General features: G+C 74.0%; 56 protein-coding genes (1 of these 56 running past the window's edge). 33 read left to right on the forward strand and 23 right to left on the reverse strand.

The window, feature by feature from the left end:
* From BM314_RS22120 to BM314_RS22160, 9 genes are all read left to right on the forward strand, one after another.
* Window positions 1–90, forward strand: partial view of a cobalamin B12-binding domain-containing protein gene (locus tag BM314_RS22120; RefSeq protein WP_091980229.1) — the final stretch only. Its footprint begins 810 nt before the window's first position; the window shows 90 of its 900 coding nt (coding positions 811–900); its start codon lies beyond the left edge, outside the window; it ends in the stop codon at window positions 88–90.
* A gap of 29 nt (window positions 91–119) precedes the next feature.
* Window positions 120–1,565, forward strand: a complete 1,446-nt coding sequence (gene ppsR, locus BM314_RS22125; RefSeq protein WP_020095246.1) for a transcriptional regulator PpsR — start codon at window positions 120–122, stop codon at window positions 1,563–1,565.
* A gap of 352 nt (window positions 1,566–1,917) precedes the next feature.
* The gene (chlG, locus tag BM314_RS22130; RefSeq protein WP_091682495.1) at window positions 1,918–2,802 is read left to right on the forward strand and encodes a chlorophyll synthase ChlG; all 885 of its coding nucleotides are present in this window, start codon (window positions 1,918–1,920) and stop codon (window positions 2,800–2,802) included.
* Window positions 2,802–4,133: a BCD family MFS transporter gene (locus BM314_RS22135; RefSeq protein WP_091682497.1), complete on the forward strand. Its 1,332-nt coding sequence runs from the start codon at window positions 2,802–2,804 to the stop codon at window positions 4,131–4,133. Before chlG ends, BM314_RS22135 begins: the two co-directional genes overlap by 1 nt.
* A gap of 4 nt (window positions 4,134–4,137) precedes the next feature.
* Window positions 4,138–5,364 (forward strand): geranylgeranyl diphosphate reductase, encoded by a 1,227-nt coding sequence (locus BM314_RS22140; RefSeq protein WP_091925994.1) that lies wholly within the window; start codon window positions 4,138–4,140, stop codon window positions 5,362–5,364.
* A complete protein-coding gene (locus BM314_RS22145) occupies window positions 5,361–5,858 on the forward strand; it encodes a TspO/MBR family protein (protein WP_091980231.1) in 498 nt (165 codons plus the stop codon). Before BM314_RS22140 ends, BM314_RS22145 begins: the two co-directional genes overlap by 4 nt.
* A complete protein-coding gene (locus BM314_RS22150) occupies window positions 5,858–6,241 on the forward strand; it encodes a hypothetical protein (protein WP_091980233.1) in 384 nt (127 codons plus the stop codon). The genes BM314_RS22145 and BM314_RS22150 overlap by 1 nt, the downstream gene beginning before the upstream one ends.
* A 78-nt stretch (window positions 6,242–6,319) precedes the next feature.
* Window positions 6,320–7,879 carry a cytochrome c gene (locus BM314_RS22155; RefSeq protein ID WP_244540004.1) on the forward strand — a complete coding sequence of 520 codons (1,560 nt, stop codon included), beginning with the start codon at window positions 6,320–6,322 and terminating at the stop codon, window positions 7,877–7,879.
* Window positions 7,880–8,003: 124 nt separating this feature from the next.
* Entirely contained in the window at window positions 8,004–8,177 is a 174-nt protein-coding gene (locus BM314_RS22160; RefSeq protein ID WP_012318839.1) for a YqaE/Pmp3 family membrane protein, read from the forward strand.
* A 4-nt stretch (window positions 8,178–8,181) separates the two neighbouring features.
* Here the strand turns inward: BM314_RS22160 and BM314_RS22165 are convergent, their stop codons facing one another.
* Complete coding sequence (locus BM314_RS22165) at window positions 8,182–9,705, reverse strand: L,D-transpeptidase family protein (protein WP_091980237.1); 1,524 nt, start codon at window positions 9,703–9,705, stop codon at window positions 8,182–8,184.
* A gap of 441 nt (window positions 9,706–10,146) precedes the next feature.
* Between BM314_RS22165 and BM314_RS22170 the strand changes: the two genes are divergently transcribed.
* Window positions 10,147–10,398 (forward strand): CCDC90 family protein, encoded by a 252-nt coding sequence (locus BM314_RS22170; RefSeq protein WP_020095238.1) that lies wholly within the window; start codon window positions 10,147–10,149, stop codon window positions 10,396–10,398.
* A 20-nt stretch (window positions 10,399–10,418) separates the two neighbouring features.
* Here the strand turns inward: BM314_RS22170 and BM314_RS22175 are convergent, their stop codons facing one another.
* From BM314_RS22175 to BM314_RS22195, 5 genes are all read right to left on the reverse strand, one after another.
* On the reverse strand, window positions 10,419–11,150 hold the full coding sequence (locus BM314_RS22175; protein ID WP_091980239.1) for a DUF1796 family putative cysteine peptidase: 732 nt from the start codon (window positions 11,148–11,150) through the stop codon (window positions 10,419–10,421).
* Window positions 11,147–12,109, reverse strand: a complete 963-nt coding sequence (locus BM314_RS22180; protein ID WP_020095236.1) for an acetyl-CoA carboxylase carboxyltransferase subunit alpha — start codon at window positions 12,107–12,109, stop codon at window positions 11,147–11,149. The genes BM314_RS22175 and BM314_RS22180 overlap by 4 nt, the downstream gene beginning before the upstream one ends.
* A gap of 137 nt (window positions 12,110–12,246) precedes the next feature.
* Window positions 12,247–13,455, reverse strand: coding sequence for a DUF2252 family protein (locus BM314_RS22185; protein ID WP_091980241.1), 1,209 nt, complete (start codon window positions 13,453–13,455; stop codon window positions 12,247–12,249).
* 130 nt (window positions 13,456–13,585) lie between these two features.
* A complete protein-coding gene (locus tag BM314_RS22190) occupies window positions 13,586–14,959 on the reverse strand; it encodes a PleD family two-component system response regulator (RefSeq protein ID WP_091682506.1) in 1,374 nt (457 codons plus the stop codon).
* A 170-nt stretch (window positions 14,960–15,129) separates the two neighbouring features.
* The gene (locus BM314_RS22195) at window positions 15,130–15,501 is read right to left on the reverse strand and encodes a response regulator (protein WP_007560977.1); all 372 of its coding nucleotides are present in this window, start codon (window positions 15,499–15,501) and stop codon (window positions 15,130–15,132) included.
* Between the two features lie 80 nt (window positions 15,502–15,581).
* Between BM314_RS22195 and BM314_RS22200 the strand changes: the two genes are divergently transcribed.
* Window positions 15,582–15,878, forward strand: a complete 297-nt coding sequence (locus tag BM314_RS22200) for a DUF3572 domain-containing protein (protein ID WP_026605257.1) — start codon at window positions 15,582–15,584, stop codon at window positions 15,876–15,878.
* Window positions 15,879–15,887: 9 nt separating this feature from the next.
* Here BM314_RS22200 and BM314_RS22205 read toward each other — a convergent pair whose 3' ends face one another.
* Complete coding sequence (locus tag BM314_RS22205) at window positions 15,888–16,787, reverse strand: cell envelope integrity EipB family protein (RefSeq protein WP_020095232.1); 900 nt, start codon at window positions 16,785–16,787, stop codon at window positions 15,888–15,890.
* A gap of 85 nt (window positions 16,788–16,872) precedes the next feature.
* Window positions 16,873–18,765, reverse strand: a complete 1,893-nt coding sequence (locus BM314_RS22210; protein ID WP_091980243.1) for an ABC transporter ATP-binding protein — start codon at window positions 18,763–18,765, stop codon at window positions 16,873–16,875.
* 392 nt (window positions 18,766–19,157) lie between these two features.
* On the opposite strand from BM314_RS22210, the gene BM314_RS31390 reads away from it, so the two are divergent.
* From BM314_RS31390 to BM314_RS22225, 3 genes are all read left to right on the forward strand, one after another.
* A complete protein-coding gene (locus BM314_RS31390) occupies window positions 19,158–19,469 on the forward strand; it encodes a helix-hairpin-helix domain-containing protein (protein WP_326491903.1) in 312 nt (103 codons plus the stop codon).
* A 100-nt stretch (window positions 19,470–19,569) separates the two neighbouring features.
* The gene (locus tag BM314_RS22220; protein ID WP_020095229.1) at window positions 19,570–19,812 is read left to right on the forward strand and encodes a type II toxin-antitoxin system VapB family antitoxin; all 243 of its coding nucleotides are present in this window, start codon (window positions 19,570–19,572) and stop codon (window positions 19,810–19,812) included.
* An 11-nt stretch (window positions 19,813–19,823) separates the two neighbouring features.
* A complete protein-coding gene (locus BM314_RS22225) occupies window positions 19,824–20,219 on the forward strand; it encodes a type II toxin-antitoxin system VapC family toxin (protein ID WP_091980247.1) in 396 nt (131 codons plus the stop codon).
* Between the two features lie 63 nt (window positions 20,220–20,282).
* Here the strand turns inward: BM314_RS22225 and trpB are convergent, their stop codons facing one another.
* On the reverse strand, window positions 20,283–21,524 hold the full coding sequence (trpB, locus tag BM314_RS22230; RefSeq protein WP_056523948.1) for a tryptophan synthase subunit beta: 1,242 nt from the start codon (window positions 21,522–21,524) through the stop codon (window positions 20,283–20,285).
* A gap of 141 nt (window positions 21,525–21,665) precedes the next feature.
* Here trpB and msrA point away from each other — a divergent pair, with 141 nt between their 5' ends.
* On the forward strand, window positions 21,666–22,394 hold the full coding sequence (gene msrA / locus BM314_RS22235; protein WP_091980249.1) for a peptide-methionine (S)-S-oxide reductase MsrA: 729 nt from the start codon (window positions 21,666–21,668) through the stop codon (window positions 22,392–22,394).
* A 147-nt stretch (window positions 22,395–22,541) separates the two neighbouring features.
* On the opposite strand, the gene BM314_RS22240 is transcribed toward msrA, so the two are convergent.
* Both BM314_RS22240 and BM314_RS22245 read right to left on the reverse strand, forming a co-directional pair.
* Window positions 22,542–23,501 (reverse strand): prephenate/arogenate dehydrogenase family protein, encoded by a 960-nt coding sequence (locus BM314_RS22240; protein WP_042673722.1) that lies wholly within the window; start codon window positions 23,499–23,501, stop codon window positions 22,542–22,544.
* Complete coding sequence (locus BM314_RS22245; protein ID WP_091682520.1) at window positions 23,494–24,609, reverse strand: pyridoxal phosphate-dependent aminotransferase; 1,116 nt, start codon at window positions 24,607–24,609, stop codon at window positions 23,494–23,496. Before BM314_RS22245 ends, BM314_RS22240 begins: the two co-directional genes overlap by 8 nt.
* Window positions 24,610–24,800: 191 nt before the next feature.
* Between BM314_RS22245 and BM314_RS22250 the strand changes: the two genes are divergently transcribed.
* From BM314_RS22250 to cysC, 7 genes are all read left to right on the forward strand, one after another.
* Window positions 24,801–25,094 carry a hypothetical protein gene (locus BM314_RS22250; protein ID WP_056523934.1) on the forward strand — a complete coding sequence of 98 codons (294 nt, stop codon included), beginning with the start codon at window positions 24,801–24,803 and terminating at the stop codon, window positions 25,092–25,094.
* Between the two features lie 170 nt (window positions 25,095–25,264).
* Entirely contained in the window at window positions 25,265–25,432 is a 168-nt protein-coding gene (locus tag BM314_RS30720) for a hypothetical protein (protein WP_020095222.1), read from the forward strand.
* A 121-nt stretch (window positions 25,433–25,553) separates the two neighbouring features.
* Window positions 25,554–25,733 carry a hypothetical protein gene (locus BM314_RS22255; RefSeq protein ID WP_020095221.1) on the forward strand — a complete coding sequence of 60 codons (180 nt, stop codon included), beginning with the start codon at window positions 25,554–25,556 and terminating at the stop codon, window positions 25,731–25,733.
* 162 nt (window positions 25,734–25,895) lie between these two features.
* Complete coding sequence (locus BM314_RS22260; protein ID WP_020095220.1) at window positions 25,896–27,101, forward strand: homoserine O-acetyltransferase MetX; 1,206 nt, start codon at window positions 25,896–25,898, stop codon at window positions 27,099–27,101.
* 29 nt (window positions 27,102–27,130) lie between these two features.
* Window positions 27,131–27,850, forward strand: coding sequence for a methionine biosynthesis protein MetW (metW, locus tag BM314_RS22265; protein WP_091980296.1), 720 nt, complete (start codon window positions 27,131–27,133; stop codon window positions 27,848–27,850).
* Between the two features lie 566 nt (window positions 27,851–28,416).
* On the forward strand, window positions 28,417–29,511 hold the full coding sequence (locus BM314_RS22270) for a hypothetical protein (RefSeq protein ID WP_091980299.1): 1,095 nt from the start codon (window positions 28,417–28,419) through the stop codon (window positions 29,509–29,511).
* 79 nt (window positions 29,512–29,590) lie between these two features.
* Window positions 29,591–30,250, forward strand: a complete 660-nt coding sequence (cysC, locus tag BM314_RS22275) for an adenylyl-sulfate kinase (protein ID WP_091980252.1) — start codon at window positions 29,591–29,593, stop codon at window positions 30,248–30,250.
* Window positions 30,251–30,458: 208 nt separating this feature from the next.
* On the opposite strand, the gene BM314_RS22280 is transcribed toward cysC, so the two are convergent.
* From BM314_RS22280 to BM314_RS22290, 3 genes are read right to left on the reverse strand one after another with little or no spacing between them, the layout of a single operon-like run.
* Window positions 30,459–31,814, reverse strand: a complete 1,356-nt coding sequence (locus BM314_RS22280; RefSeq protein ID WP_091980254.1) for a sensor histidine kinase — start codon at window positions 31,812–31,814, stop codon at window positions 30,459–30,461.
* On the reverse strand, window positions 31,811–32,479 hold the full coding sequence (locus BM314_RS22285) for a response regulator transcription factor (protein ID WP_091980256.1): 669 nt from the start codon (window positions 32,477–32,479) through the stop codon (window positions 31,811–31,813). The genes BM314_RS22280 and BM314_RS22285 overlap by 4 nt, the downstream gene beginning before the upstream one ends.
* Before the next feature lie 12 nt (window positions 32,480–32,491).
* Window positions 32,492–32,806, reverse strand: coding sequence for a PepSY domain-containing protein (locus BM314_RS22290; RefSeq protein ID WP_091980259.1), 315 nt, complete (start codon window positions 32,804–32,806; stop codon window positions 32,492–32,494).
* Window positions 32,807–32,918: 112 nt separating this feature from the next.
* Here BM314_RS22290 and BM314_RS22295 point away from each other — a divergent pair, with 112 nt between their 5' ends.
* Both BM314_RS22295 and BM314_RS22300 read left to right on the forward strand, forming a co-directional pair.
* Window positions 32,919–33,497: a thermonuclease family protein gene (locus BM314_RS22295; protein ID WP_091980261.1), complete on the forward strand. Its 579-nt coding sequence runs from the start codon at window positions 32,919–32,921 to the stop codon at window positions 33,495–33,497.
* Between the two features lie 85 nt (window positions 33,498–33,582).
* Window positions 33,583–33,834: a hypothetical protein gene (locus BM314_RS22300; protein ID WP_091980263.1), complete on the forward strand. Its 252-nt coding sequence runs from the start codon at window positions 33,583–33,585 to the stop codon at window positions 33,832–33,834.
* Between the two features lie 58 nt (window positions 33,835–33,892).
* On the opposite strand, the gene BM314_RS22305 is transcribed toward BM314_RS22300, so the two are convergent.
* Together BM314_RS22305 and BM314_RS22310 are read right to left on the reverse strand one after the other, a co-directional pair.
* Window positions 33,893–34,879: a catalase family peroxidase gene (locus BM314_RS22305; protein ID WP_091980265.1), complete on the reverse strand. Its 987-nt coding sequence runs from the start codon at window positions 34,877–34,879 to the stop codon at window positions 33,893–33,895.
* Between the two features lie 269 nt (window positions 34,880–35,148).
* Window positions 35,149–37,497 (reverse strand): transglycosylase SLT domain-containing protein, encoded by a 2,349-nt coding sequence (locus BM314_RS22310; RefSeq protein WP_091980267.1) that lies wholly within the window; start codon window positions 37,495–37,497, stop codon window positions 35,149–35,151.
* A 200-nt stretch (window positions 37,498–37,697) separates the two neighbouring features.
* Between BM314_RS22310 and dapA the strand changes: the two genes are divergently transcribed.
* The 3 genes from dapA (at window position 37,698) to BM314_RS22325 (ending at window position 39,874) form a co-directional block, all read left to right on the forward strand.
* Window positions 37,698–38,597 (forward strand): 4-hydroxy-tetrahydrodipicolinate synthase, encoded by a 900-nt coding sequence (gene dapA, locus BM314_RS22315; protein WP_091682544.1) that lies wholly within the window; start codon window positions 37,698–37,700, stop codon window positions 38,595–38,597.
* Between the two features lie 15 nt (window positions 38,598–38,612).
* Window positions 38,613–39,086, forward strand: coding sequence for an SsrA-binding protein SmpB (smpB, locus tag BM314_RS22320; protein ID WP_020095208.1), 474 nt, complete (start codon window positions 38,613–38,615; stop codon window positions 39,084–39,086).
* Window positions 39,087–39,304: 218 nt separating this feature from the next.
* The gene (locus BM314_RS22325) at window positions 39,305–39,874 is read left to right on the forward strand and encodes a peroxiredoxin (RefSeq protein ID WP_091980270.1); all 570 of its coding nucleotides are present in this window, start codon (window positions 39,305–39,307) and stop codon (window positions 39,872–39,874) included.
* 4 nt (window positions 39,875–39,878) lie between these two features.
* On the opposite strand, the gene BM314_RS22330 is transcribed toward BM314_RS22325, so the two are convergent.
* From BM314_RS22330 to rpoZ, 3 genes are all read right to left on the reverse strand, one after another.
* On the reverse strand, window positions 39,879–40,520 hold the full coding sequence (locus BM314_RS22330; RefSeq protein WP_020095206.1) for a LabA-like NYN domain-containing protein: 642 nt from the start codon (window positions 40,518–40,520) through the stop codon (window positions 39,879–39,881).
* Between the two features lie 361 nt (window positions 40,521–40,881).
* Window positions 40,882–43,155 (reverse strand): RelA/SpoT family protein, encoded by a 2,274-nt coding sequence (locus tag BM314_RS22335; RefSeq protein ID WP_091682570.1) that lies wholly within the window; start codon window positions 43,153–43,155, stop codon window positions 40,882–40,884.
* Between the two features lie 211 nt (window positions 43,156–43,366).
* Window positions 43,367–43,777 carry a DNA-directed RNA polymerase subunit omega gene (rpoZ, locus tag BM314_RS22340; protein ID WP_010685409.1) on the reverse strand — a complete coding sequence of 137 codons (411 nt, stop codon included), beginning with the start codon at window positions 43,775–43,777 and terminating at the stop codon, window positions 43,367–43,369.
* A gap of 303 nt (window positions 43,778–44,080) precedes the next feature.
* Here rpoZ and fabD point away from each other — a divergent pair, with 303 nt between their 5' ends.
* The 4 genes from fabD (at window position 44,081) to fabF (ending at window position 47,810) form a co-directional block, all read left to right on the forward strand.
* Window positions 44,081–45,025: an ACP S-malonyltransferase gene (fabD, locus tag BM314_RS22345; RefSeq protein WP_091682547.1), complete on the forward strand. Its 945-nt coding sequence runs from the start codon at window positions 44,081–44,083 to the stop codon at window positions 45,023–45,025.
* Window positions 45,026–45,055: 30 nt separating this feature from the next.
* Entirely contained in the window at window positions 45,056–45,793 is a 738-nt protein-coding gene (gene fabG / locus BM314_RS22350; protein WP_020095203.1) for a 3-oxoacyl-[acyl-carrier-protein] reductase, read from the forward strand.
* A 332-nt stretch (window positions 45,794–46,125) separates the two neighbouring features.
* Entirely contained in the window at window positions 46,126–46,365 is a 240-nt protein-coding gene (locus BM314_RS22355; RefSeq protein ID WP_007559070.1) for an acyl carrier protein, read from the forward strand.
* A gap of 182 nt (window positions 46,366–46,547) precedes the next feature.
* Entirely contained in the window at window positions 46,548–47,810 is a 1,263-nt protein-coding gene (fabF, locus tag BM314_RS22360) for a beta-ketoacyl-ACP synthase II (protein ID WP_020095202.1), read from the forward strand.
* Between the two features lie 308 nt (window positions 47,811–48,118).
* Here the strand turns inward: fabF and BM314_RS22365 are convergent, their stop codons facing one another.
* From BM314_RS22365 to BM314_RS22380, 4 genes are all read right to left on the reverse strand, one after another.
* The gene (locus tag BM314_RS22365) at window positions 48,119–48,832 is read right to left on the reverse strand and encodes a YidB family protein (protein WP_091980273.1); all 714 of its coding nucleotides are present in this window, start codon (window positions 48,830–48,832) and stop codon (window positions 48,119–48,121) included.
* A gap of 75 nt (window positions 48,833–48,907) precedes the next feature.
* Entirely contained in the window at window positions 48,908–49,108 is a 201-nt protein-coding gene (locus BM314_RS22370; RefSeq protein ID WP_020095200.1) for a hypothetical protein, read from the reverse strand.
* 84 nt (window positions 49,109–49,192) lie between these two features.
* Entirely contained in the window at window positions 49,193–49,462 is a 270-nt protein-coding gene (locus BM314_RS22375) for a hypothetical protein (protein ID WP_091682552.1), read from the reverse strand.
* A gap of 97 nt (window positions 49,463–49,559) precedes the next feature.
* A complete protein-coding gene (locus BM314_RS22380; protein ID WP_244540002.1) occupies window positions 49,560–51,608 on the reverse strand; it encodes an OmpA family protein in 2,049 nt (682 codons plus the stop codon).
* A gap of 203 nt (window positions 51,609–51,811) precedes the next feature.
* Between BM314_RS22380 and BM314_RS22385 the strand changes: the two genes are divergently transcribed.
* Complete coding sequence (locus tag BM314_RS22385; protein ID WP_091980278.1) at window positions 51,812–52,834, forward strand: hypothetical protein; 1,023 nt, start codon at window positions 51,812–51,814, stop codon at window positions 52,832–52,834.
* 79 nt (window positions 52,835–52,913) lie between these two features.
* Entirely contained in the window at window positions 52,914–53,162 is a 249-nt protein-coding gene (locus BM314_RS22390) for a hypothetical protein (RefSeq protein ID WP_020095196.1), read from the forward strand.
* Window positions 53,163–53,187: the final 25 nt, after the last annotated feature.

Here is a 53,187-nt window from a genome sequence, read left to right on the forward strand (position 1 = left end):
ATCGTCGGGGCGGATGCCTGCGCGTCGGACGCGTGCCTCGCGCCCGCCGCGGCCGAAGCTTTGCTGGACAGACAGGCACTGGCCTGCTGAAAGGGCCTCAAACCGACTTTCACATTGCGGTGACCGTGACCCCTCAGCCCCGCCCCTCCCCGCAGTCGCCGCCCGCGGCCCTGCAGCAGGTGGCCGGCCTCCTCCAGGGTGAGGCGGTCGGGCGCATCGTCGCGGCGTCCGCGGACCTCTCCCTGGTGATCGACGCGGACGGGGTGATTCGGGACGCCACGGTCGGCGCCGATCTCGCGGCCGAGACCGTGGCGGGCTGGCTGGGCCGGCGCTGGATCGACACCGTCACGGTGGAGAGCCGCCCGAAGGTCGACGCCCTGCTGCGGGACGCTGGGGCCGACGGCATCACCCGCTGGCGCCAGGTGAACCACCCCTCGCCCGACGGCGCCGACCTGCCGATCCGCTACGCGTCGATCCGGCCCTCGGAGGGCGGCCCGATCCTCGTGCTCGGGCGCGACATGCGGGCGGTGGCCGCCCTGCAGCGCCGGCTGGTGGAGACCCAGCAGGCCCTGGAGCGGGACTACGACCGGCTCCGCGCCGCCGAGACCCGCTACCGGCTCCTGTTCCAGATCTCCGGCGAGCCGGTGCTGGTGGTCGATGCCGGCACGCGCCGGGTGGCCGAGGCCAACCCGGCCGCGGCGCGCCTCCTCGGGCGCCCGGCCAAGCGCATCGCCGGGCAGGACGCCGTCGAGCTGTTCGACCCCGCCAGCACCCGGGCCCTGGAGGCGCAGTTCGCGGCCCTGCGGGCGACCGGGCAGGCGGGCGAGATCCGGGCGGCGCTGCAGCACGGGCGCGGGGAGGTCACGGTCTCGGCCTCGCTGTTCCGGGGCGAGGGCGGCGCGAGCGCGCTGCTGCAGCTGGTCGCCGACCCGGCTACGGCGGCGCCCGGGCCCGACCAGGAGGCGCCCACCGCCGCGGTGATCGAGGCGATGCCGGAGGGCTTCGTGGTCACCGATTCGGCGCGGCGCATCCTCATGGCCAACGCCGCCTTCCTGGAGCTGGCGCAGCTCGCCACGGTGGGCCAGGCCCGCGGGCGCACCCTCGACCACTGGCTCGGCCGCGACGAGACCGAGGCGCAGGCGCTGTTCGCGACCCTCGTCGACCACGGCGCCGTGCGCCGCTTCGCCACCGTCGTCCGCGGCGCCTACGGCGGCATGGAGGACGTGGAGGTCGCCGCCGTGTCGGTGGCTGGCGCCCGCCCCTGCCTGGGCTTCGCCATCCGGTCGGGCCCGCGGCGGATCGCCGAAGGGCGCCCCGGGGTCGGGCGGGAGGTGCCCCGCTCGGTGGAGCAGATGACCGAGCTGGTCGGCCGGGTCTCGATGAAGACCCTGGTGCGCGAGACGACCGACCTGATCGAGAAGCTCTGCATCGAGGCGGCCCTGCGGATCACCCGGGACAACCGGGCCTCGGCGGCCGAGATGCTCGGCCTGAGCCGGCAGGGCCTCTACGCCAAGATGCGGCGCTACGGCGTCGGCGACCTGGACGGCCCGGTCGAGGACATCTGAGGATCCGGGCGCGGCCTCCGGGCTCGGCGGGACCAATCCAATCCCATCCCATCCTTATCCCATCCCCCGAAGGTGCGCGCGGCGGGGCCCGCCGGACCCCCTCGGATCCCGGCACCGAAGGCCTCGAAGATCCCGGAATCGTCCTCGCGGACGGGGGTCGCCGGGAGCGCCCGAGGCGCCGCCGGAGCGCCGGAAAGCGCCCGCGCGGGCGGTCCCGCCGGCACGGCTTTTCGGTGTTTCGGATAATGTATTTCTGGTCCGCCGCTGTATTTATTCGACAAACGTCGCGCACATGCTGGCGCGCGGTGTAAATCTGGCTTGACACCCCGCCGGGCGCCGGTAGCCTCCCGTCATGACCGCTACGCCCGCCCCGAGCGCAGTCATCGAGCTGCTGAAGCCGCTCACGTGGTTCGCGCCGATGTGGGCCTTCGCCTGCGGGGTGATCTCCTCGGGCCAGCCGGCCAGCGGCCAGTGGCCGGTGATCGCCGCCGGCATCCTGCTGGCCGGCCCGCTGGTCTGCGCCACCAGCCAGGCCGCCAACGACTGGTTCGACCGCCACGTCGACGCGATCAACGAGCCGAACCGGCCGATCCCCTCCGGGCGGATCCCGGGCCGCTGGGGGCTCTACCTCGCGCTTGCCTGGACGGCGCTGTCGCTGGCGGTGGCCGCCGCGCTCGGGCCCTGGATCCTCGGGGCCGCGCTGTTCGGGCTGGTCCTGGCCTGGATCTACTCGGCGCCGCCGGTGCGGCTGAAGCGGAACGGCTGGTGGGGCAACGCCGCGGTGGCGCTCTGCTACGAGGGGCTGCCCTGGTTCACCGGCGCCGCCGTCATGGCCGCCGCCCTGCCCGACCGGCGGGTGCTCCTGGTGGCGCTGCTCTACGCGGCCGGGGCCCACGGCATCATGACCCTCAACGACTTCAAGTCCGTGGAGGGCGACCGCCGGATGGGGCTGCTGTCGCTGCCGGTGCAGATGGGCTCCGAGCGCGCCGCGCGCTTCGCCTGCCTGGTCATGGCCCTGCCGCAGGTGGCGGTGATCGCGCTCCTCGTCGGCTGGGAGCGCTACTGGCACGCCGGCCTCGTCGCCGCGCTGCTCGCCGGGCAGTTCGCCCTGATGGCCCGGTTCCTCGAGAATCCCCGGGAGCGGGCGATCTGGTACAACGGCACCGGCACCACCCTCTACGTCCTCGGCATGCTGGTCTCGGCCTTCGCGCTGCGCCCGCTGGTGGGAGGGGCGTGATGGCACCGGACCCCGGCACGGGCCTCGGCTGGCCCCAGATCGTCCGCCTCGGCCTCGTCCAGACCGCGCTGGGCAGCGTCGTCGTGCTGATGACCGCCACCCTCAACCGGGTAATGGTGGTGGAATTGGCGCTGCCCGCCCTCGTGCCGGGCCTGCTGGTCGCCCTGCACTACGCCGTGCAGGTCCTGCGCCCGCGCTGGGGCTACGGCTCCGACCGCAGCGGCCGGCGCACCCCCTGGATCGTCGGCGGCATGGCGGCCCTCTGCCTCGGCGGCTTCGGCGCCGCCTGCGGCACCGCGCTGGCGGCCGAGAGCCTCGCCCTGGGGCTGGCGCTCGCCGCCCTCTCGTTCCTGTGCGTCGGCATGGGCGTCGGCGCGGCCGGGACCTCGCTCCTCGTCCTGCTCTCGGGCGGCGTCGCGCCGGCCCGGCGGGGCGCGGCCGCCACCGTCGTCTGGGTGATGATGATCGTCGGCTTCGCCGTCACGGCGCCGCTCGCCGGGCACTTCCTCGACCCGTTCTCCGGCCCGCGCCTCGTGGCGGTGTCGGGCACGGTCTCGCTCGTCGCCTTCTGCGTGGCGGCGCTCGCGGTCGCCGGCGTCGAGCGCCGCCTGCCGGTCCGGGCGCCCGAGCCCGCGGAGGCGCGCCGCCCGTTCTTCACCGTGCTGGCCCACGTGCTGGCCGACCCCGTGAGCCGGACCTTCACGATCTTCGTCTTCGTGTCGATGCTGGCCTACAGCGCCCAGGAGCTGATCCTGGAGCCCTATGCCGGCCTCGTCTTCGCGATGAGCCCCGGCGCCACCACCAAGCTCGCCGGCCTCCAGCACGGCGGCGTGCTCGCCGGCATGCTGCTGGTGGCGGCGGTGACGCTCCTCGCCCGCGGCACCGTCCTCGCCTCCCTGCGGCTCTGGATCGGGATCGGCTGCGCCGGCTCGGCCGCCGCCCTCTTCGCCCTGGCGAGCGGCGCGGCGGCGGGATCGGACTTCCCCCTGCGCGCGACGGTCTTCGCCCTCGGGGTGGCCAACGGCGCCTACGCGGTCGCCGCCATCGGCTCGATGATGGCGCTCGCCGGCCGCGGCGACGCGCGGGAGCGCGGAACCCGCATGGGCGTCTGGGGCGCCGCGCAGGGCGTCGCCTTCGGGGCCGGCGGCTTCCTCGGGGCCGTGGCGGTCGACGCCGTCCGGCTGGTCACCGCCGAACCCGTCCAGGCCTACGCGGCGGTCTTCGCCGCGGAAGGGCTGCTGTTCCTCGTCGCGGTCGTCCTGGCGGCGCGGCTCGAACCCGCTCCGGCACCGGACACGGTGCCGCTCGATCCTGCCTTCAGCGCGAGGTGAGGCCATGGCCCGGTTGGACGATGGCGGCCCCGGCCGCGACAGCTACGACGTCGTCGTGGTCGGCGGCGGGCCGGCGGGCGCCACGGCGGCGACCGACCTCGCCCGGGCCGGCCACGCGGTGCTGCTCCTCGACAAGCCCGGCCGGATCAAGCCCTGCGGCGGCGCGATCCCGCCCCGGCTGATCCGGGACTTCGCGATCCCGGACGCGCTCCTGGTGGCGAAGATCCGGTCCGCCCGGATGGTGGCGCCGAGCGGCAAGGCCGTCGACATGCCGGTGGGCGAGGGCTTCGTCGGCATGGTCGACCGCGAGCACTTCGACCCGTGGCTGCGCGAGCGGGCCGCGGCGGCCGGCGCCGACCTGCGCGCGGCGGCCTACGACCGGATCACCCGGCCCGACGACGGGCCGCCGCTGGTCCACTTCACCACCGGCGCGGGGGCCGGCCTCGCCCGCCACGCCGTCCGGGCCCGCCTCGTCCTCGGCGCCGACGGCGCCTGCTCGCCGGTCGGCCGCGCGGAGGTGCCGGGCCACGCCAGGATGCGGCAGGTCTTCGCCTATCACGAGATCCTGCGGGTCCCGGAGGCCGGCGCCCCCGGGGCCGGGTCTGTCGACGCCACCCGCTGCGACGTCTACTACCAGGGCCGCCACTCGCCGGACTTCTACAGCTGGATCTTCCCCCACGGGGACACGCTGAGCATCGGCACCGGCAGCGCGCGGAAGGGGTTCTCGCTGCGCTCCTCGATCCGGGCCCTGCGCGCCGCCACCGGCCTCGACCACGCCGAGACCGTCCGCCGCGAGGGGGCGCCGCTGCCGCTGAAGCCCCTGAAGCGCTGGGACAACGGCCGGGACGTGCTGCTCGCGGGCGACGCCGCGGGCGTCGTCGCGCCGGCCTCCGGCGAGGGGATCTACTACGCGATGCTCGGCGGCCGGCTGTCGGCCGAGGCCGCCACAGCCTTCCTGCGGACCGGGGACGCGCGCGCCCTCGCGGGCGCGCGGAAGCAGTTCATGAAGCTGCACGGGCGCGTGTTCTGGATCCTCGGGATGATGCAGTGGGTCTGGTACCGCAGCGACGGCCTGCGCGAGCGCTTCGTCTCGATCTGCCGGGACAAGGACGTCCAGCAGCTCACCTGGGACAGCTACATGAACAAGGAGCTGGTCCGCGCGAAGCCGGCCGCCCACGCGCGGATCTTCTTCAAGGACCTCGCGCACCTGTTCCGCTGGGTCTCGCCGTGAGCCTCGCCGCCGCCGATCTGGGACCGCCCGTGGTGGCGGCGGTCGCCGCCGTGCTGGTGGCCGTGGCCGGCGGCCTCGCGACCACGACGGACACGTGGTACCGGCGCCTGCGGGTCCCGGCCTGGAAGCCGCCGGACTGGGCCTTCGGGCCGGTCTGGGCGGTGATCTTCGCGCTCACCACCACGGCCGGCGTGCTGGCCTGGAACGGCGACGCCGACCCCGCCGCCCGGGGCGTCCTGCTGGCCGCCTACGCGGTGAACGGGGTGCTCAACATCGCCTGGAGCGTGCTGTTCTTCCGGTTCCGCCGGCCCGACTGGGCGCTGGCCGAGGTCGCGGTCCTGTGGCTGTCCATCGCCGTGCTGGTGCTGGTGACCGGCCGGGTCTCGGGCGCGGCGGGGCTCATGAACCTGCCCTACCTCGCCTGGGTCAGCGTCGCCGCCTGCCTGAACCTGCGGATCGTCCGCCTCAACGGGCCGTTCGCGGAGCCCGCCTGATGGGGGCGCTCCTCGACCCGGTCCTCGACCCGGTCCTCGGCCCCGCCTTCGCGTCGGGCCGGATCGTCGACGGGATCCTGCTGCTCGTCGCCCTGGAGGCGCTCGCCCTCGCGTGGCTCGCCCGCCGGGGCGGCCCGCCGCTGCCGTCCCTGCTGGCCAACCTCGCCTCCGGCGCCGCGCTGATGCTGGCCCTGCGGGCGGCGCTCGTGGGGGCCGGCTGGGTCGCGGTCGCCGGGTGGATGCTCGCCGGACTCGTCGCCCATCTCGCCGACCTCGGCCTGCGGGTCCGGGCGGCCACGGCACAACGCCGCAGCGCGGCGCCGGCCGGAACAACGCCCGCGACGGCCGCGTTCACGCGCGTCACAAGTTTCAAACAGCTCTAAAATCGGGATGGGAGACGCGGCATGCAGCGCACGAGAGCCCTCTCCTCCGGCCGCGCGGCCCCGACGCGGCTGGCCCCGATGCGGGCCGCCCCCTTCCTCGCGGGCCTGCTCCTGGCCGCGCCGGCGCTGGCGCAGGACGGGTCGGCCGACCAGATCGAGCGCGGCAAGTACCTCGTGACGATGGGCGACTGCGCGGCCTGCCACACGGCGCCGGGCGGCAAGTACCTCGCCGGCAACTACGCGCTGAACATGCCCTTCGGCGTGATCATGACCCCCAACCTCACCCCCGACAAGGAGACGGGCCTCGGCAACTGGAGCTACGCCGACTTCGACCAGGCGTTCCGGCACGGCTACAGCAAGAACGTCGGCTACCTGTACCCGGCCTTCCCGTTCGCGTGGTTCACCAAGGTCACCGACGAGGACACCAAGGCGATCTGGGCCTACCTCCAGTCGGTCCCGGCCGTGAACGAGAAGCGGAAGGAGAGCCAGATCCCGTTCCCGTTCAGCGTCCGCACGGCGCTGGTGACGTGGCGGACGGCCTTCTTCACCGAGGAGCGCTTCAAGCCCGACCCGAAGGCCAGCGCCGAGGTGAACCGCGGCGGCTACCTCGTGGAGGGGCTCGGCCACTGCGCCATGTGCCACAACGAGAACAAGCTCGTCGGCAACTCGAGCTTCGCGGGCCGGTTCGGCGGCGGCGTGATCGACGGCTGGTACGCCCCCAACATCACCCCGGACGGCCACCAGGGCATCGGCGCCTGGACCGACGAGCAGGTGGTGACCTACCTCAAGACCGGCACCGCCCCGGGCGACCGGCCGGGCGTCGCCGCCGGGCCGATGCGCCAGACCATCATGGAATCCCTCTCCAAGGTGAAGGAGGAGGACCTGAAGGCCATGGTGGCGTACCTGCGCACCGTGCCGGCCAAGCAGACCTACAAGCCGAAGGACCTCACGGCCTTCGACACGCCCGACGCGCCCGGCGCCTCCACCTACCTGACCTACTGCTCCTCCTGCCACCAGCCCGACGGCAAGGGCATCGAGGGCGCGGTCCCGGCGCTCGCCGGCAACACCTCGGTCCAGTCCGAGGGCCCCGAGACGGTGCTGCGGGTGATCTACGGCGGGCTCGGCGCCCAGAGCGGGCTCGCCCCGATGGTGGCGATCGGCCAGCAGATGACCGACGTCGAGGTGAGGAACGTCACCGACTACATCCGCAATTCCTGGGGCAACAAGGCGCCGGTCGTGACCGGCGAGAAGGCCTCGGAGGCGCGCGCCGCCACCAAGACCATGCTGGCCGGCACGGCGCCCTGCGCGGAGATCGAGCAGGACAAGCTGAAGGCCGCCTTCGACAAGATCGGGCTGCAGGCGAGCCTGAAGGGCCTGAAGCAGCAGGACTTCGTCCCGACCCTCGCCCGGCTGGTGCAGCAGGTGAAGGCGGAGCCGACCGGGGTCACCGACGACGACATCGTCAACGGCCTGACCACGGCCTTCTGCAAGGTCGGCCGCGACGACCCGCAATACGGCAACCCGAGCTGGCCCGCGGTGATCGGCACCTTCGCGAACGTCGCCTACAGCCAGGTGAAGCACCCGGAGAAGCAGGCCGCCAACGTCTCCTCGGCCACCACGCCGCCGGCGAAGAACTGAGGCGCCGCCCCGCGGCCCCGGCCTGCCGGGGTCGTCGGGGCCGGTTCGGGGTCAGATCGGGCGGAACGGATAAAACCGTGTTTCGTTGGAGCCGGGACGTGCCGACCTCACGCCCGGAGTCCCCGTGTCCAGCCTCGTCCGCATCCTGCTCGCGATCTTCTTCCCGCCGATCGCCGTGCTCGTCACCACGGGCTTCGGCCTTCAGTTCCTGCTGAACATCCTGCTGTGGATCCTGGGCTGGCTGCCCGGCACGGTCCACGCCCTGTGGCTGATGAACCGCGACCGGCCGCTGGTCTGAGCCGTCAGGGCTTCCGGCCCTCGGGCTCGCCCTTCCGGAGGGCGGGCTTCTCCGCCTTCGCGTCGGCCTTCGACTCACCCTTGCCCTCGACCTTCGCGGTCTTCACCGCGTGGGCCCTGGCGGCCTTCGGCGCGACCGTCTCGGCGGTGTGGGCGACCTTCGCCGGCTCCGGCGCCGCGGGCACGACCGCGGCGGCGACCGCCGGGGCCGCGGGCGCCGCCGGGGCCGGCTTGTCCTTGGCGAAGAGCTGGCCGAACAGCTTCTGGTAGCTGCTCGCGTCGCCGTCCGCGTCCGCCACCGCGATGCGGGCGGGCTTGTCGGGCAGGGCCGCAGTGGTCTCGACCTGCGCGCCGGGATCGGCGCGGTTCGCCATGAGCGTCGTGGGCGTCGTGGGCGTGGCGGGCGCCGCCGGCTCCCGCCCGTGCCCCTTGCCGCCGGCCTTCGCGGCGCGGGTCGCGGCCGCCGGCTCGGCGCCGGCCAGCATCGTGGGCTGGCCCTTCGGCGCGAGCTCGATCTCCTGCGGGCCGGCCGCCAGGGTCTCGGGCCGGCTCACGTCGCCGAGATTGTGCCGGCCGTACTCCTTGGCGTCGTAGGGCAGGACCGTCTCGGTGCCGCCGAGGCTCGCGAAGGCGCTGGCGTTCTGCGGGCGGAAGACCGGGTTCTGGCCGCCGTCCTGGTAGACGACCCGCACCGCCGGCGTGCCCTTGGCGACGAGGTCGGCGACCGCGTGCGTGTCGCGCGCGCTCTTCTCGGCGACCAGCGGGTCGACCCGCGGCTTGCACGAGCCGGCGGCCGCGTCGGCCCCGCCGAACACGTACTTGGTCCCGCACTGGCCGACCTTCGGCTCCTCGTGCAGGGCCTCGAAATAGTCGGACCCCTCCTTGAGGTTCTGCCAGAAGGCGATGTTCGGGTCGTTGCGGAACTTGGCCATGTTCTCGGCCGTCATCCGGAACGGGTAGGACTGGAACTGGAAGCTGCGCTGGCCGCCGATGAACGCGTCGCGGGCGACGGCGTAGATCTCCGCGATGGTGGCGTCGGTCATGGCGAAGCAGCCCGCCGACGAGCAGGTGCCGTGCACCATCAGGTACTTGCCGGTGCGCCCGTTGGCCCGGTCGACGGCGTTCGGGAAGCCCGTGTCGAACGAGAGATAGTACGACGAGTTCGGGTTCATCAGGCCCGGGGTGATCGTGTAGAAGCCCTCGGGCGCCTGCCGGTCGCCCTCGCGGGTCTTCGGCCCGAGCTGGCCGGACCAGCGGCAGATCGGGTAGGTCTTCAGGAGGGCGTAGCGGCCGTCGCTCCCCCGCTTCCAGATCTCCATCTCCGCCTCCTTCTTGAAGGTGCGGATCAGGATCGGGTCGGAGGGCTGCATCCCCTTGGACTGCATCAACGCGACGGTCTGGGGGGCGATCGGCGCGAGGCTGCGCGCGCTCGGGCCGTTGATCCCGGAACCGTCCTGGCAGGCGGCGAGCGACAGGGCCAGCAGGGACGCCGCCGCCAGCAGTCGCGCGGTCGCGAGACGCGCCGTCATGGGGAACCTCGATCGTCTTACGCGCGCCCGCGGGCCTTGCTGGCCGCGTCGGGTGCCACTCCCCAACCCAATAGGCTCGTTAAGCTTGCGCCTTCCTTACCGCAAGGACCCGGCTGCAACACTGGATTGTTCTCGGGTGTGGAGAGCCGGCGGATGCGCGCTATCCACAGCGCGCCGCGTCGGGGTCGCGGGACGGCGCCGTTCGAGCCGCAGGGCCGCGCGGCGATCCATGCTGTGCTCGTGCGCGGTCCCGCCCGCGGTCCGGCCTGCCGGCCCGGTGCGCGGACCGGTGGACTCCCTGGCGGAGCGGACGCGTGCGACCGCGCCGGGCGCCCAACTTTGAGCTGCTTGCCTCGGCGGGATGAAGGCGCCACGTTCGCGGAGGCTGCCATCCGGATTCGGCCGATCGACCCGGACGGCTCGAACACGCGAACGTCGCCCATGACGGCCCTCTCGCTCGACACGCACGCCCTCGTCCGTCGCCTGCGGGCGACCGGCCTGTCCGAGGATCAGGCCGAGGCGATCACCGCGGCGATCCGCGAGAGTCGGGATTCCGATCTGACGAACCTCGTCACCAAGACCGATCTGGCCGAAGCGAAGTTCGACATCATGAAATGGGTGATCGGCTCGATCGGCTTCCAGACGATCGTCATCGTCGGCGCGATCGTTGCCCTGTCGCGCGCCGCGCATTGACGGCCGCCCCGGGCGCCCGCTCAGCCGAACAGGTCCGGCCGCCGCGCCGCCTCGGCGCGGATGATCGCCACCAGGGCCGCGTCGTCGGCCGGGTCGGCGAGCCGCAGGCCGACCGGCTCCGAGGGCGTCTGCACGGTGAGCCAGCGCAGGGTGGGCCGGAGGTCGAGCGCCTCGACCACCGCCATGCGCGGGTGCCCGGTCTCGAGCTGCACGAAGGTCAGGTGGTTGCGGCTGGCGCGCTGCCCGAGCAGGTCGTCGATCGCCTCGACCACGTCGCGGGGCGTGTGCAGATGGGTCATCATCCAGAGGCGGTTGTCAGTGCCCTGCGTGTCGAGGGCCCGGCGCAGCCGGCGCACGCCCTCGGTGAGGAAGGCGTAGTCCGCCTCGCTCGTCGCCGGGTCGTGGTGGTTGAACACGCACTCGAGGCCGTGCCGCTCCCGGTAGAGGCGGTGGCGCCCCCGCCAGATGCCGGGGCCGCGCCGCTCGGCCTCCGGGATGCTCTCCAGCTGGCCCCGGTCGACGAGCGCCGCGAAGTCGTCGGCGAGGCAGTCCCGGGCCATGCCGGGCATGGAGAAGATCCAGTCGAGGGGCCCCGACCACTGGCGCAGGTCGAGCGTCTTGAGGACGTGCGCCATCTGGCAATTGCAGCCCAGGGAGACGTGGTTGTGCCGGCCCGGCTCCCGCGCGTCGCGCCGGCCGAGCAGCCGGCCGAGCGCGCCGAACAGGCCCCCCGTCGCCCCGGGCTCGCTCACAGGGTCCGGCCGATCGCCAGGAACTTCTCGGCGCGCCGGTCGCGGACCTCGACGGGCGAGAGGCCGTCGAACTGCGCGAGGGCGTCGGCGATGGCGTCGCCCGCGGCCCGGATCGCCGCCTCGCGGTCGCGGTGCGCCCCGCCGGTGGCCTCCGGGATGATCGCGTCGATGACGCCGAGCCGCAGCAGGTCCTGGGCGGTGATCTTCATGGCGGTCGCGGCGTCCGACGCGCGGCCCTGGTCGCGCCACAGGATCGAGGCGGCGCCCTCCGGCGAGATCACCCCGTAGATCGCGTGCTCCAGCATCAGCACCCGGTTGGCGGTGGCGAGCGCGATCGCGCCGCCCGAGCCGCCCTCCCCGATCACCACGGCGACGTTGGGCACGCCGAGCGCGAGGCAGGCCTCGGTCGAGCGGGCGATGGCCTCGGCCTGGCCGCGCTCCTCCGCCTCGATGCCCGGATAGGCGCCGGCGGTGTCCACGAAGGCAAGGACCGGCAGACCGAACCGGTCGGCGGTCTCCATGAGCCGGACCGCCTTGCGGTAGCCCTCGGGCCGGGCCATCCCGAAATTGTGGCGCAGCCGCGCCTCGGTCGTGGCGCCCTTCTCCTGGCCGAGCACCAGGACCGGCCGGCCGCGGAACCGGCCGAACCCGCCCAGGATCGCCTCGTCCTCGCCGAAGCTGCGGTCGCCGGCCAGCGGCGTGAACTCGGTGATGAGCCCGTCGCGGTAGTCCACGAAGTGCGGCCGCTGCGGGTGGCGGGCCACCTGGGTCTTCTGCCAGGGGGTCAGATTCGCGTAGATCTCGGCGAGCGCCTGGCCGGCCTTGGCCTCGAGCCGGCCGACCTCCTCGGCGATGGAGACCGCGCCGTCGCGCGCGCTCACGGCGCGCAGCTCCTCGAGCTTGGCCTCCAGCTCGGCCACCGGCTTCTCGAAGTCGAGGTAGGTGCGCGTCACCGCCATCGTATCACAGGTCTTCCCGGGGTCCGCCGCGCGAGAGGCGGCGGGCGCGAGGTGTTGGCGATGGCGGGGATGGTGTCAACCGGCGGCGTGGCGGAAGCGCCCCTGGTCCGGGCCGGTGAGGGCCGCGTCAGGCCGCGTCAGGCCGCGTCCAGCGCCTCCCGGGCGATCCGGCGGCAATGCTCCAGGTAGCCGCGCTGGTGCGCGCCCATCAGGTCGGTGACCACCGACCAGAGCCAGCCGGGGGCGTCGGGGCCCGGGCCCGGCGCCCGCACGGCGTCGATCCAGGCCCGGCGGTCGGCCGCGCCCATCTGGCGGCCGTGGGCGCGGCCCAGGATGGCGGCGAGGTGCCGGGAGACGCGGACCGCCTCGCCGCGGGAGAACTGCTCGGCGTCGATCTTGAGATCCTGCGGCAGCAGCTCGCGGACCGTGACGGGCGTGCCGCCGATGTGGCCGGCGACCATCCGGTCGCCGAGGTTGGGCGACAGCGCCCGCGCCCCCGCGACGACCCGCGCGGCGTGGTCGGGCGGCCCCGCGATCCCGGCGGCGGCCGGCGCGAGGTGCGGCACCGCCTCCTTGACGTCGAGCAGGGCGAGGTTCGGACGGTCGCCGCCCAGCACCTCCATCAGGGCGGCGTAGCGCAGACGCCCGAGGGAGCTGCAGCCCTTGATCCAGTAGGCGGCGTCGAGCAGCCGGATCTCGGCGTCGTCGGCCGCGCTGCCGAGCGCCAGGACGAGGCGGCGGATCTCCGGATCGCGGATCAGCGCCGTCAGCGCGTCCTGCTCGTCGGCGTCGAGGTCGAAGAACCGGCTGCCCCGCGGGAGCCGGGCGGCCTTGCCCTTCAGGCGCTCGCGCGAGAGGTGGCGCCAGCGCCGGCCGAGCGCCCGCCGCTTCGTCGTGACGACGATCTCGGACGGGTCGACGCCCCGCTCGGCCCCCTCGGGATCGGCGATCCCGTCGGCGTAGCCGTCCGCCATGGCGTCCATCATCCGGGCGGTGACGATGCCCGGCAGGGTCGCGTTGAGCGCCGCGGTGACCAGGGAGAGCGCGAGCCGGACGAGGTCGAAGGCCGGGTTCGCCACCACGGTCTGGTCGAGGTCGCGGATCTGGATGTCGATCCCGCCGTCCGGGCCGGCGAGCGCGCCGAGATTGCCGAGATGCGCGTCGCCGCAGATCCAGACGGGCGGCCCCTCGGGCAGGGTGCCGGCCGGCATCCCGGCGAGCAGCTCGTAGAACCGCGCCGTGCTGCCGCGGACGTAAGCGTGCGGCGAGGACGCGATCTTGCACAGGCGGCGGTGGTTCAGCACGCTCGCGTCGCGGCCGGATCGTGCCGGTACCTGCATGTCCATGGGTTCGGTCCCGCGCGCCGCTCCGCCGGCCTCGACGGGCCGGCCGAATCCGATAACACGGCGAGGCCGGCCTTTTCATCCGCGCGCGCGGGCGCGCGTATTGACGCGGGGACGCCTGTCAGGCCGCCGGTCAGGCCGCCTGCGACTCGACCCGGTTCCGGCCCGCCGCCTTGGCCCGGTAGAGGGCGAGGTCGGCCCGGCGGAGCATGTCGGCGGGGCCGAGATCCTCGCCGCGGCGCACGGCGACGCCGATCGAGACCGTCACCGACACGGTCCGGGTCGCCCCCTGCACGGTGAACGGCACCGCCTCGACGCGCTCGCGGATGCGCTCGGCGATGCCCTGCGCCTCGACGAGGCCCGCCTCCGGCAGGATCACCACCACCTCCTCGCCGCCGTAGCGCGCCACGATGTCGATCGGCCGCGTGTGCTGGCGGACCCGCTCGGCGAAGCCGCGCAGCACCTCGTCGCCGGCCTCGTGGCCGAAGCTGTCGTTGATCCCCTTGAAGTGGTCGATGTCGAGGATCAGCGCGGCGAGGCTCGCCCGGCGGGCGGCCTCGTCGCCGAACAGGGTGCCGAGGTGGCTGTCGAGGTAGCGCCGGTTGTGCAGGCCGGTGAGCGCGTCGGTCACGGCCATCTGCAGGGAGGCCTGCATCGCCCCCCGGAGCGCGTCGGTGAAGCGCTTGCGCTTCACCTGGGTGCGGACCCGGGCCATCAGCTCGTTGCGGTCGACCGGCCGCATCAGGAAGTCGTGCACGCCGAAATCGAGGCCGCGGACCACCCGGGCGCGGTCGTACTCCTCGGCGAGCATGATCAGCGGCATCGCCCGGGTCCGGTCGAGGGACCGGAGCTGGCTGCACAGGCGCAGGCCGTCGAAGCCGGTGAGGTCGAGGCTCACGAGGGCGAGGTCGAAGGACTCCTCGGCGGCGAGGCGCAGGGCCTCCTGCGGGTCGGGCTCGACCGTGACCACGTGGTGCTGGCGCAGGGCCCCGGCGAGGCGCTCGGCCGAGCCGGGCCGGTCCTCGATCAGCAGGATCCGGGCGTCGAGGCCGGTCTCGGCGGTGGCGAGCGCCAGGGGATCGCCGATCCCGAACTCCCGGGAGGCGAGCGCGCGCTGGCGCAGCTCGTCCGTCACGGCCTTGAGCCGCACGAGGCTGCGCACCCGGGTGAACAGGGCGGTGTCGTCCACCGGCTTGGTCAGGAAGTCGTCGGCCCCGGCGTCGAGGCCGCGCAGGCGGTCCGCGGGCTGGTCGAGGGCCGTGACCATCACCACCGGGATGTGGGCCGTGAGCGGGTTGTTCTTGAGGTGCCGGCAGACCTCGAACCCGTCCATGCCGGGCATCATCACGTCGAGCAGGACGAGGTCGCAGAGGCCCTTCTCGCAGATCGCGATCGCGTCCCGGCCGTTCATGGCCGCGAGCGTGTCGAAATATTCCAGGCCGAGCTTCGTCTCCAGAAGCCTGACGTTCGGGAACAGATCGTCGACGATCAGGACACGGGCCGACATGGTTCCTCGTGCGGGCGCGGGTGAGCGGCCCGGACCGGGCGCCGTGTGCCGTGGGGGCGCGCCGCCGGTCGGCCGCCGGGGCCGGGGCGGACACGACGGGACGGACGGTTGAACCGGTCACCCGGCCCGGCGCGGCCGGGGGTCCGGTTCAACGGCACGCCTCGCCGGCGTCAACGCGGTTCAAGATAGGCCCGAACCGTTGCCAAAAACTTCGCGACCGAGATCGGCTTCGACAGGTAGGCCTCGCAGCCGCCCTCGCGGATCCGCTCCTCGTCGCCCTTCATGGCGAAGGCCGTGATGGCGATCACCGGGATGCTCTTGAGGTCGTCGTCCTCCTTGAGCCACTTCGTCACCTCGAGGCCGGAGACCTCGGGGAGCTGGATGTCCATGAGGATCAGGTCGGGGTGATGGGCGCGCGCCAGCTCGATCGCCTCGATGCCGTGGGCGGTCTTGAGCGTCGCGTAGCCGTTCGCCTCCAGGAGATCGTTGAACAGCTTCATGTTCAACTCGTTGTCCTCGACGATCAGCACCGTCTTCTTCATGATCCGTTGTCCCGGTGCGCGCCGATCATGATTAGCGGGCCGTGAAGCCCCTCCGTCACCTTTGTAGCGTTCACATGTTGATGAATGGCAAACCTCTTCAAGGGCATGAGTCGGCCGAACGCCTCGCCCTGGACGTTCTGTTGTGGATCGCTGGGGACGACGACCGTCTCCTGCCCTTCCTGGCGGCGAGCGGCCTGAGCCCCGACACGCTCCGCGCGAGCGCCCGGGAGCCGGCCTTCCTGGTCGGCGTCCTCGACCATGTCATGGGCGACGAGAACGTGCTGGTCGCCTGCGCGAACGGCCTCGGGATCAAGCCGGAGCGGATCGCCGCGGCCTGGCAGGCGCTCTCGCCGCGGCCGGACGACGCGTGGGCGTGAGGCGGGGCCTCAGGGCGTGCAGCCCTTGCCCGCCTCCCTGTCGGCCCGCCCCGCCTTGGCATCGATGTCGAGGGCGGTCATGTCGCCCAGGATGGCGAAGTCGCCGTAATCGAGCTTGAGCGCGCCGCTGACGCCGTTCTCGTAGAGGTCGAAGCCGAGGGTGTAGATCGGCGTCCGCTCCCCGGCGCCCTCGGTGTAGTAGCTGAGGCGGACCGGCCAGCGCGGCATGGTGGCCAGCGACCCGTCGCGCAGGGGCTTGTCGCGGGTCGAGCCGGAGGCCGGGGCCGGGCCGGTCGCGGCGTGGCCGATCACCGCGAAGGTGTCGTAGACCTTCCGGCCGTCGTCCGAGCCGTCGAAGACCTTGACCGCGAGGGTCGACTGGCCGGCCCGCGCCGCCTCGATCAGGCGGCGCATGTGCTCGCTCGGGAACAGGACCGGCCCCTCCACGGTGAACGGCTTGGGGCCGCCCTTCAGCTTCACCGTCAGGGCGTCACCCTGCTCGGAGGCGGTCCCGTCCACGGGGGCGGCGGGCTTGTTGTTGGTGAGCGTCGTCGTCTTGAACCGGAACTCGCGCCCCTGCCCGCCCTCGAAGGTGGTGCTGCGCATGTCGGACAGGCGCGCGCCGGTCTCGCCGGAGGACAGCTCCGTCACCTGGCGGGTCTGCATCGTGTAGCCGCGGCAGGCGTCGCCCCGGAAATCGATGACGATGCGCCCGCGGGCGCTCTCCACCGAGCGGGTGCCGCCGCCCTCGGCCAGCGACAGGTCGTAGACCGCGCGGTGGTTGGCGAGCACGATCTCGGGCGCCGGCGGCTTGGCCTCCGGTTCGGGCGCGGCGGGCGGGGCCGCGCGGGTGGGCCCGGCGCAGACGAGAAGACCGGCCGTCAGCAGTGGGAAGAGGCGCAGGCGCATGGACAACCCCGGTTCGGTCCGCCGCAGATAGCAGGCTCAGGGAATCGGGCAATGCTTGGGCCGCCCCGGCGACGCGCCGGCCGGCCTACCGGTAGCCCTCGGCCTGGAGGGCGAACAGCTCGGCGTAGCGGCCGCCCCGCGCCATGAGGGCGGCGTGGCTGCCCTCCTCCAAGACCCGGCCGCCCTCCAGGACGAGGATGCGGTCGGCCATGCGCACGGTGGAGAAGCGGTGCGAGATCAGCACCGTCGTCCGCCCGGCCGACAATTCCCGGAACCGGGCGAAGACGTCGTGCTCGGCCCGGGCGTCGAGGGCGGCGGTCGGCTCGTCCAGAATCAGGATCTCGGCCTCGCGCATGTAGGCCCGGGACAGCGCGACCTTCTGCCACTCGCCCCCGGAGAGGTCGAGGCCGCCGGCGAAGCGCTTGCCCAGCGGCTGGGCGTAGCCCGCGGGCAGGCGCTCGATCACCGGGGCCGCGAGCCCGCGGGCCGCCGCGGCGGCGATGCGGTCCGCGTCGTCGGCGGCCGCGATCCGGCCGACCGCGACGTTCTCCCCGGCGGTGAGGTCGAAGCGGACGAAGTCCTGGAAGATCGCCCCGATCCGCGCCCGCAGGTCGTCGAGGTCGTAGGCGGCCAGCGGCACGCCGTCGAGGAGCACGCGGCCCTCGTGCGGGTCGTACAGCCGGGTCATCAGCTTGACGATCGTGGTCTTCCCGGCGCCGTTGCCGCCGACCAGCGCCACCGTCTCCCCGGCCCGGACGGCGAAGGAGAGGTCGCGCAGCGCCCAGACCTGCGTGCCCGGGTAGCGGTAGCCGACCCCCTCGAAGACCAGCCCCGCGCGGATCGGGCTCGGCACCGGCGCGGGCCGCGCGGGCGAGCGGATCTGCGGCCGGATCGCGAAGAAGGCGTAGAAGTCCTCGAGGTACTGCGCTTGGCCGGTGATCTGGGTCAGCCCGAGGAGCAGCCCCTCCAGGCCGCCGCGCAGCCGCTGGAACGCGCCGGCCAGGAAGGCGAGGTCGCCCACCGAGAAGGCGCCCGCCACCGTGCGCCAGACGATCACCGCGTAGGCGGCGTAGTAGGCGAGCGTCCCGAGGCTCGCGAAGGCGAAGCCCCAGCCGGCCCGGGCGACCGCGAGGCCGCGGTTCTCGGCGAGCAGCCGCCCCGCCACCGCGGCGTAGAGCCCGGTGACGTAGCCCGCGAGGCCGAAGAGCTTGATCTCCTTGGCGGTCTCGACGCTGGCGCCGAGGTAGCGCAGGTAGTCGATGCGCCGCCGCTCGGGGCTGCGGATCCAGGCGAGGCGGTAGCCGGCCTTGGTGAAGTGCCACTCGTTGAGCACCGCCGGGACCAGGGCGGCGGCGATCAGCACGACGAGCCAGGGCGTGAAGGCCGCGACCCCGACCGCCAGGGTCGCGAGGGTCAGGAGGCCCTGCAGCTGGCCGAACACCGTGCCGATGAGGCCGGTGCGGCCGCTGACCTGCCGGCGGGCCCGCTCCAGCCGGTCCTGCTGGGCGCTGTCCTCGAACTGGGCGAGGTCGAGCTCGGCGGCGTGCGCCATCAGCCGCAGGGAGGCCGCGTTGGCGTAGAGGTCGCCGATCAGGGTCTCGACGAGGCTCGAGAGCCGGCCGGTCAGGTCCGAGAGCAGGGCGAGGCCGAACTCGGCGGCGACGAGGGCGGCGAGCCGCGCCCGGCCGGGATCGGCGAGCCACGAAGCGAGCCCCGCCTCCGGCGCCGGCCGGGCGTGCTCGGCCACGATCCCGTCGAGGATCAGCTTGGCGAGGTAGAGGGTCAGGACCGGCAGGCAGGCCGCCACGAGGCGCAGCGACAGGCTCGCCGCCAGCAGGCGCGGGCTCGCGGCGGCGATCTCCCGGAACAGGGTCGGCAGGTAGCGCAGGGCGCCGACGCGCTCGCCCAGGCGCTCGCCGAGTCGCTCACCCAGCCGCCGACGCAGTCCCGCCCCCGGCCGCGGTACGGGCCCGCTCATACCCTGGGGATGACCCGCCGGGTTTGGAGCGTGGATTGGACGACGCGCAAGGACAGCATTAACTGTAGATGCATATAGTTTTAATCCTCGTCGAGTGGTGCGTGCTCAGCGGTCCTGCAATTCTCAGAGTTTCGGTTCTCCTCATCATTGCCGGCATCCTCGCGGCGGTGGTGCAGGCCCTGCTGCCGAGCCCCGCGCCCGGACCGGCGACTCCGCCCGCGTCCGCTCCGGAAACACCGGCGGCCCCCCAGCCCTCGGCCACGGTCCGGCGCGTCGAGCCGCCTCCTGCGGCTCCTGCGGCGCCGCCCGCCCCGGCCGCTCCGTCCGCCCCGCCCGAGGCGGCGGTCGAGCCGGCCCCCGCCCCGTCCGGCGGCGCTCCGGCGCCGACGCAGATGCCCTCCGACGCGACGGCCTTCCCCGCCGAGCCGCCCCCGCGGGAGGCGCAGCCCGATCCGTCGGCGCAGGAGGCGGCCGGTCAGGCCGAGGTCGACCGGGCGGAGGACAGCGCCGGTCCCCGGGCCCTGGCCATCCTCGATCTTAACACCGCCTCGGTGGCGGATCTCAATCACCTGCGCGGCGGCGGCGCCATCGGCCGGGCGATCGTCGCCAAGCGGCCCTACACGTCGGTGGAGCAGCTGCTGTCGAAGCGCGTGCTCAGCCGGTCGGTCTACGAGAAGATCAAGGATCAGGTGACTGTGCGGTGACCGTGCGGTGAGCGGCCCCGCGCCCCGCTCCGGCCCGCTCCGTCTTGTGGCGTCCGAGGATATAAATTAGCGCTGTGCGGGATATCCCAGGGGGCCGAGCATGCCGCTCTACGTCAAGGATCCGCAGGTCGACGCCCTCGCGGCCCAGCTCATGGCGTTGCTGGGCACGAGCAAGACCGACGCGGTGCGCCGCGCGCTTCAGAACGAGATCGCCCGCCAGACGAACCGGCCCGATCTCGTCGAGCGGACGGCCGACTTCGTCCGTGCCCTGCACGAGCGTGCCGGTCCGGACCGGAAGCCCGCCGACGCGGCGTTCATCGACGGTCTGTACGAGCGCACCTGAGGCGGGACCCGATGTTCGTGGATGCGTCGGCCCTCACGGCGATCCTCACCGACGAGACGGATGCGGCCGCCCTGGCGGCCCGGCTTCAGCGGGCGCTGCGCCGCGTGACGTCGCCCCTGGCGATCTGGGAAACCGGCGTGGCCGTGGCGCGCCACCTCGATCTCCCGGTCCCGGCCGCCCGCGAGGCGGTGCACGCCTATCTCGACCTCGCCGGCATCGAGATCGTGGCCGTCCCGCCGGAGGCCGCAGCGGGCGCGCTGGACGCCTACGACCGCTTCGGCAAGGGCCGGCACCCGGCCGGCCTGAACTTCGGCGACTGCTTCGCCTACGCCTGTGCCCGCGCCCACGGCATCCCGCTGCTCTACAAGGGCAACGACTTCCCGCTCACGGACATCGAGACCGCCTGAGGCCGACGGTCCGCGCGCGGGACAGGCGGGGCGCGGCGGGCGGAGGACCGCCGCCGCGCGCCCTCAGATCTTCGTGCCGAAGATCTCGGCCACCTGCGGGATGTCCTTGTCGCCGCGGCCCGACATGTTGAGCACCATGAGGTGCTCGGCCGGGCGCTGCGGCGCGAGCTCCAGGATCTTGGACAGGGCGTGGGCCGGCTCCAGGGCCGGGATGATCCCCTCCAGCATCGAGCAGAGCTTGAACGCCTCCAGCGTCTCGGAATCGGTCGCCGACAGGTACGTGACCCGGCCCATCTCGTGCAGCCACGCGTGCTCGGGGCCGATGCCCGGATAGTCGAGGCCCGCCGAGATCGAGTGCGCGTCGGCGATCTGGCCGTCCCCGTCCATCAGCAGGTAGGTGCGGTTGCCGTGCAGCACGCCCGGCCTGCCGCCGGTGAGGGAGGCCGCGTGCAGGCCCGACTGGACGCCGTGGCCCGCGGCCTCGACGCCGAAGATCTCGACCTCGCGGTCGTCCAGGAACGGGTGGAACAGCCCCATGGCGTTCGAGCCGCCGCCGATGCAGGCGACGAGGGAATCCGGGATCCGGCCCTCCTGCGCGATCATCTGCTCGCGGGTCTCGCGGCCGATCACCGACTGGAAGTCGCGGACCATGGCCGGGTACGGGTGCGGGCCCGCCACCGTGCCGATGCAGTAGAACGTGTCGGCGACGTTGGTGACCCAGTCGCGCAGCGCCTCGTTCATGGCGTCCTTGAGGGTCTTGGTGCCGGATTCCACCGGGATCACCTCGGCGCCGAGCATCTTCATGCGGAAGACGTTGGGCGCCTGCCGGGCGACGTCGACCGCGCCCATGTAGACGACGCACTTGAGGCCGAAGCGCGCGCACAGCGTGGCGGTGGCGACGCCGTGCTGGCCGGCGCCGGTCTCGGCGATGATCCGCGGCTTGCCCATGCGGCGGGCCAGCAGGATCTGGCCCAGCACGTTGTTCACCTTGTGGGAGCCGGTATGGTTCAGCTCCTCGCGCTTGAAATAGACCTTGGCGCCCTGCCCCGCCGGCGCCTTGGCGCGCAGGTGCTCGGTGAGGCGCTCGGCGTAGTAGAGCGGGCTCGGCCGGCCGATATAGTGGGTGCCGTAGCTCTCCATCTCGGCCTGGAAGGTCGGGTCCTGCTTGGCCGCGTCGTAGGCTGCCTCCAGCTCGAGGATCAGCGGCATCAGCGTCTCGGCGACGAAGCGGCCGCCGAAGATGCCGAAGCGGCCGCGCTCGTCGGGGCCGGTGCGGAAGGAGTTGGGCTCGGGGGCGATGGTCACGGGACGGATCCTGCGCGCGCGTGTCGATCTGTTGCCGGGTGCCTAGACCCATGTCGCCGTCACCGCAATGCGGCCAGCCGCGCGCGTAACCGGATCGGGCCCCGGCGCGAACGGGCTGTCAGCATCCGGCAGGAGGTTGACATGGCCCTTCGCGACACGTTTCGCACCCTCTCCCGCCCGGTCCTCGGGGCGGGGCTCGGGCTAGGGCTCGCGGGCGCCGTCCTGCTCCCCCGGCTCCCGGCCTTCGCCGAGGAGGCGCCCCGGCGCCTGCCGGAGGCCGTGACCCGCTCCGCCGAGCCGCCGGGGCCGCGCGTGGCCGTCTTCGCCGGCGGCTGCTTCTGGGGCGTGCAGGGGCTGTTCCAGCACGTGCGCGGGGTGAGCGGCGCGGTGTCGGGCTACGCCGGCGGCACCCGCGCGGAGGCCGATTACCGCACCGTGAGCGGCGGCGGGACCGGCCACGCCGAGGCCGTGTCGGTCACCTACGACCCGTCGGTCATCCGCTACGACGAGCTGCTGCGGATCTTCTTCTCGGTGGCCCTCGACCCGACCCAGGTGGATCGCCAGGGACCCGATGCCGGGCGCCAGTACCGCTCGGCCCTGTTCCCGCAGGACGCCGACCAGGCGCGGGTGGCCGGGGCCTACATCGCCCAGCTCGACGCGGCCCAGGCCTACGCGCGGCCGGTCGCCACCCGGATCGAGCCGGGCGCCGCGTTCTACCCGGCGGAAGGCTACCACCAGGACTTCATGGCCCTGCACCCCGGCCACCCGTACATCGCCGCCAACGACGCGCCGAAGCTCGAGGCCCTGAAGCAGCTGTTCCCGGAGCGGACGGCCGCGCAGCCGGTGCTGGTCAACCGCCCGCCGGCGTGAGCGCTCCCCGTCATCGCGAGCGCAGCGAAGCGACCCAGGGCAGCGCGACATCCCCCACAGCGTAGAGCCCCCCTGGATTGCTTCGCTGCGCTCGCAAAGACGGCGCTGAGGGACCCAGTCCGTGTGAGGGTCGGTCCGCCGCCTTCCCTATTCCTCCGGCGGACGCGGCCGGCCGAAATCCGGTGCCGCGGTCTCCTGGCCCTGCGCCACGATGCTGCGCCGGATCGCCCGGGTGCGGGTGAACATCGCGTGGAGCGCGTCGCCGTCGCCCCAGCGCACCGCCTTGGCGAGCGCCGACAGGTCCTCGTTGAACCGGCCGAGCATCTCCAGCACCGCCTCGCGGTTGTTGAGGAAGATGTCCCGCCACATGGTCGGGTCCGACGCCGCGATGCGGGTGAAGTCGCGGAACCCGCTCGCCGAGAACTTGATCACCTCGGACTGCGTCGCCGCCTCGAGGTCGGCCGCGGTGCCCACGATGTTGTAGGCGATCAGGTGCGGCAGGTGGCTGGTGATGGCGAGCACGTGGTCGTGGTGCTCGGCGCTCATCGTCTCGACGTCGGCGCCCATCCCCGCCCACAGGGCGCGGACGGTCTCGATCGCCGCCGGATCGGTGCCCTCGGGCGGGGTCAGGATGCACCAGCGGCCCTGGAACAGGGTCGCGAAGCCCGCGTCCGGCCCCGAGAACTCGGTCCCGGCGATCGGGTGCCCGGGGACCAGCGCGACGCCCTCGGGCAGGTGCGGCCGGACCGCCGCCACCACGGCGCCCTTCACCGAGCCGACATCCGACACGATCGCGCCGGGCTTGAGATGCGGCGCCATCTCGGCCGCCGCCGCCCCGATCGCGCCCACCGGCACGCACAGGATGACGAGGTCGGTGCCGGCGGCGCCCTCCGCCGGGTCGCCCGTGACGACGTCGGCGATGCCGAGCTCGCGCACCCGGGCGCGCACGGCCGCGTCGCGGTCCACCGCCACGATGGTCCGGGCGAGGCCGTAGCGGCGCGCCGCCCGGGCGATCGAGGAGCCGATCAGCCCGAGGCCGACGATGGCGAGGCGGCCGATAGCGGGCGCCTCGGTCCCGGGCGCCCCGGCCACGGACGTCTCAGCCATGCCGGCCCCGCACGAAGTCGCCGAGCGCGGCCAGGAAGGCTTCGTTCGCCTCGGCGCCCGCCACCGTCACCCGCAGGGCGTTGGGCAGGCCGTAGGCGGTGACCCGCCGGGTGATGAGGCCGCGCTCGGTCAGGAACGCGTCCGCGTCCTCCGCCGAGCGGCCCGGCGCGTCGGGGAAGTGGATCAGCAGGAAGTTCGCGACGCTCGGCGTGACCTCCAGGCCGAGCGCGCGGGCGCCCTCGGTGAGCTTCGGCAGCCACTCGGCATTGTGGGCGGCGGCGGCGGCCATGTGCGCCTCGTCGGCGATGGCGGCCGAGCCCGCGGCGATCGCCGGGCCCGAGACGTTGAACGGGCCCCGGATCCGGTTGACCGCGTCCGCCACGTGCGCCGGCGCGACCATCCAGCCGATCCGCACGGAGGCGAGGCCGTGGATCTTCGAGAAGGTGCGGGTCATCACGACGTTCTCGGCCTCGAGGGCCAGCTCGAGCCCGGCCGAGTAGTCGTTCGCGCGGACGTACTCGGCGTAGGCGCCGTCGATCACCAGCAGCACGTGCGGCGGCAGGCCGGCGTGGAGGCGGCGGATCTCGTCGAAGGGCAGGTAGGTGCCGGTCGGGTTGTTGGGGTTCGTGACGTAGACGATCCGCGTCCGGTCGGTGACCCGGGCCAGGATCGCGTCGACGTCGACGGTGAGGTCGCGCTCGGGCGCGACCACGGGCTCGCCGCCCGAGGCCAGGATGGCGATCCGGTAGACGAGGAATCCGTGCTCCGAGTAGATCCCCTCGGTGCCCGGCCCGCCATACGCGTAGGCCAGCAGCGACAGGAGCTCGTCCGAGCCCGCGCCGCAGACGATCCGCTCGGGGTCGAGCCCGTAGCGCCGGGCGATGGCGGTGCGCAGCACCGTGGCGCGCCCGTCCGGGTAGGTCTCGAGCTTGGCGGTCGCCGCGTGGAGGGCGGCCAGCGCCGCCGGGCTCGGGCCGAGGGGCGTCTCGTTGGAGGACAGCTTGTAGACCTTGCCGCCCCCGGGCCGCCCGCTCTTGCCGGGCACGTAGGTGTCGATCGCCAGGACGCCGGGACGCGGTTCCGGACGGGCGGGTCGGGGGGCGGACATAGCGGTGCGACTCGGGATGCGCGGGGTTCGGTCGGTTCCGCGCCCGTCTACAGCATTTCCTCGGCCGGTGAACCCGGGGCCGACTCCGGAGGTGGCGGCCCGACCCTGCCGGGGCGACTTGTCCGGCCCCACGGAGTCGTGCCTGTATGCCGGCGCTCCGCCGACAGGCGCCCACCACGAAGGATCCCCGCATGCCCCTCGAACGCTACCTGGACGGCGGCGCCCACATCCTCCCCGCCGACGACTCGCTGATCCGCTTCGCCATGACGAACGGCCAGCGGGTGATCGCGGTCGAGGTCCCGGTTCCCGTGCTGCGCCAGCAGTTCGGCGGCGCCGACCTCGCCCCCCTGGAGCTGTTCGCCCGCAATCAGGCGGTGATCGAGGCCGCGGCGAGCCAGGCCTACGACCGGACCGAGACCCCCAACGACCTCCTCGATCTGGGCCCGGAGGATTTCGACACCCGGCCGGCCTCGGCCAGGACCTGATCGGCGGGACTTCATCGGCAGACTTCAACCAGCGCGATCCATCCGGGGCGCCGCGGCAAATCGGCGACGCGCAAATGCCGCGGGGCACTCGCCACGTTTCGGCCTGTTGAACCGGGAGAACAGGGGCGCGTCGGGCGTGCCCCGACCCGCAACCCCTGGATGGATCGACGATGCCCGGTGACCTGATCCCCTGCAGCCTCTTCCTGATCGGGATCCTCGTTTCGGTCGCCGCGGATTGCCGCCTGCGGCGCGCCGAGGCGGCGCCCTGGGCCAACGGCTGCATCACGGCCGCCGGCGCCGCCCTGGTCTTCGCGGCCTGCGCGGCCGCCATGCGCTGAGGCGCCGGCTGAGGCGTCGGCGAGGAACCGTCAGACACCGGACGGACTTTCCCAGCGGCAACCGGGGGCGCGCCGAGACGCGCGGCGCCCCCGGTCGCGCGGCTGTCCGGGCGAGGTTCCCATGGTTTCGATGCAGGCCCTGATCGGCTGCGGTCTCGTGCTCGCCGGCATGCTGATCGAGAGCGCGGCGAGCCGGCACTGGCGGGCGGGCGTCCGCGCGGACCGTCTGGATGCCCGGGCCGCCCTCGCGCTCGGCCTGCCCGCCCTGGGGCTCGCCGTGATGGCCGCACCGATCGCGTGAGCGACCCGACCGGGCCTGACCGACCGGCCGGCCCGCGTTGACGCTCGGCCCCCCGCGCATTACCTCGACGGGGCTGGCCGCGTCGGGCGAGTGCGGCGCGTCAGGCGATCCCGTGCTCTCCCGGTTCGGATCCGAACCGATACACGGTCGTCAAGACCCGCCATGGACACCCAAACGGACACGGCCCTGAGGCCGGACCCGATCGACGAGCCGGCGCGGCGCGCGTCCGAGCGCTCGCAGGCGCTCGACCCGCGGAGCCCGGTGGCGCGCTTCGCCGCCGACACGCCCCTGCTCACCGACGCGGGCGTCGAGCTCGCGCCCTTCCAGATCGCCTACCAGACCGCCGGCACGCTCAACGCCGCGCGCTCGAACGCGGTCCTGATCTGCCACGCGCTGACCGGCGACCAGTACTTCGCCCACACCCACCCGGTGACCGGCAAGCCCGGCTGGTGGGAGACGCTGGTCGGCCCCGGCAAGCCGATCGACACGGACCGCTACTTCGTCGTCTGCTCGAACGTCATCGGCTCGTGCATGGGCTCCACCGGCCCGGCCTCGATCGACCCGGCGACGGGGCGGCCCTACGGGCTGAACTTCCCGCTGGTGACGATCCGCGACATGGTCCGGGCCCAGGCAATGCTGCTGGAGCATCTCGGCATCCGGGACCTGTTCCTGTGCATCGGCGGCTCGATGGGCGGGATGCAGGTGCTGCAATGGGCGGCGCTCTATCCCGAGCGCGTCTTCGCCGCGATGCCGATCGCCACCGGCGCCCGCCACTCGGCGCAGAACATCGCCTTCCACGAGGTCGGCCGGCAGGCGATCATGGCCGACCCCGCCTGGGCGGACGGGCGCTACCTCGAGGCGGGCACCCGGCCCGCCAAGGGGCTCGGCGTCGCCCGGATGGGCGCGCACATCACCTACCTGTCCGAGCCGGCGCTGCACCGGAAGTTCGGCCGGCGCTTCCAGGGCGGCACGGCGCCGACCTTCTCGTTCAACGCCGATTTCCAGATCGAGAGCTACCTGCGCCACCAGGGCCTGAGCTTCGTCGAGCGGTTCGACGCCAACGCCTACCTCTACCTGACCCGGGCGATGGACTATTTCGACCTCGCCGAGGACCACGGCGGCGTGCTCGCCAACGCCTTCCGGGGCACCAAGACCCGCTTCTGCGTGATCTCGTTCACCTCGGACTGGCTGTTCCCGACCCGCGACTCCCGGGCGATCGTCCACGCGCTCAACGCCGCCGCGGCGCCGGTGGCCTTCGTGGAGGTCGAGAGCGACAAGGGCCACGACGCCTTCCTGCTCGACGAGCCGGCCATGTTCTCCGCGGCCCGCGGCTTCATCGACGCCGCCGCCCGGGCGCGCGGGCTGTGACGCGGATGGCGAGCGGCGGGCCCGGCAAGATGACCTTCGGCAAGCTGCCCCTGGGCAAGATCTCCTTGGGCAAGATCCGCCACGGCGCCCCCTGGGAGGGCGCGGACGCCCTGCCCCACGCGGCCGAGGGCGGCGGCGCCCGCGTCGACCACCTCGTCGTGCTCGGCCTCGTCCCGGCCGGCGCCCGGGTGCTCGACATCGGCTGCGGCGACGGCTCGCTGCTGGCGCTGCTGCGCGACCGCCGCGGCATCGACGGGCGCGGGATCGAGCTGTCCCGCGAGGGCGTGAACGCCTGCCTCGCCCGGGGCCTGTCGGTGATCCAGGGCGACGCCGACACCGACCTCGCCAACTACCCGGACGGCGCCTTCGACGTGGTGGTCCTGTCCCAGACCATCCAGGCGACCCGCAATCCCCGGGTGGTGCTGGAGCACCTGCTGCGCATCGGCCGGCAGGTGATCATCTCGTTCCCGAATTTCGGGCACTGGCGGGTGCGCTCCGAGCTGGCCTTCCGCGGGCGGATGCCGGTCACCGAGATCATGCCGGACGCGTGGTGGGAGACGCCCAACATCCACCACTGCACGATCCGCGACTTCGTCGGCCTGTGCCGCCTGATCGGCGCGCGGATCGAGCACGCCACGGCGCTGGACGCCCGCGGCCGGCCGATGCGGTTCTCCATGCCCTGGTGGGTCTGGAACCTGTTCGGCGCGCAGGGCGTGTTCCTGCTCCGGCGCGAGGATGCCGGGCCCTAGAACCGCTCCCGAGCAAGGCGAGGCGGTGGCGCGTCGAGCCCGTGCCGGACGAGGCGCGGGTCCCCTCTCCCGTGCGGGAGAGGGACCAGCTCCGTCCGGACGAGGCACACCCCCGTCGCGCCGTGATGGCTCGCTCGACCTCGAAGCGTCTTGTCCCTCACCCCAACCCTCTCCCGCACGGGAGAGGGGGCGTGGCGCGGATGTCTCGACCGGGGTCGTCGTCCTTCCCGACCGTTGCAACACGATCGGAAGCGGCCCCGGCATCGCGCCGCTGTTGTCCGGCGCTCGAGGGTCGCCGCGCGGCGCTGCCTCTCCCGGGCGCGCCCGCGGCGCCCCGGCCCGGCGATTCCGCAATCCGTCTGAAATAGAGCAGAAACGGAGCTTGGCTATTTCTGGTCGCGTTCCCGTGATCGGACCGTGATTACGGATTCGTCCGGCGTTCATCCCGAGACGTGCGCGTCCACGAGGGGTCGTGGACTGTGCCCGGCTGCGCGGAAGACTTGCCGCAACCGCGAATTCCAGCAGGGTCGACAGGACACGTGCGCCGCGCGATCGTTCACATCGGGATGCCCCGAACCGGCTCCACCGCGTTCCAGGAGGTGCTGGCCCGCCTGCGCCCCCGCCTCGCCGCGGCCGGGATCTGCTACCCGAACCTCGCCCCGCCGGGCGCCCCCGGCAGCGACGACGTCAACCACTACCGGCTCGGCCAGGCGCTGGACCGGCGCCGCGGCGCCGCGGAGCGCCGCGAGGCCCTCGCGCGGCTCGACGCGATCCTGGCCGCCACGCCGGTCGACACGGTCCTGCTCTCCTACGAGGACTTCTCCGTCCAGCGCCCGTTCTGGCGCGTTCCCGAGATCCTGTCCGACCTGTTCGCGCGCCGCGGCTTCGCCCTGGAGGCGGCGCTCGTGGTCAAGCCGCAGGCCGAGCAGCTGGCCTCGGCCTACGCCCTGCGGGCGCAGGTCGTCGCCGAGGGCCGCACGTTCCGCGGCTTCCTCCGCTCCGAGGGCGGGTCCCGGCGCTACGACTACGCGGACCGGCTCGAGCCCTGGCGCCGCGCCGCCGCGGGGCGCGTCACCGCCCTGCCGTACCGCGACCGGCGGTCCGACGCGCCGCTGCTGGCGCGGCTGGTCGACGGGCTCGGGCTGGGCGAGCGCCTCGCGCCGCTCCTCGGCCCGGCCGACCTCGCCTACCGCACCAACCGGAGTTCCGGGCCGGTCGCGGTCGAGGCGTCGCGCCGCCTGTACCGGCTCGGCGTGCACCGGCAGGTGACCGGGCATCGCCGGCTGCTCGGCCACGTCCTCGATGACTGGGCCTGGGCGCGGGGGCTCGACGCGGAGCGGTTCCGCGGCGACGCCCCGGAGGGGCTGGCCCGCGTCGCGGCGCGCTACGCGGCCGGGAACGCGCGCTTCGCCGCCGCCTGCTGGGGGCAGAGCTGGGACGCGGTGATCGCGGCCGCGCCCGCCGCCCCGCCGAACGAGCTCGCCGCCGGGCCGGTCGCGCCCGAGACGGAGGCCGCGGTCGAGGCGCTGGTGCGGGCGGCGGCGGCGCGGGCCGCCTTCCGGTCCCCGCCCGCGTGGCGGCGGCGGACGGCCCATATCCTGGAGGAGTGCCGGGAGCGCCTCGGCGAGGCCGTCGGCTACCCGGTCTGGCGCGTGCCGTAGGGGCCCGCGCGTGTCGATGTCCGAGAACCGGCGGCCGCCCCCGCGGACGCCGCCCCAGGCGTGTGACCAGGCGGTGGATATGTGCGTCGTGCAGAAGATCCCGCATACGGTTCCGGCCGGCCTCCCTCCGGGCCCCGTGACCTGGCACCCCCTCCAGGCGCGGGAGGCGCGCTGGGCGCGCCTCGGCCAGGTGCCGGTGATCGCGTGGCTGACCGGCCTGTCGGGGGCGGGGAAGTCGACGCTGGCGGCGGAGGCCGACCGGACCCTGGTCGCGGGCGGCCGGCACAGCGCGGTCCTCGACGGCGACAACCTGCGCCACGGGCTCAACGCCGACCTCGCCTTCTCGCCGGAGGACCGCGCCGAGAACGTCCGGCGCACCGCCGAGGTGGCGCGGCTGATGGCCGAGGCAGGGACGGTGGTGATCGTCTCGCTGATCTCGCCCTACCGGGCCGACCGGGCGCTGGCGCGCCGGATCGCCGGCGACATCCCGTTCCTGGAGGTGTTCGTCGACACGCCACTGGGCCTGTGCGAGGCCCGGGACCCGAAGGGCCTCTACCGGCTGGCCCGCGCCGGCCGCATCCCGGGCTTCACCGGCATCTCGGCGCCCTACGAGGCGCCGGAGCGGCCGGACCTGACGATCGCCACCGAGGGCCGCGGCACCGCGGCCTGCGCCCGCGCCCTGAGCGCGCGGCTGATGCGGCTGAGCCGGGCGGGCGCGGGTGCGAGGCCGGGGCGGTGAGCGTGTGGTTCCCGACGCGCACACCGGGTCCTCCCAGCCATCCCCTCATCCTGAGGTGACCGCGAAGCGGGGCTCGAAGGAGGGTTCCAGCCGGCCGCGCGATCCCTGGAGCCCGCCTTCGAGGCCTGCGCTTCGCTCCGGCACCTCAGCCGGCACCTCAGCCGGCACCTCAGGATGAGGGCGCGAATTGGGAGGCGCCCGGCTCGCCCTACCCGCCCGGCCAGCGCAGCTCCGCCCGCAGGCCGCCCAGCGCCGAGCGGCCGAAATCGAGTCGGGCGCCGACGGCCTCGGCGACGTCGCGGGCGATGGCGATGCCGAAGCCGGTGCCCGGCCGGCTCTCGTCCCAGCGCTGGCCGCGCCCGATTCCCGCGATGGCCGCGGCGCTCATGCCGGGGCCGTCATCCTCGACGGCGAGGCCCGGCTGGCCGGCGTCCGTCCCGGCTTCCGTCCCGGTGATCCGGACCCGCCGGTGCGCCCACTTCCGGGCATTGTCGAGGAGGTTGCCCAGCACCTCCATCAGCTCGCCCTCCTCGCCCGGATAGGCGAGGGTCCCGGGCACCGCCACGGCCCAGTCGAGGGACCCGCCCTCCGGCAGCCGCCGCAGGGTCGCGACGAGGCGTTCCGCCACCGGGGCGACCGGGCAGGACCGCCGCCGCAGGTCGCCCGCGGCCGCGACCCGCGCCCGGGCCAGCGCCCGCTCCACCTGACCGCCCATGGCCCGCGCCTGCTCGGCGATCTCGGCCGCCAGCGCCGGGTCGGTCGGCCCGGTCCGGCGCGCCAGCGCGTCCAGCACCGCCAGCGGCGTCTTGAGGCCGTGGGCCATGTCGGCGGCGGCGTCGCGGGCGCGGACCAGGGCGCGCTCCTGCGCGTCGAGCAGCCGGTTGAGATCGGTAACCAGCGGCCGGACCTCGTCGGGGAACTGCTCCGGCAGCCGCGCCCGCCGCCCGGCATGGACCGCCAGGAGCTCCGCCTGCAGCACCCGGAACGGGCCGAGCGCCCGGTGCACGAACAGGCCCATCGCCAGGGTCAGGACGACGAACAGGGCGACGAGCGCCGGGACGAGCAGGCGCAGGAAGGTGGTCCGGCTCGCCGCGAGGCCGCGCCGGTCCTCCGCCACCGCGACCCGCAGCGCGGTCTCGGCGCCCGGCGCGCCGATCTGCAGCGGCCGCACCACCGCGATGAGCCGGCCGCCGTCGGGCCCGGTCGTGTCGAGGGTCGCGGGGGCCTGCGTGCCCGCCCCGGCCGGTCCCAGGTCGAGGCTCCTGTCCCAGAGGGAGCGCGAGCGCAGCGCGCGCGATCCCGCCTCGACCTGCCAGTACAGGCCGCCGTAGGGCGTGGCGAAGCGCGGGTCCGGCAGGTCCCGGGACAGGGTCGGCGTCCCGTCCGGCGCGAGGCCCACCCGGCCGGCGATGAGCTTGGCGGTCCGGTCCAGATCGGCGACGGTGCGGGCGTCGAGCACCCGGTCGAGGATCACCGTGAGGCCGATCCCGGCGAGCACCAGCGCCAGCGCGATCAGCGCGGCCGCCGCGAGGCCGAGCCGCAGGCGGAGGGAGTCGCGCCTCACGGCCCGTCCGGTCCGGCGATCAGGTAGCCCTGGCCGCGGCGGGTCTCGATCACCCCCGGCCCGATCTTGCGCCGCAGGCGCGTCAGGAGCGCCTCCAGGGCGTTGGCCTCGCGCTCGGTCCCGACGCCGTGGAGGTGGTCGAGCAGCTCGCCCGCCGGCACGACCTGCCCCGGCCGGTGCAGCAGGAAGGCCAGCAGCCGGTATTCCAGGGCGGTCAGCTCCGTGGGCCTGCCGTCGACGCTGACCGCGCGGGTGCGGGTGTCGAGCTCGACCGTGCCGGCGCGCAGCACCGGCGCGGCGTGGCCGGCGGTGCGCCGCAGGATCGCCCGCAGCCGCGCGACCAGCTCCTCCATGCGGAACGGCTTGGCGAGGTAGTCGTCGGCGCCGGCGTCGATGCCCTCGACGCGCTCGCGCCAGCCGTCGCGGGCGGTGAGGATCAGGACCGGCAGGGCGATGTCGGCGGCGCGCAGGCGGCGCAGCACGCCGAGCCCGTCGAGGCGCGGCAGGCCGAGATCCAGCACCATGGCGTCGTACGTCTCGGTCTCGGCGCGGAACCACGCCGCCTCGCCGTCCGCCACCACGTCGGCGACGTAACCGGCCCTCTCCAGCCCCTGCCGGACGTCCGCCGCGATGCGCGGCTCGTCCTCGACGATCAGGACGCGCACGGCCCGGCCTCCTCAATCATCGTCGTCCTCGTCCAGGATCTTCAGCGTGCCGGCATCGACCTTCACGGTCCGGCGCTTCCCGTCGGGCCCGAGGATGCGCAGCTTGTACAGCCAGTGCCCGTCGTCGCGCTTGAGGTCGACCGACACGACGTCTCCCGGCACCGCCGCCCGGGCCGCCGCCAGCACCGCGTCGAGGGGGCGGATCTCGCCGCTCTCCAGCGCCCGGCGGGCCCGGTCGGCATCCTCGGAGGCGTGCAGGGGCCCGCCCGCGAGGGCGGCCAGCAGGCCGAGGGCGAGAACGAGGCGGCGGGGCGGGAACGGGCTCATGCGGGCGCAGGCTAGGCCGCGCCGCCTGACGGGACGCTGACAGCCGGCGTCAGGGTCGCGGGGCGGGGCTTCGGCACAAGGGCCGCCATAGCCCTTCCGGAGACCTGAGACCATGTCGCTCTACGTCGGTATCCTCCTCGCCTGCGCGGCCGGCCTCGCCGGCACCCTCCTCTGCCCGGACGACAGGGGCGGCCGCTCGCGCCTGCCGCTCCTCGCCGCGCTCCTGATCGGCGGCCTGTCCTGGCACGCCCCCGCCCGGGCCGGCGAGATCCTGCGCGGCCCCGCCCAGGTGATCGACGGCGGGACGCTGCGCGTCGGCGGGCGGCCGGTCAGCCTGTTCGGGATCGCCGCGCCGGAGGCCGACGCGACCTGCGCGGACGCCCGGGACCGGCCCTACCCGTGCGGCCGCGACGCCGCCCGGGCGCTCGCCGACCGGATCGGCGGGGCGGCCGTCACCTGCGAGCCGCGGGGCGAGGCGGGCGCGGCGCTCTGCCGGGTCGGCGAGGCGGATCTCGGGGCCTGGATGGTGGCGCAGGGCCTCGCCCTGCCCGACCGGGACCTCGCGCCGGACTACGCGCCCGCGGCGGACCGGGCCTGGGGGCGCCGCCTCGGCCTGTGGTCGGGGGTGTTCCAGGATCCCGCCGAGCGGCGGGGCCGCCGCGCCGCCGCGGGCCTGCGCGCCGCCGGGTGACGCCCCGTCCTCACGGGAACGCTCCCGGGCGCCCCCGGTTGGACCGGAGAGCCCGCCCGGGCGGCGGTGGACCCGCGGAGGCCCCATGAGGATCCTGACCCGTACCAAGCTGCTCGCCGCCCTGCTCACCTGCGCGGCGGGGGCCGCTGACGCCGAGGGCCAGGGCAAGGCCGAGGGACGCAAGGATGCCGGCGCGCCCACGACCAGCATGGGCGCGGGCGGCCTCAGCGGCACCGGCGCCACCCGGGACGGCGCCCGCACGGGCCCGGTCGAGAGCAAAGGGCAGCCGGGCGGCACGACGGCGCCCTCCGCCCCGAAGGCCGGGACGGGCCGCTGATCCGCTCCGGACCTCGGGATGAGGGCGCGAACCGGAGATCCCGCCCGGCCGGGCCGCGCTACTGCGAGCGGCGGCTGAACGAGACCGCGTAGGCCTGGACGCGGGCGTCGATCAGCGGGTCGTCCGAGACCTCGATCCCGTCGGTCAGGTTGTTCGGCATGAACAGCAGCGCCTTCTCGGCCTCGGCGCTGTCGGGCACGACCTTGCTCACCGTCACGGTGCCGAGATCGACCGTCTTCCGGTCGTCCGGCCAGGGCTTGGTGGCGTCGTTGGTCGGGTCACCCGGCTCGGCGAGCTGGGCCAGCATCCGGAACCTCGCCGGAGTCTTGGCGACCCGCGGGCCGATCTCGGCCATCAGGAAGTTCGGGTCGCGCTTGGCAGCCTCTTCGGGCGGGAGGATCTCCTCGCCCTCCACCGGCACGAAGCGGAACCGGAACGGCTGCCGCTTGCCGGCGGCGTCCACCAGGATGAAGGCGTTGACGCCGTTGTAGGTCTGCCGGGCGAGGCTCGACGGGGTCCTGGCGGTCCCGCCCGCGGTGGCGGCGGCCGGGTGGGCGGCGGCGAAGCGCTCCAGCGCGGTCGGATGGGCGGCCTTCGGGCCGCTCTCGGCGGCGGCCTTCAGGAGGTCGCGGAACTCCTCGCCCGTGGCGACCGGGAAGTACTTGAGCGAGTTCGTGACGACGTCCATCTCCGAGCCGTCGCCCAGCTTGAACTTGAGCGCGAGGCCGTGCGGGTTGGCGTCGGCCGCGCCGTCCGGGATGGTCGGGACGCCGGTGGCGTCCGAGAACCGGATCGTCACCGGCACCGCCGGCCCCTGGAACAGGGAGGCCTTGCTGATCTTCGCCGCCTCTGGCGACGGGGTGAAGCTGCCCTCGGCGACCACGCCCTTGGCGTGGTTGGCCCGGGCGCCCGGATGCTTGCCGAACAGCGTGTTCATCACGTCGATCGTCTGCTCGGCGGTGGAGGCCTCCTGGGCCAGGGCCGGTGCGGCGGCCGCGAGCGCGGTGCTCAGCAGGAGGGCGAAACCCGATCTCGAACGCAGCATGGGAACCTCTCGGCAGCGCGGGCTCTCGGGAGCCGGCCAATGCGGACCGGCCCATCTTCTAGGGAGCCAGGCGGCGGAGGCACAACCAAAAGCTATGCCGCTGCGGAGCGGGAGGCGGGGAAAACCGAGAGGCACCGACGTCTCGCCGGTCCACGGGGTCTCTCCGTCATCTCGGGGCCGCGCAGCGGAGCCCGGACCCCACGGGGCGCCCCGGAGCGACGAACACGGCCCGGGTCCTCGGCAGCAGACGGATGACCCGGTTATGCGTCCTACCGCGCGCCGCGGTGGAGGTCGCCCTCGATCAGCAGGGCGCTGCGGCTGTCGAGCCGCGAGCGGTAGACCTGCAGGTTCTCCATGACCCGCTGCACGTAGTTGCGCGTCTCCGTGAAGGGGATGCGCTCCACCCAGTCGATCACGTCGACGTCGCCCTTGCGCGGGTCGCCGTAGGCGTCGATCCACTTCTTCACGTTGCCGCCGCCCGCGTTGTAGGAGGCGAAGGCGAGCACGTAGGAGCCGCGCCAATCCTCCATCAGCTCGCCGAGATGGGCTTGGCCGAGCCTCGCGCAGTAGGCGGGGTCGCTGGTCAGGCGGTCGACGTCGAAGGCGGTCGAGACCCGGCGGGCGGTGCGCTGGGCGGTGGCCGGCATCATCTGCATCAGCCCCCTGGCGCCGACGCCCGACTGCGCCCGCGGGTCGAACTGGCTCTCCTGGCGGGCGATGGCGTAGACCATGGCCCGCTCGACCTGCGGGACCGCCGTGAAGGTCTCGTAGGTGGGAATGCCGATCGTCGGGTAGGCGTGGGCGTCGAGCGGCAGGCCGCGCTGGACCGCGAGCTTGCCGATCGCCACCAGGGCGCGGGCGTCCTTCATGTCGGTGGCGAGGTCGCCGAGCGCCTGGAGCTCGCGCGGGTCCGAGAGGTCCCGGGCGGCGTCGATGTAGAGCGGCAGGGCCAGCTCCTTGATCCCGGCCTCGCCGAGCAGGCGCAGGGCGCGGATGGAGAGCCGCCCGTCGAAGGCCTGGCGCTCCGCGCCCTCAAGGTCGGCCGGCGCCCGCAGGGGCAGGCTGGTCTGGCCGAGCCGGGCCCGGGCCACCTGGCCGTAATAGGCGATCGGCTGCAGGGCGGCGCGCTCGTAGAAGCGCTTCGCCTCCTCCGACTGGCCGAGCGCCTCGGCCGCCCGTCCCTGCCAGTAGGCGGCCCGCGCCACCGAGATCGGGCTCTCGGCGATCGCCGCCACCCGGGCGAAATGCTGCGCGGCGGCGGCGGGATCGCCGGCGAAGCGGAGCGCGATCCAGCCGGCGTGGAACTCGGCCTCGATGCGCTTCTCGGGCGAGCGCGCCGCCGGCTGGCTCGCCACCGCGTAGGCGGTCTTGGCATCGCCGAGGTCGAGGAGCTTGCGCGCCACGATCCGGCGCTCGATCCACCACTCGTCGCCGTCGACCAGCACGTCCGGGTTGCTCGGCGCCGTCGCGAGCACGGCGGCGGCGGCTTCGGCCTTGTCGGCCCGGCGGAGATACTGCGCCCGGGAGAAGATGTAGGACGCGTCCCCGCGCAGCGACGGCGGCACCGCGGCGAGCGCGGAAGCGGCGCCGGAGGACTTGTCCTCCACGGCCCGGCGGGCGCGCACGAGGCTGGCATAGGCGCCGCCCGCGTAGCCGGCGGCCCGGCCGGCGCTCTCCCAGTCGTCCTTCAGGAGCGCCCGCTCCATCCGGTAGCGGTGGTCGACCCGGGTCAGCGCGTCCGGGAAGGCGTCGAGCACCTTGGCTTCGAGGCTGCGGCCGAAGCTCTCGGTGCGCCAGAGGTCGCGGACCATCTCGGCGGCGTCGGCGTCGCAGCCGTCGGCGCGCAGGGCCAGCGCCAGGGCGAACTTGCCCGGCGCGCTCACCGGCTTCGACGTGGCGAAGTAGGCCCGGACCGTCGCGGGCGCCTTCTTCTCGGAGAGCAGCGCCTCCTCGGCCCGGCGGCGCAGCAGCGGGCCGGCCGGCCAGTCCGGATTGGCCCGGACGAAGGCCACGGTGCGGTTGAAGCCGATCCCGGCGCCCGCGCGGATCGCCACCCACTCGAGAAGCGCCTTCGCGGCCGGGTCGGTGAAGCCGTCGCGCATCCGGTCGCCGTCGGCGACCCGGCCCTTGCGGTAGAGGTCGATGGCGCCGCGCAGCAGCGTCGGGTCGGTGTCGCCGGAGATCTTCGGGCGCGCGGGATCCGGCACCTCGGGCACCGGGGCCGCCGGGGTGACCGCGGCGTCCGGCAGCGGGAAGGCCACCGGGGCGTCGGGGTCCGCGGAGGCGTAGGCCGAGGCCGCGGCCGGCAGCGTCCGGGCGGGCTCCTCGCCCTTGTCGTCGCCGCTCGAGGCGTGGACCGGGTCGAGCTTCAGGGCGTCGGCCGCGACAGGGTCGCTCGCCTTCACGGCCTGCGCGCCTCGGACCTGGGCGGTCGAGAGGGCGGCGTCGCTCGCCGGCGGCGCGGGCTGCGTGGCCGGCGGCGTCGTGGGCGCGTCGATGCCGGCTTGGCCGGCTTGGCCGGCCGGGCCGGCGAGCGCCACGCCGACGGTGGCGACGAGCGCGGCGGCGGTGAGGGACGTGCGCTTCGGGGCCGGATGCGAGGCCGCGGGTCGGATCACGATTCCCCCCTACTGATCACCGGAGCGGGAAAGGTCGAGGATCGGGCCGTGATCATTAAGATCGCGTTAACCGTCCCCACGATCTGTTTGCGCGCCGTGACGCGACCGCCTATGTCTGCCGGTCCGTGCCCGTACGATGCGGACCACGCGCGGCGCCGAGACCGCCGAAATCCCAGCTGGGACCCTTTGGGACGCCTGAGATGACCGAGATGACCGGGAGCCGCCTGCGGGGCTCGCTCACCGCGCTTGTGACGCCCTTCCGCGACGGGGCCTTCGACGAGGCCGCCTTCCGGAAGTTCGTGCGCTGGCAGATCGAGCAGGGCAGCCACGGCCTCGTGCCCACCGGCACCACCGGCGAGAGCCCGACCCTGACCCATTCCGAGCACGACCGGGTGGTCGAGGCCTGCATCGACGAGGCGGGCGGGCGCGTGCCGGTCGTGGCGGGCGCGGGCTCCAACTCCACCGCCGAGGCGGTCGAGCGGGCGCAGCACGCCGAGCGCGCGGGCGCCGACGCCGTCCTCGTGGTGACGCCGTACTACAACAAGCCGACGCAGGCGGGCCTCTACGCCCACTTCAAGGCCGTCAACGACGCGGTCGGCATTCCGATCATCATCTACAACATCCCGCCGCGCTCCGTCGTCGACATGAGCGTCGAGACGATGGCCCGGCTCTTCGAGCTGAAGAACATCGCCGGCGTGAAGGACGCGACCGCCAAGATCGATCGCGTCAGCCAGCAGCGTCAGGCCATGGGCGCGAGCTTCATCCAGCTTTCGGGCGAAGATGCGACGGCGCTCGGCTACAACGCCCACGGCGGCCACGGCTGCATCTCGGTGGTGGCGAACGTCGCCCCGCGCCTCTGCGCCGACCTGCAGGAGGCGACGCTCGCGGGCGACTACGCCAGGGCGCTGACCCTCCAGGACAGGCTGTTCCCCCTGCAGACGGGCCTGTTCGCCGAGGCCAACCCGGCGCCGGTGAAGTACGCCCTGTCGCGGCTCGGCCACATGACCGACGAGCTGCGCCTGCCGCTGGTGCCGGTGACCGAGCCCACCAAGCGCATCGTCGACGACGCCCTGCGCCACGCCGGCCTGCTGGTCGACTGAGGGAAGTCACGCATCATGGCCCCGAAACCGGAGCCCAGTCGGCGCATCGTCGCCGACAACCGCGCCGCGCGCTATCACTACACGATCGAGGACACGCTCGAGGCCGGCATCGCGCTGACCGGCACCGAGGTGAAATCCTTGCGCGGCGGCAAGGCGACGATCGGCGAGGCCTATGCCGGACCCTCCGGCAACGACTTGATGCTGTTCAACGCCTACATCCCGGAATACCTGGAGGCGAACCGCTTCAACCACGACACCAAGCGCCCGCGCCGCCTGCTGCTGCACCGCCGCCAGATCAACAAGCTGATCGGCGCGACCCAGCGCCAGGGCTACACGGTGGTGCCACTGAAGATCTACTTCAACGACAAGGGGCGGGCGAAGGTCGAGCTCGGCCTCGGCAAGGGCAAGCAGGCCCACGACAAGCGCGAGGCGGTCAAGGAGCGCGACTGGCAGCGCGACCGGGCGCGGCTGCTGCGCGACCGGGGCTGAGGCCGGGCCGTCATCGCGAGCGCAGCGAAGCGACCCAGGGCAGCGCGAGTCCGCGGGCGTGGTGCCGCTGGATTGCTTCGCTCCGCTCGCAAAGACGATCGTTCCGACAGGGGGGGGCGCAGGCCGTGATGCGCTCGCCTTGCGCTGACCGCGCGATGTCACAAGATCCCGGATTAGCCGGTGCGGCGTCCCGAGCCTGCGATCCTGCGGAGCGACCCATGCCCTCCACCCACGATACCCTGCCCGACGACCTGCCGGTCCCCGTCGACGACGGCGCGGCCGATCACCTGCGCGGGATGCGCCTGCCCGACGTGGCGCTCACCGCCACCAACGGCCGCACGGTCTCGCTGGCGCGGCTGCCGGGCCGCACCGTGACCTACGCCTACCCGCGCACCGGCGAGCCGGGCCGGCCGGGCCTGACGCCCGACTGGGACGCGATCCCCGGCGCCCGGGGCTGCACGCCGCAGGCCTGCGATTTCCGCGATCACCACGCCGCGCTGACGGCCCGAGGCGTCGCCCAGGTCTTCGGCCTCTCGACCCAGACGAGCGCCTACCAGCGGGAGGCGGCCGAGCGCCTGCGCCTGCCCTTCCCGCTGCTGGCCGATCCGCACCGGGCCTTCGCGATGGCGGCGCGCCTGCCCACCTTCGAGGCAGGCGGCCAGGTGCTGCTGCGCCGCCTCACCCTGGTGATCGACGACGGCGTCGTGAGCGAGCTGTTCTACCCGGTCTTCCCGCCGGACCGGAGCGCCCGGCAGGTCCTCGACTGGCTCGACGGGGGCAGCGCCTGAGGCGCTACTCCTCCTCGGCCTCCGGCTGGCGGATGCCGTAGCGGTTCTCCAGGCCCGGATTGGCCCTTCCCTCCCCGCGGTAGCGGGTCGGCGCCTCGCCGGAGGCCCGCGCCGGGCGCTCGCCGGGCTCGCGCCCGATCCGGCCCGCGAGGCTCGCGAGGTCGACGAACTCGTCGGCCTGCCGCCGCAGCTCGTCGGAGATCATCGCCGGCTGGGTCTGGATCGTGGAGATCACCGTCACCTTCACGCCGCGCCGCTGCATCGCCTCGACGAGGGAACGGAAATCGCCGTCGCCGGAGAACAGGATCATGTGGTCGATGTGCGGGCTGAGCTCGAGGGCGTCGATCGCCAGCTCGATGTCCATGTTGCCCTTGTACTTCCGCCGCCCCATCGAGTCCGTGAACTCCTTCACGGGCTTGGTCACGACGCGGTAGCCGTTGTAGTCGAGCCAGTCGATCAGCGGCCGGATCGAGGAGTATTCCTGATCCTCGATCATGGCCGTGTAGTAGAATGCCCGCAGGAGGTTCTCCCGCGACTGAAATTCCTTGAGCAGCTTCTTGTAGTCGATGTCGAAACCGAGGGCCTTGGTGGTGGCGTAGAGGTTGGCGCCGTCGATGAAGATGGCGCTGCGCTGGGTGACTGGCATGAACAGGTCAGGTCCCGAAAAATCGTGGGTGACAGGAAATCGTCTGAACAATCGGTCAGGGTTCGCCCGGGGCGAAAGGCCGGGGCGCGTGGCCGGGACGGTGCGCCGCGATCGCGGCCGCCGCGCTCTGCAAACCGGGGTGGACCGGCGCGGTCGATGACCCGCGCCACCGACGCCCCGTCCGCCGGACCATTCGTTTCAAACGGGTCCGTGTCAAGCAGAGCACGGGATTGTGCGGTCGTGAAAAGCTGAACTCTCGGGGCGGATTAATTGACCACGACAGGGCTTCGTCGTGAAAACGGTGGTTTACGTAAGTTGATCCTGTAAACCTCAGATGCGCCGCGCGCCCCGCCCCTCGACCTCAGCCGTTCACGCGCTCGACGCTGTTGACCGGGCGCTTGCCGCGCAGTTCGGCGATGATCGCGTTGAGATGCTGGAGATCCCAGACCGACAGGTCGATGGTGATGTCGGTGAAGTCCTGGGTTCGCCGCTTCATCGAGATGTTGTCGATGTTGCCGTCGTGGTCGGCGATCACCTGGGCGATCTGGGCGAACACCCCGGGCTCGTTGATCGACTTGAGCGCCAGCCGGGCGGGGAAGCGCTCGCCGCCGAGCGCCTCCGTGTCCCAGCGGACGTCGAGCCAGCGCTCCGGCTCGTTGTCGAAGGCCGCGAGTGCCGCCGACTGGATCGGGTAGACCGTCACGCCGACGCCGGGGGTCAGGATGCCGACGATCCGGTCGCCCGGGACCGCGCCGCCGTTCGGCGCGAAGGTGACCGGCAGGTCGCCCGCGAGGCCGCGGATCGGGATGGCGTCGCTGCGATCCGCGTCCTCCCCCTCCTTGCCGCCCTCCTTGCCGCCCTCGGCGCCCGGGAAGGTCAGCCGCATGGTCTGGTCGGAGGAGCGCACGAGCCGGCCGGCGCCGCTGGCGGCGCCCTGCGCGGCGGAGGGCCGGCGCTCGTCGCGGTGGTCGGGATAGACGGCGCGGACGACGTCGCCCGAGAACATCTCGCCCCGCCCCACGGCGGCGAACACGTCCTCGGTCGTCGCGCGGGCGAGCCGCGGCAGGGCGCCCCGGAGCTTGTCCTCCGAGAAGGTCTTGGCGGCGCGCTCGAAGGCCCGGTCCAGGATCTGCCGTCCGAGGCCGGCATATTGCCGCCGCACGGCGGTGCGGGTCGCCCGCCGGATCGCCGCGCGGGCCTTGCCGGTCACCACGAGGGATTCCCAGGCCGCCGGGGGCGAGGCCCCGTCGGAGCGGCTGATCTCGACCTCGTCGCCGTTGGCGAGTTCGTGCAGCAGCGGCGCCATCCGGCCGTTGATCTTGGCGCCCACCGCGGTGTTGCCGACGTCGGTGTGGACCGCGTAGGCGAAGTCGATCGGCGTCGCGCCGCGCGGAAGGGCGATCAGCCGGCCCTTCGGGGTGAAGCAGAACACCTGGTCCTGGAACAGCTCCAGCTTGGTGTGCTCCAGGAACTCCTCGGGGCTGTCGCCCTCGGCGAGGAGCTCGATGGTCCGGCGCAGCCACTGGTAGGCGCCGCTCTCCGCGGCGAGCCGCGGATGCACGCTGCCCTCGGCGCGGGCCGGGTCCTTCACCAGCTCGGTGCCGATCTCCTTGTAGTGGGCATGCGCGGCGATGCCGTACTCGGCGATGTCGTCCATGGCGCGGGTGCGGATCTGCAGCTCGACGCGCTGGCTCTTCGGCCCGATCACCGTGGTGTGGATCGAGCGGTAATCGTTCTGCTTCGGGGTCGAGACGTAGTCCTTGTACCGGCCTGGGACCATCGGCCAGCTGGTGTGGACGATGCCGAGCGCCGCGTAGCAATCCTGCACGGTGTCGACGACCACGCGGAAGCCGAAGATGTCGGAGAGCTGCTCGAAGGCGACGGACTTGCGCTCCATCTTCGACCAGATCGAGAACGGGCGCTTCTGCCGGCCGCTGACCTCGGCGGTGATCCCCTGCGCGCCGAGCTTCTCGGTCAGCACCTGCGCGATGGTCTCGACGACGGTCTCGGACTTGGCGGAGAGCCGCGTCAGGCGCTGGGTGATGGTGGCGTAGACCTCCGGCTCCAGGTTGCGGAAGGCCAGGTCCTCCAGCTCCTCGCGCAGCTCCTGCATGCCCATGCGGCCGGCGAGCGGCGCGTAGATGTCCAGGGTCTCCTGCGCGATGCGGCGACGCTTGTCGTCGCGCATGTGCTGGAGGGTCCGCATGTTGTGCAGGCGGTCGGCGAGCTTGACCAGCAGCACGCGGACATCCGCCGCGACCGCGAGCAGCAGCTTGCGGAAGTTCTCGCCCTGCGCGGCCTGCTTGGAGACGAGGTCGAGGCGCTTGAGCTTGGTCAGGCCGTCGACCAGGGCGCCGATCTCCGGCCCGAACAGCCGGCGGATCTCCTCGAGCGTCGCCTCGGTGTCCTCGACGGTGTCGTGCAGCACCGCGGCCACGATGGTGGCGTCGTCGAGGTGGAGGTCCGTGAGGATCGCCGCCACCTCGAGGGGATGGGCGAAGAACGGGTCGCCGGAGGCGCGCTTCTGCGTGCCGTGCGCCTGCATGGCGTACACGTAGGCGCGGTTGAGCAGCGCCTCGTCGGCGGCCGGGTTGTAGCGCTTGACCCGCTCGACGAGCTCGTACTGGCGCATCATCCGCCGGGACGGGGCCGGCGCGTCCGGGGTCGTGCGCGGGGTCTGGATCACGCGCGATTGTTCCGCAACCGCAACCGCCGGGACGGCGCCAGCCCCCGGCGGCGGGGCCGCGCCGGACGCCGGCGGGCCGGCCACGGAACGAGAGAACCCGGCGTCTCCGCCGGGTCCGGTCTCTGTCAGGTCGCGCCCATCCAGGCCCACGTGTCCAGGCTCACTCGCCCTCGTCGTCGGTCTCGACCGGCGGGGCGAGGTTCTCGAGGCCGCGCAGCAGGTCCTCCTCGCTCATGCGGTCGAACTGGACCGCCGCGTCGTCGCTGGAGGATTGCGGCGCCACCGCGGCGGCGGCCGGCGAGCTCGACAGCAGCGGCACGGTCTCGGCCTCGGGCTCGTCCACCTCGACGTACTTCTGCATCGAGTGGATCAGCTGCTCCTTGAGGTCGTCGGCCGTGATCGTCTCGTCGCCGATCTCGCGCAGGGCCACGACCGGGTTCTTGTCGCGGTCGCGGTCGATGGTCAGCGGGGCGCCGGCGGCCAGGAGGCGGGCCCGGTGGCTCGCCAGCAGCACCAGCTCGAAGCGGTTCTCGACCTTCTCGATGCAGTCTTCGACGGTGACGCGCGCCATGCGGGGCGGCTCCTTGGGCTTGAGCGACGGGTGATGTCGGGTATGGCGCCACTCTACACCGGATGCCGTTGTGCAACAAGCACAGCGGGTTGCGCGGGGCGCGCGTCCGGCGCGAACCCGGCGCGCGTGCCGGTCCGGTCGGGCCGGACGCCGAGGGGCCGGAGGACCGCGTCGCTGCGGCATCATGGTGCGGCGCATTGTTGACACCCAGCGCCGCGGGTGCGAGTGCGCGCGCCATTCCAGAGTTTCGGCCGACACGGGCGGCGTTCGCGCGCCGCGCGGCGCCGGCGACCAGGACGCAACATGCGCGCACTCATCTTTCCGGGCCAGGGCAGCCAGGCGGTCGGCATGGCGCGGGACCTCGCCGAGGCCTTCCCGCAGGCCCGGGCCGTGCTCGACGAGGTCGACGCCGCCCTGGGCGAGAACCTGTCGCGGCTGATGTTCGAGGGGCCGGTCGAGGCGCTGACCCTCACGACCAACGCCCAGCCGGCCCTGATGGCGGCGAGCCTCGCGGTGCTGCGCGTGCTGGAGGCCGAGCGCGGCCTCGACCTCGGGCGCGACGTCGCCTGCGTGGCCGGCCACTCGCTCGGCGAGTACGCCGCGCTCGCGGCCGCCGGCAGCCTGACCGTCGCGGACGCCGCCAGGCTGCTGCGCCTGCGCGGCGAGGCCATGCAGGCGGCCGTCGCACCGGGCGCCGGCGCCATGGCGGCGCTGATCGGCACCGATCTCGAGGCCGCCCGGTCCGTCGCCGAGGCGGCGGCCGACGAGGCCGGCGACGGCGCGGTCTGCGACGTCGCCAACGACAACGGCGGCGGCCAGGTGGTGCTCTCCGGCGACCGCGCGGCCGTGGAGCGCGCCGTCGGCATCGCCACCGGCCGCGGGATCAAGCGCGCCGTGATGCTCAACGTCTCGGCGCCGTTCCACTGCCGCCTGATGGCCCCGGCCGCCGAGGCCATGGCCCGGGCGCTCGCCGAGGTCGCGCTGGCGGCCCCGCGCGTCACCCTCTACGCCAACGTCGCGGCCGCCCCGGTCACCGATCCGGAGGCGATCCGCGCGGCCCTGGTCGAGCAGGTCACCGGCACCGTGCGTTGGCGCGAGAGCGTCGCCGCCATGGCGGCCTCCGGCGTCGACCGGTTCTACGAGCTCGGCGCCGGGAAGGTGCTGACCGGCCTCGTCAAGCGCGTCGCCCCCCAGGCGAGCGCCGCCGCAATCGGCACCCCCGCCGACGTCGCCGCCTTCGCGCTCTGACCCGCGCGCTCTGATCCGACGGAGTCCCGCATGTTCGATCTCACCGGCCGCAAGGCCCTCGTCACCGGCGCGACCGGCGGCCTCGGCCAGGCGATCGCCCGGGCCCTGCACGCGCAGGGCGCCACCGTGGCGCTCTCGGGCACGCGGCCCGCGGCCCTGGAGGCGCTCGCCGCCGAGCTCGGCGAGCGCGCGAGCCCCGTCGCGGCCGACCTGTCCGACAAGGACTCGGTCGAGGGCCTCGTCCCGGCCGCCGAGGCCGCGATCGGCCCGCTGGACATCCTCGTGAACAATGCCGGCATCACCCGCGACAACCTCTTCATGCGGATGAAGGACGAGGAGTGGGAGCAGGTGATCGCCGTCAACCTCACGGCCGCCTTCCGCCTGTCGCGGGCCGCCGTGAAGGGCATGATGCGCCGCCGCTCCGGGCGGATCGTCAACATCGGCTCGGTGGTCGGCAGCACCGGCAATCCCGGCCAGGGCAACTACGCCGCCGCCAAGGCCGGCCTCGTGGGCATGACCAAGGCGCTCGCCGCCGAGGTCGCCTCGCGGGGAATCACCGTCAACTGCATCGCGCCGGGCTTCATCAGCTCGCCCATGACCGACGCCCTCAACGAGAAGCAGCGCGAGGGCATCCTCGCCCGCGTGCCCGCCGGGCGGCTCGGCGAGGGGTCGGAGGTCGCGGCGGCCTGCCTCTACCTCGCCTCCGCGGAGGCGGGCTACGTCACCGGCCACACGCTGCACGTGAACGGCGGGATGGCCATGTACTAGGGCGCGTATACCGGTTCCCGACCGGCGGGAACGGCGCGCGAATCACCCCCGCCGACACGCAAGTGCCACACCCATGAAGGCTTTCTGAACGGGCCCTCGCCAGGGCTGGAACCCTGTGCTACCACGCCCCGCAGCCGTACAGGGGGTTGACGGTTCAGCGGGTTTTCAGTCCAAGGCCCTCCGGCGGGGGCGTCCCGGCTCACGCGCCGGTTCACCTCAGAAGCACGCGCGATCGGACACCGGCCCGTCACAACAAGCCCGCAGGGGCGCGACGCGGCCACGGCACCACCCCGAGAAGACTGACAGACCAGAAGGACGAGGACGGAAGACCGATGAGCGATATCGCTGAGCGCGTGAAGAAGATCGTCGTCGAGCACCTGGGCGTCGAGCCCGAGAAGGTGGTCGAGAGCGCCAACTTCATCGACGACCTCGGTGCCGACAGCCTCGACACGGTCGAGCTGGTCATGGCCTTCGAGGAGGAATTCAACGTCGAGATCCCGGACGACGCTGCCGAGACCATCCAGACGGTCGGCGACGCCGTGAAGTTCCTGGAGAAGAACTCCGCCGCCTGAGGCGCGGGGGACCGGGTTTGACGCGGCGCGGGTGAGGCGAAACAGCCCCCGCGCCGTTATGCGTTTCAAGGCTCGGAGTCGTGACGGGGCCCGCGGGGACCGATTCTGCCTCCGAGCGAGTTAGGACGATGCGCGACCGCGGCGGTGCCGGCGGGACGGCGCCTCAAGACGGGACAGGGCACATGCGGCGGGTGGTGGTCACGGGTCTGGGGATGGTCACGCCGCTGGGCAGCGGGGTGGAGCACACCTGGAGCCGGCTGATCGCGGGCGACAGCGGCGCCGGCCCGATCCGCGGCTTCGAATCCGCCGACCTGCCCTGCCGGATCGCCGCGCAGGTCCCGTTCGGCGACGGCACCGACGGCACCTTCAACCCCGACCTCGTGATGGAGGTGAAGGAGCAGCGCAAGGTCGACCCGTTCATCGTCTACGCGATGGCGGCGGCCGACGAGGCCCTGAAGGATGCCGGCTGGGCGCCGAAGAGCCACGAGGACCAGTGCGCCACCGGGGTGCTGATCGGCTCCGGCATCGGCGGCATCGGCGGCATCTACGACGCCTCCGTGACCCTGCACGAGAAGGGCCCGCGCCGGATCTCGCCGTTCTTCATCCCGGGCCGGATCATCAACCTCGCCTCCGGCCAAGTCTCGATCGCTCACGGCCTCAAGGGCCCGAACAACGCCGTGGTGACGGCCTGCTCAACGGGCGCCCACGCGATCGGCGACGCGAGCCGCCTGATCGCGCTCGGCGACGCCGACGTGATGGTGGCGGGCGGCGCCGAGTCGCCGGTGAACCGCCTGTCGATCGCGGGCTTCTCGGCCTGCCGGGCGCTCACCACGGGCTTCAACGACACGCCCGAGAAGGCCTCCCGCCCCTACGACCGCGACCGCGACGGCTTCCTCATGGGCGAGGGCGCCGGCATCGTGGTGCTGGAGGAGTACGAGCACGCAAAGGCCCGCGGCGCGAAGATCTACGCCGAGGTGGTGGGCTACGGCCTCTCGGGCGACGCCTACCACATCACCTCCCCCTCCCCGGACGGCGACGGCGCCTTCCGCTGCATGACCGCCGCGGTGAAGCGCGCCGGGATCGCGCCGTCCGAGATCGGCTACATCAACGCCCACGGCACCTCGACGCCCATGGGCGACGAGCTGGAGCTGAAGGCCGTGGAGCGCCTCCTGGGCGACGCCGCCGCGAACGCGACCATGTCGTCCACCAAGAGCTCGGTCGGCCACCTGCTGGGCGCCGCCGGCTCGGTCGAGGCGATTTTTTCCATCCTCGTCCTGCGCGACAACGTCATCCCGCCGACGCTCAACCTCGACAACCCCTCCGTCCAGACCAAGATCGACCTCGTGCCGTTCGAGGCCAAGCGCAAGCAGGTCGACGTGGTGCTGTCGAACTCCTTCGGGTTCGGCGGGACGAACGCGTCGCTGGTGATGCGGCGGGTCGCGTAGGCGCGTCGCCGTCCGACCGCGACACCGGCCGCACCTCGTCCCGACGCTCCGACTTCCGTCCGACATGCGGAATGCGGCCTCCGAACGGGCGATCGTGCCCGCCGAGGCTGCTCCCGAAACCCGCGTCGCTGGGTCCGGATCCGTGCGCGCTGCGGGCGAGAGCCCGCGCGCACCGAGATCCTGACCTCCCGCGCGGCATCCGCGACGGCGGGCGTCTTCGAGCGCGCGCGGCGCCCGGGCCCTTCAGGATGCCGTCGTGATCGGGATCCGCGGCGGGCGCGCCGCGCGGCCCCTGACCCCGTGCTCGGCTACCATCCCCGCCGCTCCGCCTCGCCCGGCACCCGCCCCTGCGGCGTGAGCGTGTGCACCACCTCCGGCAGCGCCTGGGCGAGCTGCGACAGCAGGGTCTCGCGGTCCATCCCGGTCTGCTGCTGGAGGGTGTCCACCGTGTCGGGGCCGAGCGCCCGGGCGAGCTGGTCCGGGGCCACCGGGCGGTTGGTGCCGTGGCCGATCCAGGACTCGATCACGTCGCCGAGGCCGCCCTGGCGGAACCGGTCGACCAGCCCGTCGAGGCCGCCGAGATCCCCCTGCCCGTCCGGGGCGGCGCGGCTCGGCGGCGGGGCGTCGCCGGGGCCGTCGAGCATGCCGGAGAGGTCCGAGAAGTCGCCGGGCGGCAGGGACGGGTCCGACGGCCCGCCCGGGCCGCCGTCGCGGCGGCCGCCATACTGGTCCCAGCCGCCGATATCGTCGCCCTCTTCCGGAGGACGGCGCCCGCCGGCATCGGCGGGGTGCTGGCCGGGATCGCGCCCGTAGGGTCCGGCGCCGCCGGAGCGGTCGGCCTCGGGGCCGGGCTCGCCCTGGCGCCCGCGGCCGAAGATGTCGCCGAAGCCGCCGCTGGCGCCCTTGGCCAGCAGGAGCATCAGGAGTGCCTTGACCAAGGGCGACATGCCCCCGGACCCCTGCTTCTGCCCGCCGAACACCTGACCGAGCACGCCGCCGATCGCCGATTCGAGCAGTCCCATGCGCGTCTCCCCCCTAGGCTCGGGCCGGACGGGCCCGGGCGAACAACATTCCGGGGCGGGCGCGGGTTGCCTCGCTCAGCGGGCCGGTGTCGCGAGCGCCGCCTGCGCGGTGCCGCCACCGGTCGTGGCGTCGGCGGGCTCGACCAGCGGCACCGTCGCGGCCGAGAGGATCAGTCCGGCCAGGAACAGGCCGGTGGCGGCGGCGCCGGCGCGGGGGCGCGGCAGGCGAACGGCGCGGCGTCGCGCGGGATGGGGACGGTCGACGGTCCTGGGCATCGCGGCCTCTCCGGGTTCGGGGCGGGCCCTGGGGCCCTTTCTGCCGGAAAAACGCCGTCGGGGGGCGGAGAGGTTCCCGCGCCGTCAGGTCCGGCCGGCGAGGCGGCGTCCCAGCGCCCCGAGCAGGCAGGCCGCGCAGTAGGCCGGCAGCATCAGGGCCGCGCCGTCGAGCCACAGGCCGGGCAGCCCGGGCACGAACCCGGCGATCGCCGCCGCGGCCACGAGCCCCGCGACCACGCAGAGGCCTAGCGAGGCGGCGAGGCGGTCCGGCCAGCCGACCAGCGCGCCGACCACGAGGCCGAGCGCGGCCGCACCGGCGAGCCCGGGCCAGAATCCGGCGAGCAGCAGCGTCACGGCCGTCCGGCCTCCCTGCGGGCGCGATGGTGGCGCGCGGCCGGGCGCGCGGATGGGCGCGGCCCGGCTGGCGGGCGCGCGGCGGAGCGGATCTCCCTCACGGCAGCAGCGCGAAGACGACGGGGCCGGCCGGCCCGTCCGGCCCGGCCGTGACCTGCTCCGGCCGGGCTCCGGCCTGGAGGAGGTACTCCACCACCGCCTGGGCGCGCAGGCGCGGCAGATCGGGCGGCGGCTCGTCGGGGGCCTCGGCGGTCTTCTTCGCGGCCTTGCCGGACGCGGCCGGCTCCTTCTTGGCCGCGCCCGCCTTGCCGGTCTCGGCCTTGCCCCGGTCCTTGTTCAGGTCCTTGCCCCGGTCCTTCGCCGCGTCCCTGGCCGCGTGCGGCGCGGCTCCCTTGCCTGCCGGGGCCGGCTGCGCGGACGCCGCCGGCTTGGCGGCGACCTCCGGCTTGGCGGCGTCGGCGACCCGGGCCGGCTCGGCGGCGGCCGCGCCCTCCCCCGGCGCCGGTCCGGCGGCCGGGGTCGCCGGCGGCTTCGCCGGGTCGGCGGGGCCGGAGACCGCGACGCGCAGCGACGGGCAGGTCTTCGCCAGGGCGGCGAGCGCGTCCAGGGTCGGGTAGAAGGCGGGGGTCAGCACGGCGCCGCCCGCGGGGAAGTGCAGATCCGCCCCTGCCAGGGCGGCGGAGACGTCGGCGCGGCAGGTCGCGGGATCGCGCCGCTCCGCCGCGTCCCGGGCCGTGACATGGGCCTGCCCGGTCCAGCCGGGGGGCAGCGCCTCGGCGAGCCGGTCGGGGGTGCGCGCGGCGCCCTCCCGGTAGAGGCTCTCGCCGGTGAGCGTCACGGCGCGGTCCGAGACCGCGACGGTCCCGTCCGCGAGGTTCGTCACCAGCGGGGCGGCGGCGGCCAGCGCGTCCCCGAGATCCGGCGGGGCGCCGTCGGCGAGGCGGGTGCGGTCGATGACCGGCTCCCGGAACAGGCGCGGGCGCAGGGCGGCCAGTACCCGCTCCCGGGTCGCGGCGTCCGGCAGGTGGCCGGTGAGGGTCACGGCGTCGGCGGTCCGGCGGATCGCCACCCGGTAGGGCGAGAGCGGCCGCGCCGTGAGCGCCACCCGCCCGGCCGCCACGCCGGCGGGCCGGCCGTCGCGCATCAGCGCCTCGGCGTCGGGGAGCGCCTGCCCGTCGATGGCGTCGCCGGTCACCGAGACCGCCCCGTCCCGGAACACGACCTGCCCGAACTGGATCAGCTCGGCGAGCTTGAACGCGAAGGCGATGAGGCTCTTCGGGTCGATCGCCGGGTCGAGCCCCCGGGCGGCCAGGAGCCGGTCCTCCACGGTGCCGCCCGCGGCGGCCTCGGTGGCGGCGCGCAGGGCGGCCTCGCGGTCGGCCGCCGAGGGGGCGAAGCCGTCGAGGACGATGCCCCGGCCCGATTTCTCCACGGCGAACCGGTACGCGGTCACCTTCGGGGGCAGGATCTCGACCCGCCCGACGCTGAACCCCTCCGGCGGGTCCGACAGGGCGGCCCGCAGGGCCTCGTAGGCCGGCACGTCGAGGGCCTCGCCCGACAGGCTGAGCACGGTGTCGCTGAGCGCCGCCCGCCCGCCTTTGGCGAGGCCGGAGAGCCGGGCCGCCAGGAACGCGGCCGCGCCGGCGAAATCCGGCGGCGCGCCCCGGGCGGCCCGGGCGGTGTCGTCGAGGGCGGTGCCGGGATCGAGGGCGCCGGCGATCCGCGCCTCCAGGGCCCGCCGGCCGATCTCCACCGGGCGGCTGCCTTCGAGGGCGATCCGGTTCTGACCCGTGCGGATCGCCGCCCACTGGAAGGGCGCGGCGGTCTCCACGATGCCGAGTTCGGAGACGATGCGGCGCGGGCCGTCGAGGGCCGCGAGGCGGGACAGCACGGTGGCGCGCTCGGCGACGTCCGGCGCCTCGCCGGCGGCCACGAGGTCGCGCCCGACGGCCTCCAGGCGCAGCCACGGCTCGCCGGTGGCGGTGGCCGTGCCGGCGGCGATCGCCGCGCCCTCCGCCGCGAGGCCGTCGGCGATCCGCGGGGCGGCGTAGAGGGTCGCGCTCGCCCAGATCAGCGCGAGGGCCGGGAGGCCGGCGAGCCAGCCGGCGCCGCGCAGGCCTTGGGCGAGAGTTTCGGGCAACGGCACGGTCGCAGGTTCGGGCGCGGGTCGGGACGTGGGGGGGGCAGGCGGATCCGGTGCCGAGAGCACACCGTCTTTCCGGCAGCATGAAGGCCGGCGGCCTCCTTTCTCCCACGAGTCAGCGCCGCGCCGCGTCCCCGCGCCGCCGGAACCGGCCGGACGCCCTCCGGTTTCCGAGCCAGACCCCGTCCCCCGCTGAGGAGCGTGCCATGCGATCCATCCTCGCCGCCGCCCTGCTGCCGGCGATCGCCGTTCCGGCCGGGGCCCAGAGCCTGTCGGCATCGCTTGAGCCGATCACCCCCGTCGCCAATCCGGGCCAGCTGAGCCTCGGCGGCAGTTCCACCACCGGGCCGTTCCCGACCGTCTCGGCGCAGACCGGCGGCCTCGTGAATGCCGGCCAGCTGAGCTTCGGCGGGGGCGGCGGCGGTGGCGGCGGCCGCATCGGCGCGTCGGGAGGCCTCTCGGCCGGGACGACGCTCGGCGCCACGACCGCCGGTTCGGGCGGGGCGGGCCAGCTCGGCGGCCTGGGATCCACCGCGACCGGCGGTGCCGGCGTCACCGGCACGACCCTCGGGACCGGCGGGACGATCGGCGCCGCCGGTGCCCGCAGCGGCCTCAGCGGCGCGTCCCGCACGGGCCTGGGCTCGACCGCGGGGAGCCTCCTGACACCGACCCTCGGAACGGGCGGTCTCGGAGGCGGGTCGGGCCTGTCCCCCGGCCTGGGCACCGGGCTCTCGGGAGCCGGCCTCGGCGCAGGTGTCGGCGCAGGTGTCGGCGCAGGTGCCGGCGCAGGCGTTGGAGTAGGTGTCGGCACGGGCCTCAACGCTGCCGGAAGCCTCGGCTCCTCGCTCGCGACCGGCTCGTCCGGCGTCGCGTCGGCCGGTCTCGGCAGCGGCGTGGCCGCGTCGGGCATCGGCGCGACGGGCGCCACCCTGTCCCCCGGCGGTCTGTTCGGGCTGTTCGGACTGTTCGGGCTCGGGACCGGAACGGCCGCGAGCGGGGCCACGGCCGCGACGGTTTCCGGGACGGGCGGCGCCGGCCCGGGTGGCGCCGGGATCCCCGGGACGCCCGGGCTGCCCGCGGACGATCCCGCCCAGGCGGCCCGCACCCTGCCGACCGGCGGCGGGGCGATCGGCGGTGCCGGCATCGGCGGCGCGGCGGCCGCGCCGGTCCGGACCGGCGACCTCTGCGGCGGGCCCTTCGCCGAAGCCTGCCTCGGCCAGGGGTTCTGAGCGGCCTCAGGGGCCGGAACCGCGCCGAACCGCTGCCGTTCCTTCTGTGCCGGCACCTCGGCCGGGACAGGAGACAGAGATGAACGTCATGCTGGGCCGCGTCTCGCTCGCGGCCGCTCTCGTGATCGGCGTCTCGGGCGCTGCCCTGGCGCGCGATGCCGGGCCGAAGGCCCACGGCGCCAAGGGCACGGCCGGCCTGCACGGGATCGGCTTCAACGAGCCGAAATTCCGCTCGGACCTGCGCACCGGCAAGGAGCAGCCCTATACGTGGCCGGTGAGCGACCGCTATCGCCCGGTCTCGCAGCCCTTCTACGGTCGGGCCTACTGAGCCGCCCGGCGCACGCTCCGCCGAA

Origin of the sequence: Methylobacterium sp. 13MFTsu3.1M2, assembly GCF_900112625.1 — a bacterium.
In the GTDB taxonomy this organism is placed as follows: Bacteria; Pseudomonadota; Alphaproteobacteria; order Rhizobiales; family Beijerinckiaceae; genus Methylobacterium.

Coding starts and splice junctions, on each gene's coding strand:
- fabD (WP_091682547.1), top strand. CDS start 44,081: ATGCGCGCACTCATCTTTCCGGGCCAGGGCAGCCAGGCGGTCGGCATG.
- BM314_RS22305 (WP_091980265.1), bottom strand. CDS start 34,879: ATGCTGCGTTCGAGATCGGGTTTCGCCCTCCTGCTGAGCACCGCGCTC.
- BM314_RS22180 (WP_020095236.1), bottom strand. CDS start 12,109: ATGGCGGTGACGCGCACCTACCTCGACTTCGAGAAGCCGGTGGCCGAG.
- BM314_RS22140 (WP_091925994.1), top strand. CDS start 4,138: ATGGCCCGGTTGGACGATGGCGGCCCCGGCCGCGACAGCTACGACGTC.
- BM314_RS22190 (WP_091682506.1), bottom strand. CDS start 14,959: ATGTCGGCCCGTGTCCTGATCGTCGACGATCTGTTCCCGAACGTCAGG.
- BM314_RS22385 (WP_091980278.1), top strand. CDS start 51,812: ATGCGATCCATCCTCGCCGCCGCCCTGCTGCCGGCGATCGCCGTTCCG.
- fabF (WP_020095202.1), top strand. CDS start 46,548: ATGCGGCGGGTGGTGGTCACGGGTCTGGGGATGGTCACGCCGCTGGGC.
- chlG (WP_091682495.1), top strand. CDS start 1,918: ATGACCGCTACGCCCGCCCCGAGCGCAGTCATCGAGCTGCTGAAGCCG.
- cysC (WP_091980252.1), top strand. CDS start 29,591: ATGTGCGTCGTGCAGAAGATCCCGCATACGGTTCCGGCCGGCCTCCCT.
- BM314_RS22205 (WP_020095232.1), bottom strand. CDS start 16,787: ATGCGCCTGCGCCTCTTCCCACTGCTGACGGCCGGTCTTCTCGTCTGC.
- fabG (WP_020095203.1), top strand. CDS start 45,056: ATGTTCGATCTCACCGGCCGCAAGGCCCTCGTCACCGGCGCGACCGGC.
- dapA (WP_091682544.1), top strand. CDS start 37,698: ATGACCGAGATGACCGGGAGCCGCCTGCGGGGCTCGCTCACCGCGCTT.
- BM314_RS22295 (WP_091980261.1), top strand. CDS start 32,919: ATGTCGCTCTACGTCGGTATCCTCCTCGCCTGCGCGGCCGGCCTCGCC.
- BM314_RS22165 (WP_091980237.1), bottom strand. CDS start 9,705: ATGACGGCGCGTCTCGCGACCGCGCGACTGCTGGCGGCGGCGTCCCTG.
- BM314_RS22155 (WP_244540004.1), top strand. CDS start 6,320: ATGCGGGCCGCCCCCTTCCTCGCGGGCCTGCTCCTGGCCGCGCCGGCG.
- BM314_RS22365 (WP_091980273.1), bottom strand. CDS start 48,832: ATGGGACTGCTCGAATCGGCGATCGGCGGCGTGCTCGGTCAGGTGTTC.
- BM314_RS30720 (WP_020095222.1), top strand. CDS start 25,265: ATGCCCGGTGACCTGATCCCCTGCAGCCTCTTCCTGATCGGGATCCTC.
- BM314_RS22210 (WP_091980243.1), bottom strand. CDS start 18,765: ATGAGCGGGCCCGTACCGCGGCCGGGGGCGGGACTGCGTCGGCGGCTG.
- BM314_RS31390 (WP_326491903.1), top strand. CDS start 19,158: ATGCCCTCCGACGCGACGGCCTTCCCCGCCGAGCCGCCCCCGCGGGAG.
- BM314_RS22325 (WP_091980270.1), top strand. CDS start 39,305: ATGCCCTCCACCCACGATACCCTGCCCGACGACCTGCCGGTCCCCGTC.
- msrA (WP_091980249.1), top strand. CDS start 21,666: ATGGCCCTTCGCGACACGTTTCGCACCCTCTCCCGCCCGGTCCTCGGG.
- metW (WP_091980296.1), top strand. CDS start 27,131: ATGACCTTCGGCAAGCTGCCCCTGGGCAAGATCTCCTTGGGCAAGATC.
- smpB (WP_020095208.1), top strand. CDS start 38,613: ATGGCCCCGAAACCGGAGCCCAGTCGGCGCATCGTCGCCGACAACCGC.
- BM314_RS22270 (WP_091980299.1), top strand. CDS start 28,417: ATGCCCCGAACCGGCTCCACCGCGTTCCAGGAGGTGCTGGCCCGCCTG.
- BM314_RS22225 (WP_091980247.1), top strand. CDS start 19,824: ATGTTCGTGGATGCGTCGGCCCTCACGGCGATCCTCACCGACGAGACG.
- BM314_RS22200 (WP_026605257.1), top strand. CDS start 15,582: ATGAATGGCAAACCTCTTCAAGGGCATGAGTCGGCCGAACGCCTCGCC.
- BM314_RS22195 (WP_007560977.1), bottom strand. CDS start 15,501: ATGAAGAAGACGGTGCTGATCGTCGAGGACAACGAGTTGAACATGAAG.
- BM314_RS22330 (WP_020095206.1), bottom strand. CDS start 40,520: ATGCCAGTCACCCAGCGCAGCGCCATCTTCATCGACGGCGCCAACCTC.
- BM314_RS22245 (WP_091682520.1), bottom strand. CDS start 24,609: ATGTCCGCCCCCCGACCCGCCCGTCCGGAACCGCGTCCCGGCGTCCTG.
- BM314_RS22260 (WP_020095220.1), top strand. CDS start 25,896: ATGGACACCCAAACGGACACGGCCCTGAGGCCGGACCCGATCGACGAG.
- rpoZ (WP_010685409.1), bottom strand. CDS start 43,777: ATGGCGCGCGTCACCGTCGAAGACTGCATCGAGAAGGTCGAGAACCGC.
- BM314_RS22220 (WP_020095229.1), top strand. CDS start 19,570: ATGCCGCTCTACGTCAAGGATCCGCAGGTCGACGCCCTCGCGGCCCAG.
- BM314_RS22250 (WP_056523934.1), top strand. CDS start 24,801: ATGCCCCTCGAACGCTACCTGGACGGCGGCGCCCACATCCTCCCCGCC.
- BM314_RS22355 (WP_007559070.1), top strand. CDS start 46,126: ATGAGCGATATCGCTGAGCGCGTGAAGAAGATCGTCGTCGAGCACCTG.
- BM314_RS22255 (WP_020095221.1), top strand. CDS start 25,554: ATGGTTTCGATGCAGGCCCTGATCGGCTGCGGTCTCGTGCTCGCCGGC.
- BM314_RS22185 (WP_091980241.1), bottom strand. CDS start 13,455: ATGGACATGCAGGTACCGGCACGATCCGGCCGCGACGCGAGCGTGCTG.
- BM314_RS22335 (WP_091682570.1), bottom strand. CDS start 43,155: ATGATGCGCCAGTACGAGCTCGTCGAGCGGGTCAAGCGCTACAACCCG.
- BM314_RS22300 (WP_091980263.1), top strand. CDS start 33,583: ATGAGGATCCTGACCCGTACCAAGCTGCTCGCCGCCCTGCTCACCTGC.
- BM314_RS22135 (WP_091682497.1), top strand. CDS start 2,802: ATGGCACCGGACCCCGGCACGGGCCTCGGCTGGCCCCAGATCGTCCGC.
- BM314_RS22150 (WP_091980233.1), top strand. CDS start 5,858: ATGGGGGCGCTCCTCGACCCGGTCCTCGACCCGGTCCTCGGCCCCGCC.
- BM314_RS22370 (WP_020095200.1), bottom strand. CDS start 49,108: ATGCCCAGGACCGTCGACCGTCCCCATCCCGCGCGACGCCGCGCCGTT.
- BM314_RS22390 (WP_020095196.1), top strand. CDS start 52,914: ATGAACGTCATGCTGGGCCGCGTCTCGCTCGCGGCCGCTCTCGTGATC.
- BM314_RS22240 (WP_042673722.1), bottom strand. CDS start 23,501: ATGGCTGAGACGTCCGTGGCCGGGGCGCCCGGGACCGAGGCGCCCGCT.
- BM314_RS22290 (WP_091980259.1), bottom strand. CDS start 32,806: ATGAGCCCGTTCCCGCCCCGCCGCCTCGTTCTCGCCCTCGGCCTGCTG.
- BM314_RS22170 (WP_020095238.1), top strand. CDS start 10,147: ATGACGGCCCTCTCGCTCGACACGCACGCCCTCGTCCGTCGCCTGCGG.